The following is a 56,723-nucleotide window of genomic DNA, read 5'->3' as shown; positions in this document are numbered from 1 at the left end:
CAGTTGCCCGCCCTGGTCGGTTTCAGTAGCACGATGGCGGCCGAGTCGGCCGAGCTCAAGCGGTTTTTGTTCAAAAACCTGTACCGCCATCCGCAGGTGATGCAGACCACCGGCCAGGCCAAGGCCGTCGTGCGCGAGCTGTTTGACATTTACCTGGGCGACCCCGCGCAGATGAAGCCGCGCTTCGCCGCCCGTGCCGCCGGTCTGGATCGGGTCGCATGCGCCCGCGTGGTGGCCGATTTCATCGCTGGCATGACGGACCGCTATGCACTGCGGGAGCATGAACGCCTGACGGGCCAACGCGTCCTCGTTCCCTGAATACCGGGCTTCTGCATGGGTGCCATGGCTTAGCGCAGGCACTGGCCAAGCCACCCTCGCTACAATGGCAGGCCCAGTGTCAGCCTCTGCCAGCCTGTGGCCTTGCGCCGCCCTTGCGCCCAGCGCCCACCCCTTTGCAGGGTGATGGCCCGCAGACAGCCCCCGCTGGCCATCTATAACTCCACCAGAAAGCCCCACGATGACCGATACCCATGCTGCACCTGCGCCTGCAGATGAGGCCTTGCACCAGGTGGTGATGGCCGACACCGTGAACTGGCTGGAAAAAGCCGTCATCGGTCTGAACCTGTGCCCGTTTGCCAAGGGCGTGCATGTCAAGGACCAGATCCACTATGTGGTGAGCGATGCGCAGGATGCCGAAGCGGTGGCGCATGATCTGCACCGTGAGCTCGAAGCGCTGGCCGAAGCCAATCCGGACAAGCGCGATACCACTTTGCTGATCCTCCCTTATGCGCTGCATGATTTTCTGGATTTCAATGATTTCCTCGAAATCGCCGACGACATGATCGAAGAGCTGGATCTGGGCGGCATCCTGCAGGTGGCCTCGTTTCACCCCTTGTTCCAGTTCGAGGGCACGACGGTCGATGACGTGACCAACTGCACGAATCGCTCGCCATACCCCATCTTGCACCTGCTGCGCGAAGAGAGCATTGACAAGGCGGTTGAGGCCTTCCCCGAGGCGGATGCGATTTACGAAAAGAACATGGAGACGCTCGATGCGCTGGGCCTGGAGGGCTGGCTGGACCTGGGCGTGGGCCCGCGCTGCCCCTTCCCGCACCAGGACGCTGCCAGCGGCAAGGCCAAGGAATGAAAACGATGAAAGCACCGCGCGCCGCAGGCCGTAGCACCACCAAGCCCGCCGCCCCCGATGTTGCCCAGCAGCTGGAGCTCAAGCCCGGACAGTCGATCGAGCTGCTCAAGGCGCTGCATATCCTCACGCGCGATGGCAAGCTGAACCAGGATTCGCGCCGCAAGCTCAAGCAGGTCTACCACCTCTACCAGTTCATCGAGCCGTTGCTGACCGAGTTGTCTGCGCAGGATCACCCGGTCAGCCTCGCCGACCATGGCGCCGGCAAGTCCTACCTGGGCTTCATCCTCTACGACCTGTTCTTCAAGAACCTGGGCCGTGGCCATATCTACGGCATCGAGACCCGTGCGCCGCTGGTCGAGGCCTCGCAGCAGCTGGCGGCCGATCTGGGTTTTGAGCGCATGTCGTTCCTGAACATGTCGGTCGCCGATTCCACCCGCACCGATGCGGTGCCCGAGCGCTTTGATGTGGTCACGGCGCTGCATGCCTGCGATACCGCCACCGATGACGCCATTGCCTTTGGTCTGGAAAAGCGGGCCCGTGCGATGGTGCTGGTGCCTTGCTGCCAGGCCGAAGTGGCGGCATGCCTGCGCCAGAACAAGGCCATGAACCTTGCGCGCACCCCCTTGGCAGAGCTGTGGCGCCACCCCATCCACACCCGTGAGATGGGCAGCCAGATCACCAATGTGCTGCGCTGCCTCTACCTGGAAAGCCAGGGCTACCAGGTCACCGTGACCGAGCTGGTCGGCTGGGAACACAGCATGAAGAACGAGCTGATCCTCGCCAGGTACACCGGCCACAAAAAGCGCGCGGCGGCCGAGCGGCTGCAGCAACTGTTGGCGGAGTTCGGTCTGGAGCAGTCGCTGCAGCACCGCTACCGGATGGAACCAGTCGCTGCCTGAGAAGGCCTTGCATGCGCCTATAGCGCACAAAGGTATCGCATTCGTGACGATGCGGTGACGTCATCGGATATTCACGGAGCCGTCATTTCCGCTTCCTAGACTGGGCCCTTTCCAACGGTGGTCCCACAATCAGGAGAGTCGAAGCGATGAGCAAATCCATTTCCGACAAAGTCGTCCGCAACACGGAAGGCAACACCCCATTCAGCACCATCCTGGAGACGCATATGTCGCGTCGCCTGGTGATGCGCGGCAGCCTGGGTTCGGCCCTGGCGCTGTTTGCCGGTGCCAGTATTTCCGCCTGCGGGGGCGGCAGTGATGGCGATGATGACAAGGCCGTCAAGCTCGGCTTTGCGTCGCTGCCCAACTCGATGACAGATGCCTGCGTGGTGCCCGCCGGCTATGTGGCCTCGGTCATCGGTGCCTGGGGCACGCCGCTCAACGACCAGGCAGCGCCCTGGAGCAATGAAGGCCGCAACAGCTCGCAGGACCTGTTGCACTCCACCGGCATGCACCATGACGGCATGCACTACTTCCCGCTCGCCGGCAGTTCCAGCGAAGGCCTGCTGGTGGTCAATCACGAATACATCGACGAGAAGGCCTTGCACCCGAACGGCCCCACCTCGGTGGACGGCAAGCGCCCGGCAGAAGAGGTGCGCAAAGAGGTCAATGCCCATGGCGTGGCCGTCATGCATGTGCGCAAGCAGGGCAGCCAGTGGGAGATCATCAAGAACTCGCGCTACAACCGCCGCTTCACCTCGGCCACGCCGATGAACCTGTCGGGCCCTGTGGCAGGCACGGACTGGGTCAAGACGCCGTTCTCCACGGCCGGCACCCAGGTGCGCGGCACCAACAACAACTGCGGCAACGGCACCACCCCGTGGGGCACCTACATCACTGCCGAAGAAAACTGGGCCGCCTGCTTTGTCAACACCGGTGAGGTGACGGCCGCCCAAAAGCGTGTCGGCGTGCAGACCAAGGCCGGCCGCTACCAGTGGGAGACGGCTGCGGGCGATGCGAGCGAGCAGCAAGGCGAATTTGCCCGCTTCAACATCACCGCCACGGGCGCCGATGGCCTGCAGGACTGGCGCAATGAAGTTAACGGCTTTGGCTACCTGGTCGAGATCGACCCCTACGACCCCAGCAGCACGGCGACCAAGCGCACCGCGATGGGCCGCTTTGCCCACGAAGGCGCTGCCTACGGCATCCCGGTGGCCGGCAAGCCGCTGGCTTTCTACAGCGGCGATGATTCGCGCTTTGAGTACATCTACCGCTTTGTGTCCGAAGCGCTGTGGGACCCCAAGGATGCCGCGCGCAGCGACCGCATTGCCGTGGGCCACAAGTACCTGGACAAAGGCACCCTGTACGTGGCGCGCTTTGATGCCGAAGGCAAGGGCGAATGGCTGGCGCTGACCCCTGCCACCAAGGGCAAGGACGGCCGCAGCCTGGGCGAGGCCTTCGGCACTATCGATGCCATTCTGATCAATACGCGCGGCGCGGCAGACTTTGTCGGGGCCACGCCGATGGACCGCCCCGAGTGGACCGCGGTGCACCCCAGCAATGGCGATGTCTACCTGACCCTGACCAACAACACCAGCCGCAATGCCGAACGCGGCACCAACCCCGCCAACCCGCGCCTGAACAATGTCAACGGCCACATCGTGCGCTGGCACGATGACGCCGGTGCCAACACCTTCCGCTGGGACATCTTTGTCTTTGGCTCGGATGCCGCCTCCAACGCCGACACCAACCGCTCGGGCCTCACCGAGCTCAACCAGCTCGCCAGCCCCGATGGCATTGCGTTTGATGACCGTGGCATTCTGTGGATCCAGACCGACAACGGCATCGACGGTGGCCGCAACAACGCCGTCGCCAAGGCCACGAACGACCAGATGCTGGCCGTCGTGCCCGGCGCGCTGAAGGATGCCAAGGGCACGGGCCCGGTCATCAACGCCGCCAACCAGGCCGAGCTGCGCCGCTTCTTTGTCGGCCCGAACGAGGCCGAGATCACCGGCTTCGCCTATACCCCGGACCACACCAGCATCTTCCTCAACATCCAGCACCCGGTGAACTGGCCTGCCTATGGCACGGCCGACGCCACCCGCGCGCCCGATGGCAAGGTGCGCCCACGCTCGTCGACGGTGGTGATCCAGAAAGCGGACGGCGGCCCGATCGGCGTCTGATCCTCTAGCTGCGCTGCATAGAAAAAGCCGCCGGTCCTGGACTGCCAGGATCGGCGGCTTTGCTTTGTACGCTGGATGGATTAGCCTGCGGTCGCGCCCGAGGTCTTCACCACTTGCTTCCACTTCTCGTTTTCAGCGGCGATGAACTTGCCAAACTCCGCTTGGGACTCGGTCACCACTTCGCCGCCCTGGTCGCCGATCTTTTTGATCACGTCAGGCTTTTGCAACACCTTGATGATCGCAGCATGCAACTTGGCCTGCACATCGGCAGGCGTCTTCGTGGGGGCGAACAGGCCAAACCAGGAGGTCGCCTCGTAGCCGGGCACGCCTGCTTCGGCAACGGTTGGCACATCGGGCAGCTCAGGCGAGCGCTTGGTGGTGGTCACCGCCAGCGGGCGCAGCTTGCCCGAGCGCACATGCTGGATCGCAGAGGGCATGTTGTCGAACATGATCGCAATCTGGTTGCCCAGCAGGTCGGTCACGGCCGGTGCGCTGCCCTTGTAGGGGATGTGGATCATGTCGACCTTGGCCATCATCTTGAACAGCTCACCCGACAGGTGGATGGAGCTGCCGCTGCCCGAGGAGCCAAAGTTCACCTGGCCGGGATGGGCCTGGGCGTAGCTGATCAGTTCCTTGACGTTCTTGAAAGGCTGCGCCGGGTTGGCCACCAGCAGGTTGGGCACATTGGCCACGCGGGTCAGCGGTGCAAAGTCCTTGTTGGGGCTGAAGGGCATCTTCTTGTAGAGCCATTCATTGATCGCGTGGGTGCCCACGGTGCCCATGAAGATGGTGTAGCCGTCGGCCGGCGCACGTGCGGCGAACTGGCCACCGATATTGCCACCGGCACCGGCGCGGTTGTCGATGATCACCGGCTGGCCCAGCTCCTCGCCCAGCGACTGGCCGACGATGCGGGCCAGGATGTCGGTGGTGCCACCAGCCACAAAGGGCACGACCATCGTGATGGGCTTGTTCGGGAAAGCCTCGGCCGCAAAAGCGGCAGGCACCAGGGCGGCGCCCAGGCTGGCAGCGGCGATGGCTTGCAGCACGGTGCGGCGGGCGTTGAAACGGGTGGTGTTCATGGGTATCTCCAAAGCAAAGTGAAAAAGGCTGCCACTTGTTTTGTCAGTGCTTGTTGGGTCTCGCGTGACAGCCGGAGGAAGGGAAGGTCTGGCCCGATTTATGGCCAGAACAGGGAGGAGCCGATGTAGATGGCCCCCACAACGAACATCGAGACCACCGTGTAGCCCATGATGTCCTTGAGCTTGAGCTTGGACAGCGCCAGCGCAGGCAGGATCCAGAAAGGCTGCACCAGGTCGTTCCAGCCATTGCCCAGCATCACCGACATGGCGGTGTGGGCCTGCGATGCGCCCAGGGTCTTGGCCGCTTCGATCATGAACGGGCCTTGCAGCACCCAGTGGCCGCCGCCCGAAGGCGCAAAGAAGTTGATGAAGAAGGAGCTCACCAGGCCCCACAGCGGCAAGGTATAGGCGGTCGAGAAGCTGACGAACACATGGGCGATCGATTCGACCAGGCCCGAGGCATGCATGATGGCCATGATGCCGGCGTAGAACGGGAACTGCAGAATGATGCCGCCAATGGTCTTGACACCCTCATTGACCTTTTCCACATACTTCATCGGCGTGCCCAGCAGCAAGATGCCCAGGAACAGGATGAAGAAGTTGATCATGTTCAGATCGAGGCTTCCGTTCTGCATGAAGTGCATGGCCACAAAAGCCATGCCGGTCAGGCCGATCAGCCCGCTCAGGATGCGGCTGTTGTTCAGGCGGCCGGCAAAGGTCTTTTCGTCGCCCAGCAGGTTCGCGGCCGATGGGCCCTTGGACTCTTCGTTGCTGGCCAGCTCGGCACTGATCTCGGTGACTTTTTCACCGGCTTTCGGATGCATCGCCGCATTGATCAGCGGCAGCACGATCAGCACGGCCAGCGCGGTCAGCAGGATGTGGGGGGAGAAAATGGTTTCGCTCAGCGGGATGATGCCCATCTGCTTTTCAAAGCTGTGGCCCTTGGTGGAGATCAGCACCGGAATGGTGGCCGACAGACCCAGGCTGTACATCGTGAAGCCGGTGTAGGCCGAGGCGATGATCAGCGGGTAGTGCACGCCCTTGACGCGCAGCGCCAGCTTCTTGGCCATGATGCCGCCGATCACCAGACCAAAACCCCAGTTCAGGTAGCTGCCCACGCAGCCCACGACAGTGGCCATGATGATGGCGCCACGCGGCGTATGCACCATACCGGCAATGCGGTTGAGGAAGCGGTCCACCACCGGTGCGGCCGCCAGCACATAGCCCATCACCAGAATCACCGCCATCTGGGTGGTGAAGGCCAGCAGGCTCCAAAAGCCCTTGCCCCAGTCCTGCACCACCAGGTTGATGGGCCGGCTCTCCACAGCAAAGGCCAGCACCATGGTCAGCAAGGTCAGCAGGATCGCGAACACGAAGGGGTCGGGCAGATACTTGCGCATCAGCTCGGTGAAAAAAGCGGTGATTTTTGACATCGATGTCTCTTGTTATCAATGGAAGGAGCAAAGCGGGGCCTGCAACCGACAGGCCCACGAAAAAGGGCTAGACCGGTGCCACGCCCACGGTCATGCCGCCACAGACATAGAGTGCCTGGCCGGTGACAAAACCGCTGCGCTCGTCGAGCATGTAGGCCACGGCATGGGCCACGTCGTCGGGCGTGCCCACGCGCTTGACGGGCACGGACTGGATGATCTTTTGCGTGCGCTCGGCGCCCGGTGGGTTGGCCTTGTCGAACAGCTCGGTGCGGATGGGGCCGGGGCCGATGGCATTGGCGGTGATGCCCCATTGGCCCAGCTCCAGCGCCCAGACACGGGTCATGCCGATCAGGCCGGCCTTGGTGGCGGCGTAAGCAGTACGCAAGTCCTTGCCCAGCGCCGCGCGCGAGGACATGTTGACGATGCGGCCAAATTGCGCCGCCTGCATGCCGGGCAGCAAGGCCTGCATGCACTGGAACGCGCAGCGCAGGTTCAGCGATACGGCGAGGTCGAACTCGGCCAGCGTCTGGCTGGCAGCGTCGTTGGGCACCACGATGCCGACGTTGTTCACCAGGCGGGTGATGGGGCCGCCAGCGAGCGCTTCGTTCAGCGCGCGGGCCGTGTCTTCGGCACTGCTGAGGTCGGCCTGGATCGCGACAAAACCGGCGGGCACCTGGTCGATCTGGCGGTCGATGATGACCGGGTCATAGCCATCGGCATGGCAGCGCAGCGCAGCGGCTGCACCAATGCCGGCGCCGCCGCCGGTGATGAGCACGCGGGGGCGTGCAGAGGTCGATGGAGTCGATGGAGTGGACATAGCGGTTTCCAAGAAAGGCGTCACAGGCAGCACTGGCCGGCGACATAGGCCTTGCTCCAGCGCGTGATGCGCACCTGGGCAAACAGATCGGCCTGGTAGAAGGGATCGGATTCGATAAAGGCCTGGGCCGCCTCGCGCGTGTCCAGGTCCACCACATAGAGGCCACCGCCCATGTCGCTGCCGTCGTCCTGCAGCTTGGCGCCGCAGGCCAGCAGCAGCCCCGCGTTGCGCGCCAGAAAGTCCAGGTGCGCCGGGCGGTGGGCTTGGCGTATGGCCTGGTGTTCGGGCTTGTCGAAAGTCTCAATGATGTAGGGCATGGTGGCTCCGGGGTAGGGTGCGGCAGGCCAGGCTAGCGCTGCTGCCGCCGTAAAGCATTTCTTTGAAGGCCGGTCTCAGACCGTGGCAATCGGGGTTACCGGCGAGGCAATGGCGCCGGGCAGGTTCAGCGGTGGGGCGGTCAGCAGAAAGCGGCTGCGCCCATGGGCACGCAGCCACTGCGCCAGCGGTGTCAGATGCCACAGCTCGCCCAGGTGCAGGCCCAGCTTGAACAGGCAGTGCTCATGCAGGGGGAGCGCCGCGCAGCAGTCAGCACCAGGCTGGGCCGGGTGCGCCTCGACGGCATAGTTGTCGGCCGCGATCACGGCGATCTGGCTGTCGCTGATCCACTGCAGCAGCTTCTCGTCACGGCCATTGAGCACCGCGCAGCGGTTGTTCAGCACCACCGGGTCGGGGTTCTTCTGCATTGCCAGCACGGCCTGGGCAAAGCCGGTGTGCAGGCACAGCATGTCGCCGGGCTCGATCTCCAGCCGGTCGGCCTCGATCACGCGCATCCATTCGTCGTAGCCAATCAGGCTGCGGGCATCGCCGTAGTGCGCATGCAGGTCCATCATCACGCCCCGGCCTTGCACGCCGTTCTGGGCCATGCCCTCAATGCCCAAGGCCTTGGCGCGGCTGGTGCTGCCGCTGCTCTCGGCCGTGGGCATGCCGGTGTCGCTGACCAGCAGCGGCCCCAGTACATCGCGGCCTGCGGCAAAACCGTTGTAGTACAGCGGCTCGGGCACACCATCGCCATTGGCGTCGAACAGCTGGCCGGCATGGGCCAGGCCATCCCACTGGGTGGAGTACTGCAGCGACAGCACGGCCATGTCGTCGGACAGCACATCGGTGCGGCCGGGCTCCAGATCACCGAGCAGGCAGTTGAAGTTGACCAGGCCCTTGCGCTGCAAGGGGCGCAGCACGGGCGGCTTGCGGTTGGGGTTGAGGGCGCTGCCGCCGGGGTAGTCCAGCGGCAGGCTGAGCGAAAAGCGCAGGCCTTCCTGCACCTCGGCAACACCCTGGCGCACCTTGGCGGCCGTCAGCAGGTTGAGGCGGCCGAGTTGGTCATCGGGGCCGAAGTCGCCCCAGGTCGACCCTGCAGGGCGCTGCTTCCAGCGTGGATTGGCATCGGACATGCTTGTCTCCTTGATTGAGGAAGGCTGCAGCGGGCGGTTGTTGTTCTTGGTGCCCGTCTGCATGGTTTGAGGCTTTGCCTCAGTGTTTCTGCAAAAAGCTGCCCAGTGCCAGGTCAAAGGCCTGGGGCACTTCGAGGTTGGACAGGTGCGAGGCCGGCACCGTCGCCAGCTCCGAGCCGGCGATGGCGGCATGCATCGCTTCGGCATCGGCCACCGTGGTCACCGGGTCGGCGCTGCCGCCAATCAGCAAGGTGGGGGTCTGGATGCGGGCGATATCGGCGCGCAGGTCTTCCACGGCCAGGGCCTCGCAGCAGCTGGCATAGCCTTCGGGGGCAATGCCGGCAATCCAGGCCTGGGCGGTCTGCACCACCTGGGGCTGGCTGGCGATAAAGCCTTCGGTGAACCAGCGGCTGGGCGATGAATCGGCCAGGGTCTGCATGGCTGCTGCGCCATTGGCACGCACCAGGGCCGCGCGGTCACGCCAGCCTGCTTCGGCACCAATCTTGGCGGCGCTGTTGGCCACGGTGATGCTGCGCATGCGTGCGCCGGCATGCACGCCCAGCCACAGTCCGGTGAGGCCGCCCATCGAGATGCCGCAGAAATGGGCCTGGTCGATGCCCAGGCTGTCCAGAATGGCCAGCACATCGCCGCCCAGTTGGGCGAACTGGTAGGGGCCAGGGCTCACGACGCTGGCGCCGTGGCCACGGGTGTCGTAGCGCAGCACGCGGTACTGGCTGCTGAAAGTGCGGGCCTGGGCGTCCCACATATCCAGGGTGGTGCCCAGCGAGTTGGAGAAAACCAGCACTGGCGCGCCCTCGGGGCCTTGCAGATCGATGTTGAACATGCCGGTCGCAGTGGTGATTTGTTGTGTTGCCATGGCGTTCTGTCCTTCAAAAAGTGCCTCTGCATCGCTGCGCGGGCAAGGCTGCGCCAAGGTGGCCGAGGCAGCAGCGCTGGTGTTTGGGGGGAGGGTGTCGGGGGATGCGGTGCAAGGCGCGGCCCTAGCAGGCCTGCGCTTGCCGCCGCAGTGGGACGTCAGACTTTTTCGAGGATCACGGCAATGCCCTGGCCCACGCCGATGCACATGGTGCACAGCGCGTAGCGGCCGCCCAGTGCATGCAGCTGGTTGACGGCGGTGGTAGCGAGGCGTGCGCCCGATGCGCCCAGCGGGTGGCCCAGCGCAATCGCGCCGCCCCATTGGTTGACGCGCTGGTCATCATCCGCAATGCCCAGGTCGCGCAGCACGGCCAGACCTTGGGCGGCAAAGGCTTCGTTCAGCTCGATGACATCGATGTCGGCCAAGGTCAGGCCGGCCAGCGCCAGTACCTTGCGCACGGCAGGTGCCGGGCCAAAGCCCATGATGCGCGGCGCCACACCGGCAGTCGCCATGGCCACCACACGGGCGCGTGGGGTCAGGCCGTATTGCTGGGCAGCTTCTTCATTGGCCAGCAGCAAGGCGCAGGCACCGTCGTTCACACCCGAGGCATTGCCGGCCGTCACGGTACCGCCTTCGCGCACCACGCCCTTGAGCTTGGCCAGCGCTTCGATCGTGGTGGCGCGGGGGTGCTCGTCCTGGCTGATCACCAGCGCATCGCCCTTTTTCTGCGGAATGGTCACGGCCACGATCTCGCGGGCCAGGTGGCCGGCAGCGATGGCCGCTGCAGCCTTTTGCTGCGAGGCCAGGGCCATGCGGTCCTGGGCGTCACGCTCGATCTTGAAGTCGTCGGCCACGTTCTCGGCCGTCTCGGGCATGGAGTCCACGCCGTACAGCGCCTTCATCTGCTTGTTGACAAAGCGCCAGCCAATGGTGGTGTCGTAGACGGCATTGTTGCGGCTGAAGGCGGATTCGGCCTTGGGCATCACAAAGGGTGCGCGGCTCATCGATTCCACACCACCGGCGATCATCAGGCGCGCTTCGCCCGACTTGATGGCGCGGGCAGCGGAGCCCACGGCATCCAGACCCGAGCCGCAGAGGCGGTTGACCGTGGCGCCAGGCACCTCGATGGGCAGGCCCGCGAGCAGGCTGGACATGCGGGCCACATTGCGGTTGTCTTCGCCGGCCTGGTTGGCACAGCCGTAGATCACATCGGTGACGGCCGTCCAGTCCACGCCGGGGTTGCGCTCCATCAGCGCCTTGATGGGCACGGCGCCCAGGTCATCGGTGCGCACACCGGCCAGCGCGCCGCCGTAGCGGCCAAAGGGGGTGCGCACGGCGTCGCAGATATAGGCATGGGTCATGTTGGTCTCCTGGGATGAATACAAATCGGCGCTGCGCTTACAGCAGGCGCAGGCCAATCATTTTTTCGAGTTCGGCCTTGTCCAGACCGTCAACGGTGTCGATGAGCTTGAGGCCCTGGTCGGTGACCTCGATGGTGGCCACATCGGTGTAGATGCGCTTGACGCAGCCAATGCCGGTCAGTGGATAGCTGCATTGCTTGACGATCTTGCTCTCGCCCTTCTTGGTCAGCAGGTCCATCATCACCCAGGTCTGCTTGGCGCCGATGGCCAGGTCCATCGCGCCGCCCACGGCGGGAATGGCGCCGGCCTCGCCGGTGCTCCAGTTGGCCAGGTCGCCGTTCTCTGCCACCTGGAATGCGCCGAGCACACAGATGTCGAGGTGACCGCCGCGCATCATTGCAAAGCTGTCGGCATGGTGGAAGAAGCTGCCGCCTGCCAGCAAGGTGACGGGCTGCTTGCCGGCATTGGTGAGGTCATAGTCTTCCTCACCAGCGGCCGGCGCCGGGCCCATGCCCAGGATGCCGTTTTCCGACTGCAGGATCACTTCGCGGTCCTGGGGGATGTGGTTGGCCACGGCCGTCGGCTGGCCAATGCCCAGGTTCACGTAGGCGCCGTCATGGATGTCCTGCGCCACGCGGGCGGCCAGTTCGTCTTTCGTGCGTTTTTGGTAGCTGCTCATGGTCTTGTCTCCTGCTTCAGGCTGTTTTCTTGAAGCCACCGGCTTGCGTGGCAACGCGCTCGATCTTGATGACCTGATTGACATAGATGCCAGGGGTGACCACGGCTTCGGGGTCGAGCTGGCCCAGCTCCACAATCTCATGCACAGTGGCCACGGTGTACTTCGCCGCGGTGGCCATTACCGGGCCAAAGTTGCGGGCCGATTTGCGGTAGGTGAGGTTGCCCCAGCGGTCGCCTTGCTCGGCCTTGATCAGCGCCACATCGCCATAGATGGGGTACTCCAGCACATAGTGCTTGCCATTGATCTCGCGCGTTTCCTTGCCGGCAGCCAGCTCGGTGCCGTAGGCTGTGGGGCAGAAGAAGGCGCCGATGCCGGCGCCGGCCGCGCGCATGCGCTCGGCCAGGTTGCCTTGCGGCACCACTTCGAGCTCGATCTTGCCGCTGCGGTAGAGCTCGTCAAACACATAGCTGTCGACCTGGCGCGGGAAGCTGCAAATGATCTTGCGCACGGCACCGGTCTTGAGCAGGGCCGCCAGGCCGGTGTCGCCATTGCCGGCGTTGTTGTTGACCACCGTGAGATCCCGCGCACCCTGTGCGATCAGGCCGTCAATCAGGGCCGCTGGAATGCCGGCGGTGCCAAAGCCGCCGATGAGCACGGTCGAGCCATCCTGGACGCGGCTGAGGGACTCGGCAATCGAGTCCGAAATCTTGTTGATCATCTTGTCTCCTGGTTCTGAACACGGGTCGCAACAGGCTGCTGATCCCGCTGCGGCATGGTCGCGCTGCGCTGGGGCAGTGCCTGTACCGCGTGCGACAAATGCAATGTCGAGGCTGCCTGCGCGGACCTGGGAATGCATTTGAGAGGATCGGCGGCCCTTAGGGAGTTTCTGCAAAACTCCCTGCCGTGGTCTGCACGCGGGCTCGGGCGATCTGCCGCGTTGTCTTTCTTGTCAATAGCTGGCTATTGACTGCAAAAGACGCCTTGCATCTCATCCCGATCCGCGTCCATCCCGCTTGGCGAGGGTTTTGCAGAACCTCCCAGAGGCTCTTGGTAAAAATGTTCGTATATAGAACATTAGTTCGCTAAAAGAATTATAGACTGCCGGATAATCCGCTACCCGATGTCCCTGCGATTTGCTTTTGTATTGCCAGGGATCCGCTCCACGCCAACGACCACGATTGCGGCCTATGAAAGAAGAAGACCCGACCCTCCGCCCCAGTGACAGCTATGTGCAGTCCTTCGCGCGCGGGCTGGAGGTCATCCGCAGCTTTGGCGCTGCCGCGCCGCGCCAGACCTTGACGGAAGTGGCCGAGGCCACCGGCATGACGCGTGCCGGCGCGCGCCGCATCCTGCTGACCTTGCAGACCCTGGGCTATGTGCGGGTGGAGGGCCGTTTGTTTGCGCTCACGCCGCGCATCCTGGATCTGGGCTTTGCCTATCTGTCGTCGATGCCGGTCTGGAACCTGGCCCAGCCGGTGATGGATGCGCTGGTCGAGCAGACCCATGAGTCCTGCTCCATCGCCGTGCTCGATGGCCAGGATGTCGTCTACGTTTTGCGCGTGCACACGCACAAGATCATGAGCACCAACCTGGGCATGGGCTCGCGCCTGCCCAGTTTCTGGACTTCGCTGGGCCGGGTGCTGCTGGCCGAGCTTCCGCCCCAGGAGCTGCAGCCCTTGCTCGAGGGCCGTGACCGCACGATGTTCACCCGCTTCACCCTCCAGGACGATGCGCAGCTGCTGGCCGAGCTGGCCCAGGTGCGTGCACAGGGCTGGTGCCTCCTCAACCAGGAGCTCGAAGAGGGGCTCACCTCGGTCGCTGCCCCCATCCGCAATGCCAGCGGCCAGGTGGTGGCGGCCATGAATATCAGCGGCCAGGCGAACCGCACCACGCCCGAGATCATGCAGGGCGAGCTGCTGCCCCAGCTGTTGCAGGCGGCGGGGCGCGTTTCGGGCCTGTTGGGCTACCAGGCGGGCCGGGGCATTGGCGGCAAGCTGGCGCCACGCTAAGCCGCATGCGCGGCTCCTTATTCCTGTTGATTGTTTCTATGCGCCTGTGGCGGTCGCAGGCATGGGTATGCCTTGACTCAGCGGGTAGCCCTTGCCTGAGGGCGGGATTCAATGGCCTTGCGCCGCGCCATGCACGGGCTGCGATCGCGCACAGCCTGCCTGCGTACTGTGTTTCAGCCATTTCTTAAGAAAACCTGAAGAAGTCTTAAGAAACCGCCTGCTGTGGCTTTGTCGCCTCTGTGTATCCCATTCTTAAAGATATGTAAATGAGAACCATTTTCCTCTTTAAGATGTGCGAGCTTTTTCACGGTGGTAGCCAACCAGAGTGCGGATTTCCCATCCGGTATAGCCAGACCGAACACATACCAAGGCAATAAAAGGAACTGGAATGGCTTTCAAAACCCAACCTGTGGTGGCAGCAGTGGCGCTGCTGTGCGCGGGCTATGCAGCGGCGCAGCAAGCGCCGGCCGAGACGACCTTGCAGGAAGTGCGCGTGCAGGCAGATACCGCGGCGGACGTGGGCTATGCAGCGCCCACGGCCAAGAGCGCCACCAAGATTGAAGCGCCTTTGCGCGACATTCCGCAAACCGTCAACGTGGTGCCCCAGCAGCTGATGCGCGACCAGGCCGTGCAGTCGATGCAGGACGTGCTCAAGGCCGTTCCCGGCATTGGCCTGTCGCATGGCGATGGCCAGCGCGACCAGGTGACGATCCGGGGCTTCACGGCGATTGCGGACCAGTTCGTCGATGGCGTGCGCGATGACGCGCTGTACTTCCGCGACCTGTCCAATGTCGAGCAGGTCGAAGTGCTCAAGGGCCCGGCATCGGTGCTGTATGGCCGGGGGTCTTCGGGCGGTCTGATCAACCGCATCACCAAGAAGCCCGGCATCGACCGCAGCGAAGTGGGCCTGACCCTGGGCAGCTGGAACCAGCGCCGGGGCGAGTTTGACCTGGCGCGTGCGCCGCAGGACAGCATCGTCTCCTACCGCCTGACCGGCGCCATCGAGCGCGCCGACAGCTACCGCGACCAGCAGTTTCTGGACCGCAAGGCGCTGGCCGGGTCGGTACAGTTCAAGTTCAGCGCGGACACGCAGCTGCTGCTGCAGGCCGACTACCTCAAGGACAGCCGCCTCACCGATTTTGGTATTCCCGCCTTCCAGGGCCGCCCGGTGAATGTGCCGCCCCGCACCTACTATGGTGCGGCCAATGCGCGTGATACCGATGTGAGCACCTCGGAGGTGTACTCGGCCTCTGCCACCCTGAGCCACCGCTTCAACGACAGCCTGAGCCTGCGCAATGTGCTGCGCTACTACGACTACAGCCTGGACCGCAGCAACACCCTGGTCGGCGCGGTCAACGAGAAGGCGCAGACGGCGACCCTCAACCGCGGCCATCTGGAGCGCGACGAGCACGGCTTTTTCAACCAGCTGGAGATGACGCAGAAGCTGGAGCTGGCGGGCATGCAGCACCAGGTGCTGTACGGGCTGGAGCTGGGCCGCCAGAACAAGGGCTTGCTGAGCATCAGCCAGAGCAATGTGGGGACGGTGTCGCTGTTCAACCCGGTGCTGCCGGTCGTCTCGCCGATGCTGACGGCTGCACCTTCGGCCAACAACGACAGCGTCTTCAGCGTGGCCAGCGCCTATGTGCAGGACATGGTCACCCTGGCCCCCGAATGGAAGCTGCTGGCTGGCGTGCGCTATGACCGCTTCCGCCAGGAAACCGACAACTACACGCCAGGCAGCGTCAACCTGGGCCGCACCGATGTGGCATGGAGTCCGCGCGTCGGCCTGGTCTACCAGCCCAGCAACGCGCTGTCGTACTACGTGTCGTTCAGCAAGTCCTTCCAGCCCTCGGGCGAGACCTTTGCGCTGGCAGCCAACAATGCCCAGCTGGCGCCTGAGAAAACCACCAGCCGCGAGGTTGGTGTGAAGTGGGATCTGCTCGACGGCAAGGCGAGCGCCAATGCGGCGCTGTTCGAGATCGAACGCACCAACATCAAGAGCGTGGACCCCGTCAGCAACACCTTGGTGCCGCTGGGCGTGCAGCGCACCCGGGGCCTGGAGCTGAGCTTTGCCGGCGACCTGTCGCAGGGCTGGCAGATCTGGTCAGGCTATGCCTACCTGTTGAGCGAGATGACCTCGTCGCCCGCTGTCGATGCGGGCCAGCCCGTGGAAGGCAAGCGCGCCACCTTGACGCCCAAGCACAGTGCCAATGTCTGGGTGACCAAGGCCCTGGGCCATGGCTTTGGCGCCGGGGGCGGCATCAGCTATGTCGGCGCGCGTTTTGCCAACCCTGGCAACACCGTCGTGCTGCCAGGCTACGTCACCCTGGATGCCATGGCCTACTACCGCCTGAACAACGTGGACCTGCAGCTCAAGCTCAACAACCTCCTGGACAAACGCTACATCGTGGCCGGCCACGGCTCCTCGCCCAACCTGAACCTGCCAGGCGCGCCGCGCTCGGTGCAGTTGGTGGCGCGCTACCGCTTCTAAGCTGCAAGGCGGGTATGGAAAAAGGCCATCTGCCCAGGGGCGGATGGCCTTTTGTCGTAGTTGGTATTGCGGTGAGAGGCTCAGTCGATATTGCCCAGGCCTTGCAGGTTGCCGAAGCGGTCGCGGATCTGGATCCAGGTGCTGCCCTGGTTCAGAAGGGGCAAGTCAAAAGTAGCTGTGCCGGCAACGGTCTCGCCAGCGGTCTTGGTGCAGGTGATGCGGTCAGGGTTGTCTGGGTGTTTCTGTTCGCAACGGATGGCGCCATCAGATGACAGCACCGCGCCATCCTTTTCTTGGTTGAATACCAGATGCGTTTGCATGGGCAGTGAGTACCATTCGCCAAACAGCTTGTCGGCCAGCGAAGCCGGATCGTCCAGTCGCATGCGTACGATGGTCTTGGGCGCTTCTCCCGGGAAAGTTACGGTACCTTGCTGTGAAAAGTGGGGCGTGTGCTGCCCGCGGTTGACTGCCAAATCGATGCGCACCGGGCCCGCTTCCGCAATCTGGTGTGCTGACTGGGCCGCACCGCCCAGGCTACGTCCACCCGCATACTGGTTCAGCGCAAATTCGGCCCGCGATGCCAGGGTATCTGGGCCAGCGCTGTCGTAGGTGCCGCTGCCCATATGGAAGGTGGGGGGGCCATTGGCGCCGTAGTTGAAGACCTGCAGCACCATGGTGGAGTTCTGCACGTCAAGTGCCAGGCCGCGCCCGGGCTTGCCGGTGAGCTCATCTTGCACAATCCAGGTGCCGTTGACGGGCATCAGTTGGTGTGTGTGCCGTGTTGGAATGCCGGTCACGGTTGAGCCGGGAAGCGCGATGGACCAATAGTTTTGCTGCTGTCGCTGCTGGTTGGCGAAGTTCATTGCAGAATCACTCTGCCCGATTAAGGGGAGCACCTGCCCAGGTGCCTCTTTCATCGTGGCCTGGCCTGCAATCTGGCCCCCCGAGACTTGAAAGCGCAGGTTTTCGATATTGCTTCCGCTGGTGGCAGAGTTGCACAGGATCTGCGCTTTCTCGGCATCCACGGAACAGGGCGAAATGTAGCTGGGTACGTTCCCGTCCACATACTCAGCAAGCTCAAGCTGGTCCTTGCTATTGCGCTGGAGTGTCGCGCTGCGATATTGCTTGAACTGCAAATTCTTGTCCAATATCAGCAGACGCAGGACGCGTTGGCCCACCTGTGCGAGCGGATTGCTGATGCTCGGCGTGAATTCTTTGATCGCAAAGCGCTCTATCGCCGCGGGTGCTTCGCCGGGAAACTGCACCGTACCCTTCAAACCATTGCTGAAGGACACCGTCACATCACCGGGTGAGCTGTCTTCTACGGCATCCCGCGCTGCGCTGCCAAAGCTGCGCCCGCCGGTATAGCGGACGAGTGGGGCAGTGACGCTGTTGCCGTCCAGTTGCCCGGTGGCCGTGTAGAAAGTGGCATCGCCATTTTTCTCGTAGCCAAACACCTGCATGAAAAAGGTGTTGCCTTGCACATCGATGGCCAGGCCACGGCCAGGTTTGCCATCCAGCTCGCTGCTGACGATCCAGGTGCCCGCTTGGGGTGTGAAATCGCGTGCGGCCCAGCTATTGGCACCGCAGGCCAGCAGGCTAGCCACCATCAAAGAAGATAAGCGCATAGTGATCTAATCTCCCGGGTTATTGTCATAGTTGCCGTTAGATCATAGCGAGGAGGCATGCAAGCTAGCTGTCAGGGAAGCGTTGATAATGGTGCCGCCTCTCCACCCGCTGTCCTCGCCCCTTACGTCCATGGCCCGCCTTCCCCGACTCAGTCTTCCCGACATGCCGCACCATGTGCTGCACCGGGGCAACAACCGGCAGACGGTCTTTGCTGATGATGAGGATTTCCAGCACTTCAGCGATTTGCTGCGCCAGCTGGCGCAGACCCACCTGGTGGCAGTGCATGCCTTTGTGCTGATGCCCAACCACTTCCATCTGTTGATCACACCCCAGACCGAGCAGGGCCTGCCGCTGTTGATGCAGGCGCTGGGCCGGGCCTATGTGCGCTATTTCAATGCCCGCCACGGGCGCAGCGGTACTTTGTGGGAAGGGCGCTATCGCTCGACGGTGGTCGAGCCGGCCGAGCCGTTGCTGCAATGCATCATCTATATCGATTCCAACCCGCAGCGCGCAGGCCTCGTCGCCAAGGCGGAAGACTACCCCTGGTCCAGCTGTGCGCACCATTTAGGTGCAAAACCAATGGCGTGGTTGCGCGATCCGGCGGCGTTCTGGGCCTTGGGCAACACCCCCTTTGCGCGGGAGGCCCGCTATGCCCAGATGCTGGCCTATGGCCTGTCGCAGCGTGAGTCAGGTGCGCTGACCGCTGCGGTACAGGGCGGCTGGGCGATGGGGAGCGAGGACTTTGTGCAATCCCTGCAGTCCAAAACGGTGCGCAGGCTGCACAAAAAGAGTGCGGGCCGTCCCCGTTTGGCCGCTCCCTCCGGCGAATGAAGCAAAAATTTCATATATATCAACGATTATTTGGCTATTTTAAATATGACCCCAATTAATTGTTGAGAAAAATCATTTGAAAATAATTGGTATCTGACCCTAAATAAAGTATTTGCTCGGGTATGGGCAGCTGCTCTACATTGACCTTCCCGCGATAGATTATTTGAAGGATTGCGCCATGTCGGCTACCGCACGCGAGCAGATGCAAGCTCAGGGTCTGTATGACCCGACTCTGGAACACGATGCCTGCGGCGTCGGTTTTGTGGCCCACATCAAGGGCCAGAAGAGCCATGCCATCGTGACCCAGGCTCTGAAGATTCTGGAGAACCTGGACCACCGGGGTGCGGTGGGTGCCGACAAGCTGATGGGTGATGGCGCCGGTATCCTGATCCAGCTGCCTGACGCGCTCTACCGCGACGAGATGGCCGCCCAGGGCGTCAAGCTGCCGCCGTTTGGTGAATACGGCGTGGGCATGGTGTTCCTGCCCAAGGAACATGCATCGCGTCTGGCTTGCGAGGAAGAGCTGGAGCGCGCCATCAAGGCCGAAGGCCAGGTGCTGCTGGGCTGGCGCGATGTGCCGGTCAACCGCGAGATGCCGATGTCGCCTACAGTGCGCGAGAAAGAGCCGGTCATCCGCCAGGTGTTCATCGGCCGTGGCGCCGATGTGATCGTGCAGGATGCGCTGGAGCGCAAGCTGTATGTGATCCGCAAGACTGCCAGCGCGGCGATCCAGAACCTGCAGCTCAAGTACAGCAAAGAGTACTACGTGCCCAGCATGAGCAGCCGCACCGTGATCTACAAGGGCCTGCTGCTGGCCGACCAGGTGGGTACCTACTTCCGCGATCTGGAAGATGAGCGCTGCGTCTCCGCGCTGGGCCTGGTGCACCAGCGCTTCTCGACCAACACCTTCCCCGAATGGCCACTGGCCCACCCTTACCGCTATGTGGCGCACAACGGTGAAATCAACACCGTCAAGGGCAACTACAACTGGATGCGCGCCCGCGAAGGCGTGATGAGCTCGCCGGTGCTGGGCAACGATCTGCAAAAGCTCTACCCGATCAGCTTTGCGCACCAGTCCGACACGGCCACCTTCGACAACTGCCTGGAGCTGCTGACCATGGCGGGCTACCCGCTGGCCCAGGCGGTGATGATGATGATCCCCGAGCCTTGGGAGCAGCACGCGACGATGGATTCGCGCCGCCGCGCTTTCTACGAATACCATGCCGCGATGATCGAGCCCTGGGATGGCCCCGCGTCGATCGTGTTCACCGATGGCCGCCAGATCGGCGCCACCCTGGACCGCAACGGCCTGCGTCCGGCCCGTTACTGCGTGACCGACGATGACTTCGTCATCATGGGATCCGAATCGGGCGTGCTGCCCGTGCCCGAGCACAAGATCGTGCGCAAGTGGCGCCTGCAGCCCGGCAAGATGTTCCTGATCGATCTGGACCAGGGCCGTCTGATCGACGACGAAGAAGTCAAGTCCTCGCTGACCAATGCCAAGCCTTACATGCGCTGGATTGAAGACCTGCGCATCCGCCTGGATGACGTGGTCAAGCCCGTGGCCGGAGAGTCGCAGATCGACCAGCAGGCCAAGGCCTCGCAAGAGTTCGGTGCGATTGCCGAGGAGCAGAAGTCCCCGGAGCTGCTGGACCTGCAGCAGGCCTTTGGCTACACCCAGGAAGACATCAAGTTCCTGATGAGCCCGATGGCTGCGAACGGCGAAGAGGGCATTGGCTCGATGGGCAATGACAGCCCGCTGGCCGTGCTGTCCGACAAGAACAAGCCGCTGTACAACTACTTCCGCCAGATGTTCGCGCAGGTGACCAACCCGCCGATCGATCCGATCCGTGAAGCGATTGTGATGAGCCTGGTGTCCTTCATCGGCCCCAAGCCCAACCTGCTGGATATCAACCAGGTCAACCCGCCGCTGCGTCTGGAAGTGACCCAGCCGGTGCTGGACTTCAGCGACATGGTGAAGCTGCGCAACATCCGCTCGCACACCGCTGGCAAGTTCAGCTCGGCCGTGCTCGACATCACCTACCCGCTGGAATGGGGCAGTGAAGGCGTGGAAGCGCGCCTGGCGTCGCTGTGCGCACAAGCCGTTGATGCGATCAAGACCGGCAACAACATCCTGATCATCAGCGACAAGGGTGTCAGCAAGGACCGCGTGGCCATCCAGGCACTGCTGGCGCTGTCTGCCATCCACCAGCACCTGATCCGTGAAGGCCTGCGTACGGCCTGCGGTCTGGTGGTGGAGACCGGCACCGCCCGCGAAGTGCACCACTTCGGCGTGCTGGCCGGCTACGGTGCCGAAGCCGTGCACCCCTACCTGGCGCTGGAGACGATCACCTCGATCCACAAGCACCTGCCTGGCGATCTGTCGGCAGACAAGGCGATCTACAACTACATCAAGGCCATCGGCAAGGGTCTGTCCAAAATCATGTCGAAGATGGGTGTGTCCACCTACATGTCCTACTGCGGTGCGCAGCTGTTCGAAGCGGTCGGCATCAACAGCGAAACCATCGACAAGTACTTCACCGGCACGTCCAGCCGTGTTGAAGGCCTGGGCGTGTTCGAAATTGGCGAAGAAGCCATCCGCCGCCACAAGGCTGCCTTTGGCAACGACCCGGTGCTGGCCACCATGCTGGACACCGGTGGCGAATACGCATGGCGTGCCCGTGGTGAAGAGCACATGTGGAGCCCCGATGCGATTGCCAAGCTGCAGCACTCGACCCGCGCCAACAGCTTCAACACCTACAAGGAATATGCGCAGCTGATCAACGACCAGAGCAAGCGCCACATGACCTTGCGCGGCCTGTTCGAGTTCAAGATCGACCCTGCCAAGGCCATCCCGGTCGAGCAGGTCGAATCGGCGGCCGAGATCGTCAAGCGCTTTGCGACCGGCGCCATGTCGCTGGGCTCGATCAGCACCGAAGCCCATGTGACCCTGGCCGTGGCGATGAACCGCATCGGCGGCAAGAGCAACACCGGTGAGGGCGGTGAAGACCCCGCCCGTTACCGCAACGAGCTCAAGGGCATCCCGATCAAGCAGGGCGAGTCGCTGGCGTCGATCATCGGCAAGGACCAGATCGAATCGGACTACGTGCTGCGAGACGGCGACAGCCTGCGCTCGCGCATCAAGCAAGTGGCATCGGGCCGCTTTGGTGTGACGGCCGAGTACCTGGCCTCTGCGGACCAGATCCAGATCAAGATGGCGCAGGGCGCCAAGCCCGGTGAAGGCGGCCAGCTGCCAGGCGGCAAGGTGACCGAATACATCGGCAAGCAGCGCTACTCGGTGCCCGGCGTGGGCCTGATCTCGCCCCCGCCGCACCACGACATCTACTCGATCGAGGACCTGGCCCAGCTGATCCACGACCTGAAGAACGTCGCCACGCATTCGTCGATCAGCGTCAAGCTGGTGTCCGAAGTCGGTGTCGGCACGATTGCCGCCGGCGTGGCCAAGTGCAAGGCCGACCACGTGGTGATCGCCGGCCATGACGGCGGCACGGGCGCATCGCCGTGGTCGTCGATCAAGCATGCGGGCTCGCCATGGGAAATCGGCCTGGCCGAAACCCAGCAGACCCTGGTGCTCAACGGCCTGCGCAGCCGTATCCGTGTGCAGGCAGACGGCCAGATGAAGACCGGCCGCGACGTGGTGATCGGTGCGCTGCTGGGTGCCGATGAGTTCGGCTTTGCCACCGCGCCGCTGGTGGTCGAGGGCTGCATCATGATGCGCAAGTGCCACCTCAACACCTGTCCGGTGGGTGTGGCCACGCAAGACCCCGAGCTGCGCAAGAAATTCAGCGGCAAGCCCGAGCATGTGGTGAACTTCTTCTTCTTCATCGCCGAAGAAGCGCGCCAGATCATGGCCCAGCTGGGTATCTCCAAGTTCGACGACCTGGTGGGCCGTGCCGACCTGCTGGACATGAAGGCCGGTATCACCCACTGGAAGGCCAAGGGCCTGGACTTTGGCCGCCTGCTGGCCCGTGCCGAAGTGGCGGGCGATGTGCCGCTGTACCACACGCAGAACCAGGACCATGGTCTGGAAAAGGCTTTCGACAACATCCTGATCGAGAAGTCGCGCCCCGCCATTGACAAGGGCGAGCGGGTCAAGATCCTGGAGACCGTGCGCAATGTGAACCGCACCGTGGGCGCGATGCTCTCGGGCGCAGTGACCAAGGTGCATCCCGAAGGCCTGCCTGACGACACCATCCACATCCGTGTCGAGGGCACCGGTGGCCAGTCGTTTGGCGCCTTCCTGTGCAACGGCATCACCCTGTACCTGGTCGGTGACGCGAACGACTACACCGGCAAGGGCCTGTCCGGCGGCCGCGTGGTGGTGCGCCCGAGCCTGGATTTCCGTGGCGAAGCGCACAAGAACATCATCGTGGGCAACACCGTGATGTACGGCGCGACCACCGGTGAGGCCTTCTTGAGCGGCGTGGCCGGCGAGCGCTTTGCAGTGCGCCTGTCGGGCGCCACGGCGGTGGTCGAGGGCACCGGTGACCATGGTTGCGAATACATGACCGGCGGTACCGTGCTGGTGCTTGGCAAGACCGGGCGCAACTTTGCAGCCGGCATGAGTGGCGGTGTGGCCTACGTCTATGACGAGGACGGCCAGTTCGCCAGCCGCTGCAACACCACGATGGTCACGTTGGACAAGGTGCTGAGCCAGTCCGAGCAAGAGGCCAGCATCGACAAGGGCATCTGGCACAACGGCCAGACGGACGAAGCACAGCTCAAGCGCCTGCTTGCGGACCACCTGCGCTGGACGGGCAGCAAGCGTGCCCGTGACCTGCTGGACAACTGGGCGGAGGTGCGCAGCAAGTTCGTCAAGGTGTTCCCGACCGAGTACAAGCGCGCGCTGGGTGAGATCCACGCCCGCGCCGAAGCCAAGGCGCAAGTCGCCAAGGCCAAGACCTCGGCCAAGAAGAGCGTGGACGCCGCCGCGAAGTGAGGCCGCTGGCGGCCCTGCCGCCAAGCACCCCGACCCTTATTAATGACCACGATTGCTGTCCTCGCCAACGCGGCGCGGGCAGCAGCCAAGCAAGAGATCCGATCATGGGAAAAGTCACAGGCTTTATGGAATATGCGCGTATCGACGAGGGCTATGCCCCCGTTGAGGACCGCCTCAAGCACTACAAGGAATTTGTTGTTGGCCTGAACTCGCAGCAGGCCAAGCAGCAAGGCGCCCGCTGCATGGACTGCGGCACGCCGTTCTGCAACAGCGGTTGCCCGGTCAACAACATCATTCCGGATTTCAACGATCTGGTGTACCGCGCCGATTGGGCGGCAGCCTTTCATGTGCTGGATTCGACCAACAACTTCCCCGAGTTCACGGGCCGCATCTGCCCCGCGCCTTGCGAAGCGGCCTGCGTGCTGAACATCAACAGCGATCCGGTGGGCATCAAGTCCATCGAACATGCCATCATCGACCGTGCCTGGGAAGAGGGCTGGGTGCAGGCGCGTCCTCCCAAGCTCCAGACGGGCAAGAAGGTAGCGGTGGTCGGCTCCGGCCCTGCCGGCATGGCGGCAGCCCAGCAATTGGCCCGTGCGGGCCATGCGGTGACATTGTTCGAAAAGAACGACCGCATCGGCGGTCTGCTGCGCTACGGCATCCCTGACTTCAAGCTCGACAAGGTCCACATCGACCGCCGTGCCGCTCAGCTGCAGGCCGAAGGCGTGACCATCCGCACCGGCGTGCTGGTGGCTGGCAAGGACGGGCTGGGCAAGGACAGCAAGGTCACCAACTGGGCCAAGGAAACGGTCTCGCCCGAGCAGCTCAAGGCGGAGTTCGACGCGGTGCTGCTGACCGGCGGCTCCGAGCAGTCGCGCGATCTGCCGGTGCCCGGCCGCGACCTGGACGGCGTGCACTACGCGATGGAGTTCCTGCCCCAGCAAAACAAGATCAATGCCGGCGACAAGCTCAAGGGCCAGATCCGTGCGGATGGCAAGGACGTCATCGTCATCGGCGGTGGCGACACTGGCAGCGACTGCGTGGGCACCAGCAACCGCCACGGCGCCAAAAGCGTCACCCAGTTCGAGGTGATGCCCATGCCGCCCGAAGAGGAAAACAAGCCGCTGGTCTGGCCTTACTGGCCGATCAAGCTGCGCACCAGCTCCAGCCACGAAGAAGGCGCCGTGCGTGAGTTCGCGATCTCGACCAAGACCTTCAACGGCGACAAGGGCAAGGTCAAGAGCCTGACCACCGTGCAGGTCGAGTTCAAGGACGGCAAGCTGAGTGAAGTCAAGGGCACCGAAAAGGAATGGCCTGCCGACCTGGTGCTGCTGGCCATGGGTTTTGTGAACCCCGTCTCCCCCGTGCTGGAAGCCTTTGGCGTCGACAAGGATGCCCGTGGCAACGCCCGTGCCACCACCGACTTCACCGGTGGCTACGCCACCAATGTGGACAAGGTGTTTGCCGCTGGCGACATGCGCCGTGGCCAGTCGCTGGTGGTCTGGGCCATCCGCGAAGGCCGCCAGGCCGCGCGCGCCGTCGACGAGTACCTGATGGGCTGGAGCGATCTGCCGCGCTAAAACCGGTAGCCACTCACCGACCCAAGACCGCAGCCGAGGCTGCGGTCTTTTTTTGTGCCCGCTCGGCCTGAGAGCATCCGAGATACCCAGCATACCCCCTGGGGGTACCTCGGGTTTTCATCTATTTTTCATATGTAATTTTTATCAATTGCATTTATACTGTGGCCCAGTACCTGTATTTGGCGTGCTTTTGCGCCGTTGCGAACACCGCCTGCCATGCCCCATAACGCCGAAGACAAGCACCGCGCCATCACCCGCCTGCGCCGCATCAAAGGCCAGGCGGAGGCCTTGGAGCGGGCGGTGGAGGCGGGCAGTGATTGCGCGCCGATCCTGCAGCAGCTGGCAGCGATGCGCGGTGCCGTGCATGGGCTGATGGCCGACTTGCTCGATGGCCATATGCGCGAGACCATGGCCCGGCAGCCCGCGCCGTCGCAGGCGGACATTGACGAAATGCTGTCGCTGCTGCGCTCGTACCTCAAATAGGCGTGTGGTCATATCCGCGCCTGACTGTTTCCCCCGTTTTTGACCCAAGGAGTCCCCCATGAAATCCCGCGCCGCTGTTGCCTTCAAAGCCGGAGAGCCTTTGCAGATTGTCGAGATCGACGTCGCGCCACCCCAGAAGGGCGAAGTGCTGGTCAAGATCACCCACACGGGCGTGTGCCACACGGATGCCTTCACCTTGAGCGGTGATGACCCGGAAGGCATCTTCCCGGCGGTGCTGGGCCATGAAGGCGCCGGCATTGTGGTGGAAGTGGGCGAGGGCGTCACCAGCGTCCAGCCGGGCGACCATGTGATCCCGCTGTACACGGCCGAGTGCGGCGAATGCCTGTTCTGCAAGAGCGGCAAAACCAACCTCTGCGTGGCGGTGCGTGCCACCCAGGGCAAGGGTGTGATGCCCGACGGCACCACGCGCTTCAGCTACAACGGCGAGCCGATCTACCACTACATGGGCTGCTCCACCTTCTCCGAATACACCGTGGTGGCCGCCGTGTCGCTGGCCAAGGTCAACCCCGATGCCAACCCCGAACAGGTCTGCCTGCTGGGCTGCGGCGTGACCACCGGCCTGGGTGCCGTCAAGAACACCGCCAAGGTGCAAGAGGGCGATACCGTGGCCGTGTTCGGTCTGGGCGGCATCGGCCTGGCGGTGATCCAGGGCGCGCAGCTGGCCAAGGCCGGCCGCATCATTGCCATCGATACCAACCCCGGCAAGTTCGAGCTGGCCAAGACCTTTGGCGCGACCGACTGCATCAACCCCAAGGACTTCGACAAGCCGATCCAGCAGGTGATCGTCGAGATGACCGGCTGGGGCGTGGACCACAGCTTTGAATGCATCGGCAGCACCCAGGTGATGCGTGCGGCGCTGGAATGCGCGCACCGTGGCTGGGGCCAGAGTGTGATCATCGGCGTCGCGGGCGCGGGCCAGGAGATCTCCACCCGTCCTTTCCAGCTGGTGACTGGCCGCAAATGGCTGGGCACCGCCTTTGGCGGCGTCAAGGGTCGCAGCGAGCTGCCCGGCATGGTGGAAGACGCGATGGCCGGCAAGATTAAGCTCGAGCCCTTTGTCACCCACACCATGGGCCTGGCCAAGATCAACGAGGCTTTCGACCTGATGCATGAAGGCAAGTCGATCCGCTCGGTGGTCAATTTCGCCAGCTGAGCATCGCTGAAGGCCGCTGGTCCGTGATGGCCAGCTTCCGCTGCCAGCACGGGACGCAATAGTCCTGCGCAGCGCTGGCAGCGGTGCCAGGGGCGACAATGCGAGGCTTGTTGTCCCTGCGGGCCGGCCCGCACCATTGAAATCCATGTCTTTTACCTCTCTTGGCCTTGCCCCGTCGCTGGCCCACGCTGCCCAGGCCCATGGCCTGATTGCACCCACGGCCATCCAGACCCAAGCCATTCCGGCCATTCTGGACGGGCGTGACCTGCTGGGCTGCGCGCCGACCGGCTCGGGCAAGACGGCGGCCTATGTGCTGCCCTTGATGCAGGCCTGGATGCTCAGCGATGCAGCAGGCCAGGCGGGCCGCCATGAGACGCAGGCCTTGATCCTGGTGCCTACCCGCGAGTTGGCCACCCAGGTGGCCGAGCTGGTCTACTTTGTCGGCGAGGCGCTGGGCCGCCGCCCCAAGGTGGCCGTGCTCACCGGCGGTGTGTCCATCAACCCCCAGCTGCTGGCCTTGCGCGGCGGAGTGGATCTGGTGATTGCCACGCCCGGGCGCTTGCTCGATGTGGTGGCGCATAGCAAGCTGCGGCTGGACACCATCAGCACCCTGGTGCTGGACGAGGCCGACCGGCTGATGGACCTGGGCTTTGCCGACGAACTGCAAAGCGTGCTGGCCCTGGTGCCGCCGCGCGAGCAGCGCCAGACCCTGCTGCTGTCGGCCACCTTTGCCCCAGCGGTGCAGGCGCTGGTGCCCACCTTGCTGCGTGCCACGCATGAGAAGGTGGAGATCGCCTCGACCCACCTGCAGGATGCCACCATCGTGCAGGAGGCCTACTACCTCGATGCCGCCAAGCGCACCGCCTGGCTGCGCGAGCTGGTGACCCAGTACGCCGGCCAGCGCATGCTGGTGTTTGTGGCCAGCCGCTACAGTGCCGAGCATGTGGCCAACAAGCTTTATGACAAGGGCATAAGCGCCACCGCCTTCCATGGCGAGCTGAGCCAGGGCGCACGCCAGCAGGTGCTGCAGGAGTTCCGCAGCAGCCAGTGGCAGGTGCTGGTGACCACCGATCTGGCCGCGCGCGGCATCCATGTCGAGGCACTGCCCCTGGTCATCAACTACGACCTGCCGCGCTCGCCCACTGATTACACCCACCGCATCGGCCGTACCGGCCGGGCCGGTATCTCGGGCCTGGCCATCAGCCTGGTGACCCCCGCCAGCCTGGCGCACTGGAAGCTGATTGCCAAGCGCAATGGGCTCGATGTGGCGCTGCAGAGCCTGGACCAGTACCCGGTCACCGAAGCCGTGCCCGCGCATGCGCCCTCTGAAGATGCCGGCAATGGCGGCATCAAGGGCAAGCGCATGAGCAAGAAAGACAAGCTGCGTGCAGCGGCCGCCCAGGCCGCATCCCCGCAAGCCCCTACCGAAGGAAATTCCGATGTCTGATGCCCAAGCCAGCCTCAAGCTGCAGGCGGCCCATGCCTGCTTTGGCGGCGCCCAGCGTTTTTATGAGCATTTCTCCAGCCAGATCGGCCTGGCGATGAAGTTCTCGGTGTTTCTGCCGCCCAAGGCGGTGGAGGGCGAGAAAGTGCCGGCGCTGCTGTACCTGGCGGGCCTGACCTGTACCGAAGAGACTTTCATGACCAAGGCCGGCGCGCAGCGCCTGGCGGCTTCGCTGAACGTGGCCCTGGTCACCTGCGACACCAGCCCGCGCGGCGCGGGCCTGCCTGGCGAAGCGCAGAGCTGGGATTTTGGCGTGGGTGCCGGTTTCTACCTGGATGCCACGGCCAAGCCCTGGGCACTGCACTGGCGCATGGAAAGCTACATCGTCGACGACCTGCTGCCACTGCTGGGCGCCAAGCTGCCAATCGACCTGCAGCGCCTGGGCATCTTTGGCCACAGCATGGGCGGCCATGGCGCGCTGACCCTGGCGCTGCGCCATCCCGGCGTGTTCAAGTCGGTCTCGGCCTTTGCGCCGATTGCCAACCCCATTAACTGCCCTTGGGGCCAGAAAGCCTTTGCCGGCTATCTGGGCGACAACCAGGCCGAATGGGCGCAGCACGATGCCACCGCCTTGATGGCCGCGCAAAAGCAGCCGCCTTACCCGGCCGGCATCCTCATCGACCAGGGCCTGGCCGACAAGTTCCTGCTCGAAAAGCAGCTGCTGCCCGAAGCCTTTGAAGCTGCCTGTGCGCAGATCGGCCAGCCTTTGACGTTGCGCCGCCATGGCGGCTACGACCACGGCTATTACTTCATCCAGAGCTTTATCGACGAGCACCTGCGCTTTCATGTGAGCCAGCTGTAGACAGAAGCCGATACGCGGATTTCTGCCAGGCGCTGCCGCCCACCCCGGGCTGTGGCGCCTGTTTTATTTGCGCGCCTCGGTCAGCATGCGCAGCGCCAGGCCTGCGAGCACGGTGCCCATCAACCAGCGCTGCACCTGCACCCAGCGGGGGCGGCTGGCCAGAAACCCGGCGATCGAGCCGGCCAGCATCGCGATGGCGGCATTCACGCTGACGCTGACCACGATCTGCGTGAAACCCAGCACCATCGACTGGGAAAAAACGCTGCCTTGCGCCGGGTCGATGAACTGCGGCAGCAGCGACAGGTACATCACGGCAATCTTGGGGTTGAGCAGGTTGGTTAGAAAACCCATCGCAAACAGCTTGCGCGGGCTGTCCTGCGGCAACTGGCGCAGCTCGAACGGCGCGCGCCCGCCGGGCTTGACCGCCTGCCAGGCCAGGTACAGCAGGTACAACGCGCCGCCAATGCGCAGTGCATCGTAGGCGTAGGGAATGGCCATCACCAGCGCGGTGATGCCAAGCGCCGCGCACAGCATGTAGAAGACAAAGCCCAACGCCACACCGCCCAGCGAGATCAAGCCTGCGCTGCGCCCCTGGCATATCGAGCGGGAGATCAGATAGACCATATTGGGCCCGGGCGTCAGGACCATGCCCAGGGAAATGAGGCCAAAGGCGAGCCAGTTGTGGAGTTCAGGCATGGGGCGGGCGCAAATCGCAGTGCAAGAGGGTGGCGGGAGAGGAGGCGCCGACTGCGCATCAGGTGCTGCGTGGCGCTCCCACATCATAGACGCGCAGAGCGCGGTCGCCTATCTCCAGCGCAGGCCATGCAGCGCGCCAGGCCTGGATATGGCTGGACGCAAAATGCGCATCCAGCGCAGCCTGGTCGCTCCACAGCTCTTTGACGTGGATCAGCCCGGGCTCCAGTACATCCTGGGCATAGCCATATTCCAGGCAGCCTGCCTCGGCGCGTGAGGCTTCCACCATCGCCCGCATGGCGGGCAGCGCGCGTTCCAGGTTGGCGGCGGGCAGGCGAACGGTACCAACGATCAACAGCATGGCTTCTCCTATCAGCGGGCCATTTTAGGGTCAGCGCATCCAGCCAGGCACATTGGTTTCCAGCAGCTGGGGCACCATGTCGGCGCTGGTCCACACCACCGCCAGCTGCTCCCACTGCGCCGCCCAGCGCTGGGCATCGTCGCGGCCCAGGCCAATGACCAGAAAGCCCGGTTCAGCCGGCCAGCCATTGGCGGGATGCTGGGCGACCGCAGGCAGCGCGGCCAAGCCGGCGGCGCCCAGCGCGCGGCCCAACTGGGCATGGCGTTCGATATTTTCGTCCTTGTCCAGCAGCTCACCCATGGGGTTGAAGGCGGTGATGAAGCAGCTGCAATCGGTCTGGTGCTGCCGGTACAGTGCGCCGAGCGCCGCCTGGGCCTGGCCCACCTGCAGCAGGAACGGAGCCTGGATCAGCACGTGGTACCGGGTTTCTTCAAAGGCCTTGCGCAGTTCGGGCGAGAGGGTGGTCATAAATGAGGGGACGCCAGTGTTGTAAATCATTCACTCGCGGTATAGAAGGCCGTGAAATGTAGATGCCCTGGTCTCTGTATGGCGACCAGGGCAGCCATCGTAGCGGCTTGCTGACGTCCGACTAGGCCGGCGGAGTTTTCCCCATAAGCGACACGAAATTCGTGTGATCGGAGACAATACGCGATTCGCCCGCACTCTGATGCTTGTAAAAATCAAGTCAAGTGCTCTTACTTTGTCTTTCTCTTTGGTTGAGACACATGAAAAAACGTTCTTTCGTTGCCACCCTGGCGCTGACTGCCTTGCTCACCGCTTGCGGCAAGAATGATGCGCCCAAGCCTGCGGCTGAAGCACCCGCGCCTGCGCCTGTTGCTGCAGCGGTGACCAAGCTGGTGGTCGGTCTGGACGACAACTTCCCGCCGATGGGTTTCCGTGACGAGAAGAACGAAATCGTGGGTTTTGACATCGACATGGCCCGCGAAGCGGCCAAGCGCGCTGGCATCGAAGTGGAATTCAAGCCAATCGACTGGAACGCCAAGGAGGCCGAGCTGCTGGGCAAGCGCGTCGACGCCCTGTGGAATGGCCTGACCATTCTGGAAGAGCGCAAGGAAAAGATCCTCTTCACCGACCCCTACATGGTCAACAAGCAGATCATCATCGTGAAGGCGGGCTCGCCGATCAAGACCAAGGCCGACATGGCTGGCAAGATCGTTGGCGCCCAGGAAGGCTCCAGCGCCGTGACCGCGATGGAAAAGGACAAGGAACTGTCCTCCCAATTCAAGGAAACCAAGCTGTTTGGCGACAACATCGCTGCGCTGATGGATGTGGAAGCCGGCCGCCTGGATGTCGTGGTGGTGGATGAAGTGGTCGGCCGCTACCTGGTCTCCAAGAAGCCTGACAACTACGTGGTGCTGGCCGACGACTTTGGCACCGAGGACTATGGTGTGGGCTTCCGCAAGGACGACGAAGCCACGCGCAACAAGATCAACGACGTGCTGGCCGAGATGAAGAAGGACGGCAAGGCCGAAGAAATCGCCAAGAAGTGGTTTGGCGCCGACGTGATCAAGCATTGATCTGCAGGTGACTTCGCACCGGGCCGGCACAGCGTGCCGGTCTTGTGCTTTTGGGCACGGCCCATGGCCGCCGCAGCGCTGGGCGCTACCCGGCGGCCAGAACGGATTTTTATGACAGGAGTGCCAGACCGGGAGCGCCAACGCGTTCCAAGGCACTCGTGCCTGTGGCAACCAGGCCCGCGGAGCCGGTGCCACCCTGAAGGCCATCGATGGATTATGTAATTTCAATGCTGGGGCCGCTGTCAAACGGCGCCCTGGTGACTCTCAAGCTGTTCTTCATCACCCTGGCGCTGTCGGTGCCGCTGGGTCTGGCCTTGGCGTTGGCGCGCATCTCGCGCTTCAAGGCGCTGGCGCGCTTTGTCGAGGCCTATATCTGGCTGATGCGCGGCACACCGCTGATGCTGCAGCTGCTGTTCATCTACTTCGCGTTACCCTTTGTGCCGGTGATCGGCGTGCGCCTGCCGGACTTCCCGTCGGCCGTCGTGGCATTCGCGCTCAACTACGCAGCCTATTTTGCGGAGATTTTCCGCGCCGGTATCCAGAGCGTGGACCGGGGCCAGTATGAAGGCGCCAAGGTGCTGGGCCTGTCCTACAGCCAGACCATGCGCCGCATTGTGCTGCCCCAGATGGTGCGCACCATCCTGCCGCCGGTCAGCAACGAGACCATCACGCTGGTCAAGGACACGTCGCTGATCTATGTGCTCGCTCTCAACGACCTGCTGCGCGCGGCGCGCGGCATTGTGCAGCGCGACTTCACCACCACGCCCTTTGTGGTGGCGGCCGCCTTCTACCTGCTGATGACGCTGGTGTTGACCTGGGGCTTCAACCGCCTGGAAAAGCGCTATGCCAGGTATGACGCCTAAACAGTGCGTAACGATGAATCGGCACGAAGCAGTAGCAGCGAACAGCGCAGGAGAATGGCAATGACAGGCAATGACATGGGCACCCCGGTAATGGTGCAGGCGCGCGACATCCGCAAGGCCTTCAATGGCAACGAGGTGCTCAAGGGTGTCTCGCTGGATATCCACAAGGGTGAGGTGATGGCGGTGATCGGGCCATCGGGCTCGGGCAAGAGCACCTTTTTGCGCTGCTTGAACCACCTTGAAGTGATCGATTCGGGCGCGGTGGTGGTCGAGGGCCAGACCCTCGTCAGCACCGATGCGCAAGGCCATGCCCAGTACGCACCGGAGGCCCAGATGCGAGCGATTCTGCGCCGCATGGGCATGGTGTTCCAGGGCTTCAACCTGTTCCCGCATCTGTCGGTGATTGACAACATCACCGAGGCACCGATGGTCGTCAAGGGCCTGACGCGCGAGCAGATCATGCCCAAGGCCCAGGAGCTGCTGCGCAAGGTGGGCCTGCTGGAGAAGGCCGATGCGTATCCGGCGCGCCTGTCGGGCGGCCAAAAGCAGCGCGTGGCCATTGCCCGGGCGCTGGCGATGGAGCCCGACATCATGCTGTTTGACGAGCCCACCTCGGCGCTCGATCCGGAGCTGACGGGCGAAGTGCTGCGCACGATGCGCCAGCTGGCCGAGGAGCACATGACCATGCTGGTCGTCACGCACGAAATGGGCTTTGCCCGTGAGGTGGCCCAAACCGTTGTTTTCATGGACCAGGGCGCGCTGATCGAGGCCAAGCCGGCGCGGGCATTTTTCGAAGACTGCAGCCATCCGCGCATTCGTTCCTTTCTGGACAATATGCTCTAATTACGGGCGCTTCTCACCGTTGTTGACGCTGCAGGCAAGCCGCGTCAACGCCTTCTGTGCGATGCTGAAGGCTGGCTTGATGGCACAGGCCGCAACAATAGCCTGCGGCCTTGCGGGGCTTAGGCAGTCCGGGTTACGATCGGACGATTTAAATACATTCATGAATGTTTGTTACAAGCCGTAAGCCGCTCTCCTGCGCTGCGGCAACTGACTACAAAAAAGAGCCCTGCCCCCTCTTATGATGACGATGCCGGATGTTGCCGGCTTTTCTATGCAATCTTCTGCCTCACCACCTCTTGTCGAACTGCGCAATGTCACCTTTGGCTATGGTGACCGCACCATCCTGCGCGATGTGTCGCTGACCATCCCGCGCGGCAAGGTGACGGCGCTGATGGGGGCGTCCGGCGGTGGCAAGACCACGGTGCTGCGCCTGATCGGCGGCCAGGCCCGTGCGCAGGCCGGTCAGGTGCTGCTCGATGGCCAGGATGTGGGCGCGATGAGCCAGGCGCAGCTGTACGCCGCGCGGCGCCGCATGGGCATGCTGTTCCAGTTTGGCGCGCTGTTCACCGATATGACGGTGTTCGAGAACGTGGCCTTTCCGCTGCGCGAGCACACCGATCTGTCCGAAGGCCTGGTGCGCGACATCGTGCTGATGAAGCTGCAGGCCGTGGGCCTGCGCGGTGCACGTGATCTGATGCCTTCGCAGATTTCCGGCGGCATGGCGCGGCGCGTGGCACTGGCCCGCGCGATGGCGCTGGACCCCGAATTCATCATGTACGACGAGCCTTTCGCCGGTCTGGACCCGATTTCGCTGGGTACATCGGCCCAGCTGATCCGCGAACTCAACGATGCATTGGGCCTCACCAGCATCATCGTCTCGCACGATCTGGAAGAGACGTTCAAGCTGGCCGACCAGGTCATTATTCTCGGCCCCGGCGTGGTGGCGGCGCAGGGCACGCCCGATGAGGTGCGTGCCAGCAGCGATCCGCTGGTGCACCAGTTTGTCCACGCACTGCCGCAGGGCCCCGTGCCTTTCCATGTGCAGGGCCCCAGTCTGGATGCGGATTTTGGTGTGGCTGCACTGAAAGGAGGCCGCTGATGCGTTGGTGGCACCCTGCTGATATTGGTTTTGCGCTGCGTTCCAAGGCTGCCGCAGTGGGCCAGGCCACACGCCTGCTGCTGCGCCTGCTGGCCGGACTGGGCTATGTGCTCAAGCGCCCCGGTCTGCTGCGCGACCAGATCCATTTTCTGGGCAACTACTCGCTGGCCATCATTGGCGTGTCGGGCTTGTTTGTCGGCTTTGTGCTGGGTCTGCAGGGCTACTACATCCTGCAGCGCTACGGCTCAGCCGAGGCGGTAGGCATGATGGTGGCCCTGACCCTGCTGCGCGAGCTGGGCCCGGTGGTGACGGCGCTGCTGTTTGCCGGGCGTGCCGGCACCGCATTGACGGCCGAGATCGGCCTGATGAAGGCGGGCGAGCAGCTGTCTGCGATGGAGATGATGGCCGTCGATCCGGTCGAACGCATTCTGGCACCCCGCTTTTGGGCGGGCCTGATTGCGATGCCATTGCTGGCTGCGGTGTTCAGCGCCATCGGCATCATGGGGGGCTGGATCGTCGGCGTGCTGCTGCTCGGCATTGATGGTGGCGCCTTCTGGGGCCAGATGCAAAGCGGCGTCGATGTATTCAAGGATCTGGGCAATGGTGTGATCAAGAGCGTGGTGTTCGGCATCACGGTGACCTTTGTCGCCTTGCTCCAGGGCTTTGTCGCCAAGCCCACCCCTGAAGGTGTCTCGCGTGCCACCACGCGCACCGTGGTAATGGCCTCGTTGTCGGTGCTGGCGCTGGATTTCATGCTCACCGCGATGATGTTCAGCATCTGACGCCTACCTATCGATAGAAAAGAGAAACGGATTCGCATATGCAGCCCTCCAAAACCGATATCTGGGTTGGCCTGTTTGTCATGCTGGGCGCTGCCGCGCTGGTGTTGCTGGCGCTGCGCGCAGGCAACCTGCTGACCTTGGATTTCAACAAAGGCTATGAAGTGACCGCCCGCTTTGACAATATTGGCGGCCTCAAACCCCAGGCCGCAGTGCGCAGCGCCGGGGTCAAGGTGGGGCGCGTCAAGAGCATTGGCTTCAACGACCAGACCTTCCAGGCCGATGTCCATATCGAGCTGACCAATGGCTACGCCTTCCCCAAGGACAGCTCCTTCAAGATCCTGACCAGTGGACTGCTGGGCGATCAGTATGTGGGGGTGGAGGCCGGCTTCGACGAAAAGCCCTTGGTCAGTGGTGATACCGTCACCAATACACAATCGGCTATCGTGCTGGAAAATCTGATCGGCCAGTTCCTCTATGGCAAGGCATCGGAGAGTTCCGCTCCCAAACCTACCGAATAACACAAGCAAAAAAGAGAACGATGATGCGTTATCCAACCAAGCAACCCCATGCACGCGCCCGCAGCTGGCTGCTGGCCTCCTCCCTGGGTCTGGCGGCGGTGCTGAGCGGCTGTGCCAGCGGGCCCGGCGCCAACCCGCGCGACCCGCTGGAGCCCTACAACCGCGCGATGTTCAGCTTCAACGATGCGGTCGACAGTGCGGTGCTCGAGCCCGTGGCCACCGGCTACCGCGATGTGACGCCGACCGTCGTGCGTACCGCCGTGACGAACTTCTTCGCCAACCTGGGTGATCTGTGGTCGGCGGTGAACAATGCATTGCAGCTCAAGGGTGAAGGTACCTACAACAGCGTGGTGCGCTTTACGACCAACACCGTATTCGGTCTGGGCGGTCTGATCGATATCGCCAGCGAGATGGACATCGAACGCCACAAGCAGGACTTTGGCCTGACGATGGCCCGCTATGGCATGCCTGCAGGCGCTTATATCGTCTGGCCATTGCTCGGCCCCTCGACCATCCGCGATTCTGCGGGCATGGTGGTGGACTGGCAGGGCAACGTGGTCAGCTCGATCAACGATGTGCCGGTGCGCAACTCGCTGACCGGCCTGCGCATCGTCAATACCCGCGCCAATCTGCTGGGCACGACCTCGCTGGTGCAGTCCGCTGCGCTGGACAAGTACAGCTTTACCCGTGATGCCTATCTGCAGTTGCGTGAAAACGCGACCCGGTCGGGTGACGAGGAGGACGAAACCCAGTGGATGAACGAATCGGCTGCTGAACCTGCTGCTCAAGGCAACGGGAAGTAAGCGAAACGTTATAAAGCCTTACAACAAACAGGACGGTGCATGCAACTGCGTGCCGTCCCCAGTATCTAAAAACGCTCAGGTCTGCAGCGCAGACGCGGGTAGAAAAGGACACACTATGATGAATCGTCGAGCATGGGGGCAGTATTGCGCTGCCTGGGCGCTGGTGGCTGGCATGGCTTCGGCCCCTTTGGTGGCAAGCGCCGCAGACATGGCACCGGACGCAATGATCAAGCAGCTCTCGGACGAGGTGCTCAACACCTTGAAGACCGACCAGGCGATCCGCAGTGGCGATGTCTCGAAGATCACCTCGTATGTCGACAGCGTCGTGATGCCGAATGTGGACTTTCGCCGCATGATGGCGTCGGCCGTGGGCCCCAAGTGGCGTACCGCGACGGCGGCGCAGCAGCAGCAACTGCAGGATGAATTCAAGAAGCTGATGGTCAACACCTATGCCGGTGCGCTGCACCAGGTGAGCGACCAGACCATCAGCGTCAAACCCGTGCGCATGCAAGCCGGTGACAAGGAGGTGGTGGTGCGCTCGGAGATCCTGGGCCGTGGCGACCCGATCCAGCTGGACTACCGCCTGCAGAAAACGCCTGGCCAGGGCATGGGCTGGAAGATCTACAACCTGAACGTGATGGGTATCTGGATGGTGGAAACCTACCGCAACCAGTTCCAGGAAGAGCTCAACAAGCCCGGAGGCAGTCCTCAGACCTTGATCGACTCCATTGCCGCCCGTAACAAGGCCAATGCGGGCAAAAAGTAAGCGATGGCCGTGCTCAGCCTCCCGTCGACCCTGACCCATGACCAGGCCCAGGCCTGCCTGCAGCAGTTGCAGGCAAGCCTGGCACAGCTGCCCGCAGGCGCTGCGGTGCAGATCGACGCCACTGAGTTGGCGGTGTTCGACTCATCGGCGCTGGCCGTGCTGCTGGGCTGCCGCCGCGCGGCAATGGCGGCGGGCCGGCCCTTGCAGATGCGCGGTCTGTCCGCGCCGGTACTGTCGCTCGCGCGCCTCTATGGCGTCGATGGCCTGCTGCAAACCGCCGGCTGATCACTGAATCCCCAGGACAGCGCCATCTGGCCGCTGCGCCTACAATGGCCGACTCATGTCCGCCATCGCATTCCAATCCGTCTCCAAGGTCTACCAGACCGCCAAGGGGCCCTTCCAGGCATTGAACAACGTCAGCCTCGATATCGAGGAAGGGGAGTTCTTTGGCCTGCTCGGCCCCAACGGCGCGGGCAAGACCACCATGATCAGTATTCTGGCCGGCCTGGCCCGCGCCAGCAGTGGCTCGGTCAAGGTGCTGGGCAGCGACGTGCGCGAGGACTATGCCAACGCGCGACGCAAGCTCGGTATCGTGCCGCAGGAGCTGGTCTTCGATCCCTTTTTCAATGTGCGCGAGTCGCTGCGCATCCAATCGGGCTATTTCGGTGTGAAGAACAACGATGCCTGGATCGACGAGCTGCTCGAAAGCCTGGGGCTGGCCGACAAGGCCACCGCCAATATGCGCCAGCTCTCGGGTGGCATGAAGCGCCGCGTGCTGGTGGCCCAGGCGCTGGTGCACAAGCCGCCGATCATCGTGCTCGATGAGCCCACGGCCGGCGTCGATGTGGAACTGCGCCAGACCTTGTGGCAGTTCGTCAGCAAGCTCAACAAGCAGGGCCACACGGTGCTGCTCACCACCCACTACCTGGAAGAGGCCGAGGCGCTGTGCAACCGCATTGCGATGCTGCGCTCGGGCCATGTGGTGGCACTGTCGACGATGGCCGAGCTGCTGCAGGGCAGCTCCTCGAACGTGCTGCAGTTCAAGACCGATGGCCTGCTGCCGGCGGACCTGGCGGCCCAGGCGCGCATCACCGGCCGCATTGTGCAACTGCCCGCCAGCAGCGCCGCGGACGTGGAGCGCATCCTTGCGCAACTGCGCACTGCCGGCGTGGTGGTGGAAGACCTGGAGATCCGCCGCGCGGATCTGGAGGATGTGTTCTTGCAAGTGATGGCGCGCGATGCCGTGGTGGACCATGCCACGACGCAGCTGGGTGCGGGAGTGGCACGATGAGCGGCTGGCAAACCCTGTTTTACAAAGAAGTGCTGCGTTTTTGGAAGGTGAGCTTCCAGACCGTAGCCGCGCCGGTGCTGACCGCCGTGCTCTATCTGCTGATTTTTGGCCATGTGCTGCAAGGCCGGGTGACGGTGTTCGGCGATGTCAGCTACACCGCCTTCCTGGTGCCGGGCCTGGTGATGATGAGCCTGCTGCAGAACGCCTTTGCCAACAGCTCGTCGAGCCTGGTGCAAAGCAAGATCATGGGCAGCCTGGTGTTTGTGCTGCTGACGCCGCTGTCGCACTGGGGCTGGTTCTTCGCGTTTGTCGGTGCCTCCATCGTGCGCGGTCTGGCCGTGGGCCTGGGCGTCTATGTGATCACCTTGTTTTTTGCGCCGCCGCATTTTGCGTCGCTGCCCTGGGTGCTGATGTTTGCGGTGCTGGGTGCCGGGCTGATGGGAACCCTGGGCCTGCTCGCCGGCCTGTGGGCGGACAAGTTTGACCAGATGGCGGCATTCCAGAATTTCGTGATCGTGCCGATGACCTTTCTGTCGGGCGTGTTCTATTCGATCCAGTCGCTGCCCCCGTTCTGGCAAAAGGTCAGCCACCTGAACCCGTTCTTCTACATGATCGACGGCTTCCGCTACGGCTTTTTTGGCCAGAGCGATACCTCCCCCTGGCTGAGTCTGGGTATTGTGGCCGTCGCCTGGCTGCTGGTGAGTGCGCTGGCCGTGCAGCTGCTGCGCACCGGCTACAAGATCCGCAACTGATGACTACCTGCTGCAGCCCGCGTGGCTGCAGCCGCCTGGCCAGCGTCCCGCCCCACGGCGCGGCTGGCAGGCATTTAGAACCGAACAAGTGAGAGCATGCAATGACTGCTGAGGACCTCAAAGACATCATCACCGCCGGCCTGGCCTGCGAGCATATCGCGCTCGAAGGCGATGGCCGCCACTGGTTTGCGACGATCGTGTCGCCTGCCTTCGAGGGCAAGCGCCTGATCCAGCGCCACCAGCTGGTCTATGCCACGCTGGGCCAGAAGATGCATACCGATGAAGTGCATGCGCTGTCGATGAAGACGCATACCCCTGCTGAGTGGGCTGCCCAGCAGGCCTGATTTTTCTTGTTTCAACCCAGGCTGGCCCAGCCCCATCCGGCGCGGATGCACAGGCTGCCGCTGGCGAAAGTGCCCCATGGACAACACCACCATGATCACCTTGGCCCTCTCCAAAGGCCGCATTTTTGACGAAACCCTGCCACTGCTGGCAGCCGCAGGCATCGAGGTGCTGGAAGACCCCGAAAAATCGCGCAAGCTGATTTTTGCCACCACCCAGCCCGATGTGCAGGTGGTGCTGGTGCGCGCCTCCGATGTGCCCACCTATGTGCAATACGGCGGTGCCGACCTGGGCGTGACCGGCAAGGACACCTTGCTGGAGCATGGCGGTGACGGCCTGTTCCAGCCGCTGGACCTGCAGATTGCCAAGTGCCGCGTGAGCGTGGCGGTGCGCAATGATTTTGACTATGCCCAGGCCGTCAAGCGCGGCGCGCGCCTGCGCGTGGCCACCAAGTACCCGCAGATTGCCCGTGAGTTCTTTGCGCGCAAGGGCGTGCACGTGGACCTGATCAAGCTCTACGGCAGCATGGAACTGGCGCCGCTGACCGGACTGGCCGATGCCATCGTTGACCTGGTGAGCACCGGCAATACGCTGCGCGCCAACCACCTGCAGGAAGTCGAGCACATTATCGACATCAGCTCGCACCTCGTGGTGAACCAGGCGGCGCTCAAGCTCAAGCAAAAGCGCCTGCGTCATATCATCGATGTGTTTGCAGCCGGTGTGGGCCAGAACAGCTGAGCCTCGCCCACCATCCTCAGGCGGGCACCTGCCTGTTTGAAAAGTGTCTGAGTCAGAAGGTAATCATTATGGAATTCGTCGCCGCTCCCGCCCGTCTGTCAACCACCGATGCCCAGTTTGCGCATGACTTTGCGCAGCGCCTGCATTGGTCGGCAGACACGGATGCTGCCATTGAGCAGCGGGTGGCCGACATCCTGGCCGATGTACAAAAGCGCGGCGATGCCGCCGTGCTGGACTACACCGCGCGCTTTGATGGCCTGCAAGCGGAAAGCATGCAGGCGCTGGAGCTGAGCAAGCAAGAGCTGCGGGCTGCATTCGACGGCTTGCCCGCCGACCAGCGCGAGGCACTCGAATCCGCCGCGCGCCGCGTGCGCAGCTACCACGAGGCCCAGAAAAAGGCCAATGGCGAGAGCTGGAGCTACCGCGACGAGGACGGCACCTTGCTGGGCCAGAAGGTTACGCCGCTGGACCGCGTGGGCATCTACGTGCCCGGTGGCAAGGCCGCCTACCCCAGCAGCGTGCTGATGAACGCCATCCCGGCCCATGTGGCCGGTGTGGACGACATCATCATGGTGGTGCCCACGCCCCAGGGCGTGAAGAACCCGCTGGTGCTGGCCGCTGCCTATGTGGCTGGCGTCCACCGCGCCTTCACCATTGGCGGTGCGCAGGCCGTGGCCGCGCTGGCCTACGGCACTGCGACCATCCCCAAGGTGGACAAGATCACCGGCCCGGGCAATGCCTATGTGGCCAGCGCCAAAAAGCGGGTGTTCGGCCTGGTCGGCATCGACATGATTGCCGGCCCCAGCGAAATCCTGGTGCTGGCCGATGGCACAACGCCACCCGACTGGGTCGCGATGGACCTGTTCTCGCAGGCCGAGCACGACGAGCTGGCGCAGTCGATTCTGCTGTGCCCGGATGCCGCCTACCTGGATGCCGTGCAGCGCGAGATCGACCGTCTGCTGCCCGAGATGCCGCGCAAGGCCATCATCGCCAAGAGCCTGTCGGACCGGGGCGCGCTGATCCTCACGCGTGACATGGAAGAGGCCTGCGCGCTGAGCAACCGCATTGCGCCCGAGCATCTGGAGGTCTCCAGCCGCGATCCGCACCAGTGGGAGCCGCTGCTCAAGCACGCGGGCGCGATCTTCCTGGGCGCCTACACCAGCGAGAGCCTGGGCGACTACTGCGCCGGCCCCAACCATGTGCTGCCCACCAGCGGCACCGCCCGTTTCTCGTCGCCACTGGGTGTCTACGATTTCCAGAAGCGCTCCAGCCTGATCGAGGTGAGCGAGGCCGGTGCCCAGGTGCTGGGCAGGACCGCCGCGGTACTGGCCTACGGCGAAGGCCTGCAAGGCCACGCGCGCGCGGCCGAGATGCGCATCAAGCGCTGAGTACTGCACGCCTGCTGCTCCGGCTCACAACGGCCGGGGCACGGGCTGATCAGCGGCGCTCGCAGGCGGCAGGTACGTAGGCGCGCCACTGCACCACCAGCTGGGTACGGCTTTGGCCCCGGGGCCAGGGAATGCTCCACGCGCCCTCATGCATGCGCATGCCTTGCAGACCGTCCAGCACTGGATACGGCCCGGTAGGCGCATCCCGATCCGCATCCTCTTCCAATTGCCAGATCCGCAGCGCGCCATGCTGCTGCAGGCGCTCGGCCGTGGCCCAGGGCGAATGGCGCGGATCACCGGGTATCAGCACCGACGGTTGGCTCTTGGCGCCGATGGCGACCAGGCCGCCCGTCCAGGCATCGCTGGCCACGGTATCGAGCGGGCAGCTGGACAGCGCGTTCCAGGTGGCTTCGGCCTGTTGCGCCAGCGCAGCCGAGGGCCAGTCGCTGCGCACGGGGCTCCTGCGGAAGTCCGAAATCTTCCACAGGTACAACCCACAGAGCACGGAAATCACCGTGAGCCACACGATGATGCCGCGCAGCAGATAAGGGCGCATGGGCGCCAGCCAGGCGCTGGGAATCAGCGCTGCAGCCAGCACGCCGCTGAAAGGCCACATCGGCACGCCCCACATATCACGCAAACGCAAGCCCAGCGCCATGCCCAAGGTGGCCAGCAGCAAACCCGGGGCCAGCGCGATCAGGCAGAGGTAGGCCGGCTTGGCGCTGTGCCATTGCCAGGAAGCCGACACCGCAGGCCGCAGCCTGGACCAGCGCAGCCGCAAAAAGCCAAACAGCAGCACCAGCAGCAGCGGCAGGTGGTTGAGCAACTGGGTCAGCAAAAAGCCCAGCGCGCCTGCGCGGGCGGATTCGCCATAGTGGTTGGAGGAGCGGTCCTTGGCATAGGAGAAGGGCAGCCAGTCGTTGTTGTGCAGCCAAAGCAGATGCGGTGCAAATACCAGCCCCGTCACGGCCAGCGCCAGCCAGAGGCCTGGGCGGCGCAGCAGGCTGCGTGCGGGGCTCAGCACGGTAAACAGCCCCAGGCAGAGCAGCAGCAGGCCGATGGAATACTTGCTCAGCAGCCCCAGTCCCGCCATCAGGCCCAGCATCAGCCACTGCCAGCGCTTGTCGTCCTGCCAGGCGGCCAGGTAGAAGTAGCAGATGCCTGCCCAAAAGGGCATTTGCGCAATGTTGTGGTTGAACTCCAGCGCGGGCCGGGTGTAGAAGGCCACGCCCATCGTCAGCACCGTGCCGATAAAGGCGCGCTCGCGCCCGACGAGGCGGCAGGCCGTGAGCCAGACCAGCCACAAGGTCAGCGCCACGCAGAGCTGGCTCAGTGCAAACGGGCCCCAGCGGCCCAGTGCCAGAAAGGACACATGCAGCGCAATGGGCGGCAGCGGCGGGTGCTTGTAGTAGCCCCATTGCCATTCACGGCCCCAGCCCAGGCTCTCGACCACATCGAGCGGAAAGCTGGGGGCCAGCAGCGGTGGAAAGAGGGTCCAGGCCAAGGCGTACAGGCAGGCACAGGCCAGCACGAGACGCAGCGTTTTCTGGTGGTCATGCGGCTGGGATGGGGGCGAAACGGCAGGGGACATGCAGTGGAGCGAGAGAAGGCTTCACAGCGCGGAGGCTGGTCGAGAGCTATGTAAAGCCCGCTAGTGTAGCTGCAGGCTATCGGCCGCATCTCCCGTGGGCCGTGCATCGCCGCAGGTATTGGTTACTGAAAATATCAGCCGCTGCGGGCCGGCGCGAGCCATTCGGCCAGACTGCGCAGCGCGGGCGCGCAGGGCTGTGCCAGCTTCAGGTCCAGCAGCGCGTCATCGCGCATCTGGCCCAGGTTGATGGCCGCCACCGGCATGCCGGCCTGTTTGGCGGCATGCACAAAGCGCAGGCCGGAATACACCATCAACGAGCTGCCCACCACCAGCAGCGCGCCGCTGGCGGCCAGATGCTCCATGGCCTCCTGCCTGCGCGCGGCCGGAACGTTTTCGCCATAGAAGACGACATCCGGCTTGAGAATGCCGCCGCAGGCGGGGCAAGCCGGCACCTGGAAAGCGGCAAAGTCCACACCGGCCAGATCGGCATCGCCATCGGGGGCGGCGCTGGCACTCAAGTGGCGCCAGTCGGGGTTGGCGGCGATCAGCTGGTGCTGGAAGTCCGCGCGCGCCAGGTGCTGGCCGCAGCCCATGCAGACCACCTGGTCCAGCCGGCCATGCAGGTCCACCACCCGCTGGCTGCCCGCGCGCTGGTGCAGCCCATCGACATTCTGGGTGATGAGCGCCTGGACATAACCGGCTTGCTCCAGCTGGGCCAGCGCCTGGTGCGCGGCATTGGGCTGGGCCTGCGAGAACACCGGCCAGCCGATCAGGCTGCGCGCCCAGTAGCGCTGGCGCGTGAGCGTCTCGGCCATGAAATCCTGAAAGCGCACCGGGGCGGGGCGCTTCCAGGCGCCCTGCGCATCGCGGTAGTCGGGGATGCCGCTGCCGGTACTGACGCCAGCGCCGGTCAGCACGGTCCAGGGGCGGTGCTGCTGCAGCAAGTGCGTCAAAGCCGCCAGATCGGTCGATGCGGCGGCTTGCGGGAGGAGGTCGGTGAGAAGTGGCATGGCTCAGACCTTGATGATAGTGGCCGCAGCGCCCGATTGCTGCAGTCTGGATTAGCGACACGAAATTCGTGTCGCACGAATTTCGTGTAAAATCGGCGCCATGAAAAATCTCACCATCACTGTGGAAGACAGCGTGCTGGAATGGGCCCGGGTCGAGGCCGCGCGGCGCGGCACCAGCGTCTCGCGCATGGTAGGTGATTTTATGGCCGAGCTCCAGCAGCGCGAGGACGCCTATGAACGCGCCTATCTCGCCTGGCGCACGGACGAGCGCAGCTGGCAAGGCGGCGCCATGCCCCCGGCCGGCGCAGCTGCGGCACGCACCATCGGCGGCCGCCGCAAGACTGGGCAGGAGGGCGCATGAGCACCGTGTTTGTCGATACCTCGGTGCTGGTCGCCGCAGAGAATGTCTCGGACGCGGCGCTCTACCAGGCCACCTTGGACTGGCTGGATGTGCTGTGGAGCACCCGTACCGGCCGCACCGGCAACCAGGCGCTGAGCGAGTTCTACGACCAGGTCACGACGGCGGCGACCCCGATGCCCCAGGGCGATGCGCGTGCTGCCATCCGCCGCTACCAAAGCTGGACGCCGTGGAAGACCGATGCCGCCACGTTGGAGACCGCGTGGGCGGTGCAGGCGCGCCATGCGTTGGACTTTGGCGATTGTCTGGCGGTGGCCTGCGCCCAGCACAGTGGCTGCCAGCAGATGCTCAGCCTCTACCTGCCCCATGGCGCCGAGTTTGGCGGGGTCACCATCGTGCACCCGTTGCGGCAAGCCGCACCGGCCCACGGCCAGGTCTGAATGTTTCTGATGTGAAAGAGTGATCCGATGACGTCTCAAGACAAGTCTCTGCAGGCCTTGCAACGCATCCGCGCCGATGTGCGCGCCATGCAGGCCTACCATGTGCAAGATTCCAAGGGTCTGCTGAAGATGGACACCATGGAGAACCCCTACCGTCTGCCGGATGCACTGCAGCGCAAGCTGGGCGAGCGGCTGGGCGCACTGGAGATCAACCGCTACCCGGGCGAGCGCCTGGAGACGCTCAAGAAAATGCTGGCCGACTATGTGGGCGCGCCCACGGGCACGGCCGTGCTGCTCGGCAATGGCTCCGACGAGATCATCACGTTGTTGGCGCTGGCCACGGCCCAGCCCCATGCCGGCGGACGCGCCAAGATGCTCGCGCCGATGCCAGGTTTTGTCATGTACCCGATGTCGGCCCAACTGCAGGGGCTGGACTTTGTCGGCGTCAACCTGACGGCAGACTTTGACCTCGATGTGCCTGCGATGCAGGCCGCCATTGCTGCGCACCAGCCCGCCATCACCTATATCGCCTACCCCAACAACCCGACTGCCACCTTGTGGGATGACGACAAGGTGCAGGCCGTTATCGATGCGGTGGCCGACGTGGGCGGCCTGGTGGTGATGGACGAGGCTTACCAGCCCTTTGCCAGCCGCAGCTGGATCGACCAGATGCGCGCCGATCCTGTGCGCAACGCCCATGTGCTGCTGATGCGCACCCTGTCCAAGTTCGGCCTGGCCGGTGCGCGCCTGGGCTACCTGGTGGGGCCGGCGGTCATCGTCAACGAGATCGACAAGGTGCGCCCGCCCTACAACATCAGCGTGCTCAACTGCGAGACGGCGATTTTTGCGCTGGAGAACGAGGCGCTGTATGCCGAGCAGGCGCGCGCCATCCGGGCAGAACGCCAGCCGCTGATCGACGCGCTGCAGGCGCTCAGCGGCGTGCGCAAGGTCTGGCCGTCGCAGGCCAATATGGTTCTGATGCGCGTGGACGATGCGGGCAAGACCCAGGCGGCGATGAAGGCGCGTGGCGTGCTCGTCAAGAATGTCTCGGCCATGCACCCGCTGCTGGCCCAGTGCCTGCGGCTGACCGTCGGTACCCGTGAAGAAAATGCCCGCATGCTGGCGGCGCTCAAGGAGTCTCTATGAACCATCTGGTGCCCACCCCATCGTCCGCCACGCCGCTGCACCGCACGGCCGAGGTGGCGCGCAACACCGCCGAGACCCGCATCCAGGTGCGTGTCGACCTCGACGGCACGGGCCAGGCCCGTCTGAACTCGGGCATCGGCTTTCTGGACCACATGCTCGACCAGATCGCGCGCCATGGCCTGATCGATCTGGACATCGAATGCGCAGGGGACCTGCACATCGACGGCCACCACACCGTCGAGGACATCGGCATTACGCTGGGCCAGGCCTTTGCCAAGGCAATCGGTGATAAAAAAGGCATCCGCCGCTATGGCCATGCCTATGTGCCGCTCGATGAGGCGCTGAGCCGCGTGGTGATCGATTTCTCCGGCCGCCCGGGTCTGCACATGGATGTGAAATTCACCGCCGGCAGCATTGGCCAGCTCGACACGCAGCTGGTGTACGAGTTCTTCCAAGGTTTTGTGAACCATGCCGGTGTGACCTTGCACATCGACAACCTCAAGGGTTTCAACGCCCACCACCAGTGCGAGACCATCTTCAAGGCCTTTGCGCGCGCACTGCGTTTCGCATTGGAGCATGATCCCCGCATGGCCGGCGTGATACCGTCGACCAAGGGCTCGCTGTAAGCTGCCGTTGGCGGCAGTTGCTACACTCCATTCTTGCTATGACAACTTCATCCAATACCGTTGCCGTGGTGGACTACGGCATGGGCAATCTGCGCTCGGTGTCACAGGCCGTGCAGGCGGCGGCTGCGGGCTCGTCCGTGGCCGTGGTGGTGACGGCCGACCCCGATGTGGTGCGTGCTGCCACCCGCATCGTGTTGCCAGGCCAGGGCGCCATGCGCGACTGCATGGCCGAGCTCAAGGCCTCCGGCCTGCAGGACAGCGTGCTGGAAGCGGCCCGCAACAAGCCGATGTTCGGTGTCTGCGTGGGCATGCAGATGCTGCTGGACCACAGCGAAGAGGGCGACACCCCGGGCCTGGGCCTGATTGCCGGTCAGGTGCGCAAGTTCCAGCTGGCGGGCCGTACCCAGGCCGATGGCAGCCGTTACAAGGTGCCGCAGATGGGCTGGAACCAGGTGCAGCAACAAGCCCATGGCGGCCAGCCGCATCCGGTCTGGCAGGGCGTGCCTGACCAGTCCTATTTCTATTTTGTCCACAGCTTTTATGCGGCCCCCGCCAGTGATGCCCAGTGCCACGGCTGGGCTGAATATGGCGAGCGCTTTGCCTGCGCCATCGGCCGCGACAACCTCTTCGCGACCCAGTTTCATCCGGAAAAAAGTGCGGACCAGGGCCTGGCGCTCTACCGCAACTTTCTGCACTGGAACCCTTAATCCTTTCACCGACAACCGCCAGCCTCACTACCATGCTGCTCATTCCTGCGATTGACCTCAAGGACGGTCACTGCGTGCGCCTCAAGCAAGGCGATATGGACCAATCCACCACCTTTGGTGAAGACCCGGTTGCGGTCGCGCGCCGCTGGTACGATGCCGGCGCGCGCCGCCTGCATCTGGTGGATCTCAATGGCGCCTTTGCCGGCCAACCGAAGAACCTGCCGGTCATCAAGGCCATCCTCAAGGAGTTCGGTGACGAGCTGCCCGTGCAGCTCGGCGGCGGTATCCGCGATCTGGACACCATCGAGAAGTACATCGATGCCGGCATGCAGTACGTGATCATCGGCACCGCTGCCGTGAAGGACCCGGGCTTCTTGCAGAACGCCTGTACGGCTTTCGCCGGCCACATCATCGTCGGCCTCGATGCCAAGGACGGCATGGTCGCGACCGACGGCTGGAGCAAGATCACCCAGCATTCGGTCATCGAGACCGCCAAGCGCTTTGAGGACTGGGGGGTGGAATCCATCATCTACACCGACATCGGCCGTGACGGCATGCTCAGCGGCATCAACATGGAAGCCACCATCAAGCTCGCCCAGTCGATCAAGATTCCGGTCATTGCTTCCGGAGGTCTGTCGGGCATGGCGGATATCGAAGCGCTGTGCAAGGCCGAACCCGAAGGGGTGGAAGGCGTCATTTGCGGCCGCGCGATCTATACCGGCGATCTGGACTTTGCAACAGCACAGGAGCGGGCTGACGAGCTCAGCGACAGCCTCTGACCAGGGGCGGGCCCCGCGTCAGCGGCGCTGTTTTGCGAGGCCACCGACCGGTGGCCTTTTTTATGGCTGTGTCAATTGAAACAGTTTGTATACTGCCTCAGTGGTTTGCTGGTGTTGGGGCTGTGGGACCTGGACTACACCCCGCTTTTAAGTCGATGTGTTGACTACAAATTTGAAGAATGTCAACAAATGCTAGTTGTTACCGGCAGCAGCTTATGTTGACCGGTAAGCGATTTACATAAGTTTGGCTTATTGGACAATGTACGCTTGGTCAGGATGCCTGCAGCTATAGGAGCCTTGGATAGCGCATTCTGCGAGACCTCTTTGAAAGCCCCCTGTGATACTCGTGACTGGCGGAGCCGGCTATGTTGGCTCTCATATCTGCATTGCGCTGGCCGAAGCCGGCATGCCGTTCTTGATTCTGGATAACTTCAGCAATGCCAGGCGTTCGGTCATTACGCGGCTGGCCAAAATCCTGGGGTTCACACCGCCGTGCATCGATGCCGATGTGCGTGATGTGACCGTGCTCGAGCAGCTGTTCGACGAGCAGCATTTCGATGCCGTCATCCACAGCGCCTTTCTCACTGCATCAGCGGATGCCGCGCGTGAGCCGCTGCGCTACTACGACAACAATGTCTCGGGCACGATCGGTCTGTTGCGCGCGATGCAGACCGCAGGGCTGCGAAACCTGATCGTCTCGTCGTCGTCGGTGGTCTACGGCGATCCAGCGCCGGTGGCTGTGCGAGAGGATGCACCGCTGTCGGTCAGCACCGCCTACGGCCAGACCGCCTTGATGGTCGAGCAGGTGCTCAGCAGCCTCGATGAGGCCTCGCCCAAGCGCTGGCGCATGGCTTTGCTGCGCAGTTTCAATGCGGTGGGCTGCCATGACAGCGGCCTGATCGCCGAAGACCCGCCGCGCATGTCCTCCCATGTTGCGCCTTACCTGGCCCAGGTCGCTGCCGGCAAGCGCGATGGTCTGCGCATCTACGGCGGCGATTACCCCACACCGGATGGCACGCCCATACGCGACTATCTGCATGTGATGGACCTGGCCCGGGCCTATGTGGCGACCTTGCCGTACCTGCGCAGCCATCCGGGCCTGTCGCGCTTCAACATTGGATCGGGCCAGCCTACGTCGGTGCTGGGTCTGGTGCGCGCTTTCGAGCATGCCAATGGCCGCGCGGTACCCTTCCGCATTGGTGCACGCCGGGCAGGCGATGCGGCCCACTGCTGGGCCGATATTTCGCGCGCCCGCGCCGAGCTGGGCTGGCAGCCCCAGCTGGGGCTGGACCGCATGATGGAAGACGTCTGGCGCTGGCAGATTGGTGTAGGCCGCAGCGTGCATTGACAGGCGCTGCAGGACCAGCCTGGCCGCACCCAGCGCCAGGCTTTTTTCTTGCCCGCAGGCTGCGTCCCGGCGCTGGGCGTGTTATTGTTTTGCCCGTCTGGCGCCATCGCCACCGCTTCCATCTGCAACGAGATCCTCCATGCTTGCCAAACGCATCATTCCCTGCCTGGACGTCACTGGCGGCCGCGTCGTCAAAGGTGTCAATTTCGTCGAACTGCGCGACGCCGGCGACCCGGTGGAGATCGCAGCGCGCTACAACACGCAGGGCGCCGATGAGCTGACCTTTCTCGACATCACCGCGACCAGCGATGGGCGTGACCTGATCTTGCCGATCATCGAAGCGGTGGCCAGCCAGGTCTTCATTCCGCTGACCGTCGGCGGTGGTGTGCGCACCGTGGCCGATGTGCGGCGCCTGCTCAACGCCGGCGCCGACAAGACCAGTTTCAACTCGGCGGCCATTGCCGACCCGGCCGTCATCAATGCGGCCAGCGACCGCTACGGCTCGCAGTGCATCGTCGTGGCCATCGATGCCAAGCGCCGCCAAGGCCAGGATGTCATCGAACGCGGCGAGGGCTGGGATGTTTACAGCCATGGCGGACGCAAGAATACCGGCCTGGACGCCATCCGCTGGGCCAGTGACATGGCCGCGCGCGGTGCCGGGGAGATTTTGCTCACCAGCATGGACCGTGATGGCACCAAATCCGGTTTTGACCTGGCCTTGACCCGTGCAGTCGCCGATGCCGTCGGTGTGCCGGTGATTGCTTCCGGTGGCGTTGGCAATCTCGACCACCTGGCCGATGGCGTGCAGCAAGGCGGCGCCGATGCCGTCCTCGCGGCCAGCATCTTTCACTACGGCGAATTCACCGTGCAGCAGGCCAAGGAGCGCATGCGCGAGCGCGGTATTCCCGTGCGCCTGTAAGACATACAAGCCCCTTCTGCTGTCAACGCCGGTCCCCGCAGCGTTGCAATGCCCTCGGCGCGCTTGGGGAATGGCGTTCCCCTGGGTAGGTAGTTAGATCTGGCCGGGAAGGTCCGGCCGGGGAGGTCCGGCCGGGGAAGTCCAGCCGGCCAGCACCGGCCTGGGGGCCACACCGCCTCGGATTCGGGTGCTCGCCAGAGGCTTTTCGTCCCGCATCCCTGGCGTGCACCGGCCCGCTAGCCATGCTTGAGAGCGGGCTCTTTTCCGGCAGACGCACTCGCCAGCAGCCCAGTAGCAGCGGAGTGCCCATCGGCCGCGCTTCGCCTCTCCATGCCCGTCCACGTTCACCAGTCAAGCGCGGCTGACAGCTGCGCCGTCAGATCTTCCCGGCTTTTTCCTGGGTGCTGGGACGGCAGTGTCGGGCCAGGGCCCGGCATCTCCGCAAGCCGGATCCATGCCTGCATTTTTCCGGTCCTGCGCCGTGATTGCCCCTTGCCCGCAGCGCAGGGCCGGCCGTCATTAATGATCTGCAATTCTATAAAAATGATTGATTTTCTCGATCACAAACCTTGATTTGCAATGTTTGACAATGTTTCTAAAGTTGACACACACTCATTAAACGCAAGATGCTATAAACCCGATCTATCTAATTTTAGTCACAGTTTCTTTCGGTTGTCTGGGAAGATTCGTATATCAAGACCGTCGGCAATTGCAATGGAACTATGAAAAGTGTCGCTAACTGTATCTAGCGGCGCTGTCTAAGGGCTGGGGAGTTGTCGGCTATGTCGGTGTTTGGGATATGCGTTGCGCAGGGATCGTCCTGCCTGTCTCACTTTCGTTGGTTGCACGCACGTGCGGTTTTGCTGGTGGCATCGCTGCTTCTGCCATTCGGCGTCTGGGCGCAGATGTGCGCGGCACCTGGCAACGATGGGGCAGGGGCGGCCACCGGGGTGGTGAATGATTACTTCCCGGGCGCCGGCGCTTCGACACTGGCCGCTGGCAGCACCAGCCTGACCTTGGGCACCCAGCGAACCGGTGCCGCCAACAAAACCCTGGCCGCCAATGATTTGTTGCTGGTCATCCAGATGCAGGATGCGAGCATCAACGCGGTCAACTCCAGTGCCTATGGCAGTGGTGGCAGCGGCGGCCAGGGCTCGACCAGTGTCGGCAGCACCGGCCTGTATGAATTTGTCCGTGTCGTCTCGGTGTCGTCCGGGGTGGTGAGCTTTTCGCCCGCACTGACCAACACCTACCGCAATGCGGCGGCGACCGCCACCTCCGGTCAGAAGACCTACCAGATCGTGCGCGTGCCGCAGTACACCAGTGCGTCCGTCAGCGGGGTGACTGCGCCGCCATGGAACGGCGCTACTGGCGGGGTCGTGGCCATCGATGCCCGTGATGTGCTGACGCTCAACGGCGCAACGGTGGAGAACCAGGCCAACCGGGCGATCTTCCTTGCAGGCAAAGGCTTTCGCGGCGCCGTAGGCAGCAATGGCGCCAGCCGTGGCTCGCGCGATGACTGGATGGGTGACTACAGCAGCGCAGGCGGAGGTGGTGGCAAAGGGGAAGGTATTGCCGGCACTCCGCGGTATCTTGCCAACAAGATCACGGCTTATGGCTCCAAGCTGGTCAACGCAGTGGCTTCGGGGGGTATTGGTTCGGTGGACAACACCGCCGAAGGCTATCCCGGCGGTTCACGTGCACGAGGCGCCCCCGGCAATGCCGGTGGTGGCGGAGCCGATGGTGCTCCGGCTGGCACCAACAACAACCAGTACAACTCCGGCGGCGGAGGTGGCGGTAACTATGCCGCCGGTGGCGTGGGCGGCCGGCCCTGGAACTACCCGCTGGTCGACAGCGGGGGCCGAGGCGGCGGTGGCTATTTGGGCACCACCGCTTTCAACCGCATTTTCCTCGGCGGCGGCGGCGGCGCTGGTGGCACCAATGACGGCACTGCCGATAACAATGCCTATGGCAACAACGGCATTGCTTGCGCGGACACGGGCGGGCGCTGCTCTTCCGGCGCTTCGGGCGGCGGCATCGTCATCTTGCGTGCGCAGAGCGTTACCGGCACTGGTGTGATCGACGTGCGTGGTGCCCATGGCTACAACGTGCAAAACGATGCCGCCGGCGGCGGCGGTGCGGGTGGCTCGGTCATCATCCACTCGGTCGAAGGCGGATCTGCGGTGATCGATGCCAGTGGCGGGGATGGCGGCAACGCCTGGGCGGGCAACCAGACCAATGCTGCCAACCGCCATGGCCCTGGCGGCGGCGGCGGTGGCGGCTTCATCGCCTTCTCTCCGTCCAGCATGTCGGTCACTACCACGATCAATGGCGGTACACCCGGCTACACCACCAATGGCACCACCGACAACTACGGCGCCTTTGGCAACCAAGGGGGCATCGCTTCGTTCCAGTCGCCGAACGTTCCTGGCACCTTGCCGGGTGCCTCCTGTGCGGTTGACCTGCGCCTGACCAAGAGCAATGGCGTCAACATCGTCAATGCGGGCGGGCAAACCACGTACACGCTGACGGCCAGCAATGTGGGCGCGTCCCCCACCACAGGCACGGTCACCATCGTGGACAAACTGCCCCAAGGCGTGACCATTCCCGCTGGCTCCCTGCCGTTGACGGGCGCCAATGCCGCCAACTGGAGCTGCTCTGGCGCTGCAGGATCGCGCCTGATCACCTGTACCAGCGCTACCGCGATTCCCGCTGCAGGCAGCAGCGTGTTCGGGGTGACCGTCAATATCGGACTGCTCTCGGCGACGGGCCCCACGGCTACCAACAAGGCCAAGATCGGCGGCGGAGGCGATCCCCTCAACAGTACGGCGCCCACCGAAGCTGCCGTGGATGCCTGTACCGGCAACCAGTCCCCCGCAGGCTGCGCGCTGGATGTGGATGCGGTGAATTCGCCGCTGCTGAGCCTGACCAACACCGACAACACCGACGTGGTGCTGGCAGGCGGCACCACAACCTATACGCTGACGGTCAACAACGTGGGCAATGCGCCACGGCCGGCACCGTCACCGTGGTGAATGCACTGCCCACCGGCATGGCCTACACCGGCGCGGCGAGCTTTACCAGCGGGGTGTTCAGCTGCAGCTATACCTCGTCGAGCAACAGTGTTAGCTGCACGACCAGTTCGGTGATCGCCGCAGGTGCCAGTGCCGCGATATCGCTGCCGGTGTCGATTGCGAGCACGGCGCCCAGCGCTTTGGTCAATCTCGCCAGCGTTGGCGGTGGCAGCGATTCGAGCAAGCCCAACGCGCCGACGGTCGCGTCCACGCAAAGCTGCTCTCCTGCGATCGCATCGGAAATCGCGACGGGCTGCGCTGCCGACACCGATGCGGTCAAGCGCGTGCAGCTGTCCTTGACCAAGGACGATGGCCGTTTCGGCATCTACGTCGGAGGCACGACCACGTATGCATTCCGCGTCAGCAACACCGGCGATACCGCCTCGGTGGGCACCATCAACTTCCGCGATGTGCTGCCGGGCCCGATGAACTGGCCCGCAACGTTGACCAAGACGGGCGCCAATGCGGCGGACTGGACCTGCACGCGCCTGAGCGCCACCGAAGTGAGCTGTACATCTGCCGCGCCGATTGCGGCCGGTGGTGTGAGCCAGTTCAGCCTGCTCGCCAATGCGGGCGCGATGACCAGTGGCACCCAGTACATGAACAAGGCGCGCGTCGGGGGCGGTGGTGATGCCACGCTGGCCACCGCTGCGCCCACTGCGGACCAGGTCAATGCCTGTACCAACAACAGCATCCCGGCGGGTTGCGCGATTGATCTGAACACGGCGCAGACACCGCCGACGCTGCGGCTGACCAAGACCCATGCCGATCCGCAATCCAAGGCGCCGGGGGCGGCGGTCGCCTTCACGCTGGCGGTTGCCAACACGGGCGCGGAAGCCCTGGCCAATACCGTGCGGGTGGTGGATGTGTTCCCTGCCGGGCTCAGCAATGTCACGGTCGCTGCGACGCAGGGTATTTTTAGCTGTGCAATGGGCTCCGGCGCCGACAGCAATGTGCTGACCTGCAACAACACGGCAGGTGCCTTGGCCGCCAATGCGTCGGCCAGCATCGCGGTGACGGCGACGGTCTCGGCCACGACCAGCACCACCTTGGTCAACAAGGCGCAGGTGGGTACCGACAATACCGACCCCAGCACCAGCAGCTACCCCACCAGCACCACCGTTGCCGCCTGTACGGCGCTCAATACGCCTACCGCAGGCTGTGCCACCGACTCCGTTCCGGTGGTGCCATCTGCCACGTTGACGGTGGTCTCCAGTGTCAATGCCCGCGCTGCCAGCACCGACCAGTTCACCGTCGGCATCAGCAATGGTGGCCCCAGTGCGACGACGGCGGGCACCGCCACCAGTGTGAGCACTGCCGCCTTTGCGGTGACGCCGGGCACCAGCTACGTCCTGAGCGAGACCGCTGCGGGCACGACCAATCTGGCTCGCTACACCACCAGCTACGCCTGTACCAATGCCACGGCCGGCGGCACTGCGGTAGCGCCAGGTACTGGCACGACGCTGACGCTGACGCCGCAGGCGGGCGATGCCATTACCTGTACGTTCACGAACACGCCGATTGCGCCCCGTCTGACGCTGGCCAAATCGATTGTTTCGCGGGCCTTGGCGTCCGACCAATTCACGGTGGCCATCAGCAATGGTGGCCCCTCGGCGTCCACCACCGGCACCAGCACGACGGCCAGCACCACGGTCTTCACAGCGACCGCCGGCACCAGCTACACGCTGAGCGAATCCGTGCTGGCGGGTGCCAATCTGTCGCGCTATACCAGCAGCTACAGCTGTAGCAATGCCGGCGTTGCAGGTACCGTGATGCCGTCGGGCACGGGCACCAGCTTCAGCCTGGCGCCCCAGGCGGGCGACAACATCAGCTGCAGCTTCAGCAACACCGCCATTGCGCCCAGACTGACGGTCAATACGGTGGTCGCCGGCCGCCTTCTCAGCACCGACCAGTTCACGGTCGGCATCAGCAACGGTGGCCCCAGTGCGACGACCACCGGTACGCAAACCACGGCCTCGGCAGGCCCGACCACTGCGACGGCAGGCACCAGCTACCTGCTGACCGAAACCGCTGCCGGCACGCCTGCCACCAATCTGGCCCGCTACACCACAACCTACAGCTGCACCAATGCCACTGCGGGTGGCACCAGCGTCGGATCGGGCACCGGTACCTCCATCACCGTGGTGCCCCAAGCCGGCGATGACATCAGCTGCACATTCACCAACACGCCGGTCTATCCCAAGCTCAGCGTGACCAAGGCCGCATCGCCGGGCAGCTTTGTCGCCGGTGCCAGCGGCCAAAGCTACCGCATCACCATCGGTGTGGCCAATGGCCCCACCACCGCTGCCATCAGCATTGCCGACAGCCTGCCCACCGGTGTGACCCTGTCCGGCGTGCCCACCGTCAGTGGCGGTGCCACATTGAGCGGTTGCAGCACCAGCGGCAGCACCATTGGCGCGTGCCAACTGGCCAGCGGCTTGGCCAACGGCAGCTATGTCGTGACCATTCCCGTCTCTGTCGCACCGTCGGCCACCAGCACGGGCGCTGCCAACACCGCCAACCTGGGCGGTGGTGGTGACCCCAGCTGTACTGCGGCCGCTA

The 56,723-nt window shown here is 63.8% G+C and carries 52 protein-coding genes (2 of these 52 only partly in view); 37 read left to right on the top strand and 15 right to left on the bottom strand.

Annotated elements, in window-relative coordinates:
* From ACCQ08_RS10960 to ACCQ08_RS10945, 4 genes are all read left to right on the top strand, one after another.
* Nucleotides 1-318: the end of a deoxyguanosinetriphosphate triphosphohydrolase gene (locus tag ACCQ08_RS10960; RefSeq protein ID WP_373449792.1), read on the top strand. The gene continues 882 nt to the left of window position 1, outside the view; only the last 318 of its 1,200 coding nucleotides appear in the window; its start codon lies beyond the left edge, outside the window; it ends in the stop codon at nt 316-318.
* 199 nt (nt 319-517) lie between these two features.
* Entirely contained in the window at nt 518-1,147 is a 630-nt protein-coding gene (locus tag ACCQ08_RS10955) for a DUF1415 domain-containing protein (RefSeq protein ID WP_373449782.1), read from the top strand.
* A 5-nt stretch (nt 1,148-1,152) separates the two neighbouring features.
* Nucleotides 1,153-2,046, top strand: a complete 894-nt coding sequence (locus tag ACCQ08_RS10950; protein ID WP_373449781.1) for an SAM-dependent methyltransferase — start codon at nt 1,153-1,155, stop codon at nt 2,044-2,046.
* A 146-nt stretch (nt 2,047-2,192) separates the two neighbouring features.
* Nucleotides 2,193-4,226 (top strand): PhoX family phosphatase, encoded by a 2,034-nt coding sequence (locus ACCQ08_RS10945; protein WP_373449780.1) that lies wholly within the window; start codon nt 2,193-2,195, stop codon nt 4,224-4,226.
* Between the two features lie 80 nt (nt 4,227-4,306).
* Here the strand turns inward: ACCQ08_RS10945 and ACCQ08_RS10940 are convergent, their stop codons facing one another.
* The 9 genes from ACCQ08_RS10940 to ACCQ08_RS10900 all read right to left on the bottom strand — a co-directional run bounded on the left by ACCQ08_RS10940 (nt 4,307) and on the right by ACCQ08_RS10900 (nt 12,641).
* A complete protein-coding gene (locus ACCQ08_RS10940) occupies nt 4,307-5,305 on the bottom strand; it encodes a Bug family tripartite tricarboxylate transporter substrate binding protein (RefSeq protein ID WP_373449779.1) in 999 nt (332 codons plus the stop codon).
* Between the two features lie 98 nt (nt 5,306-5,403).
* Entirely contained in the window at nt 5,404-6,738 is a 1,335-nt protein-coding gene (locus ACCQ08_RS10935) for a short-chain fatty acid transporter (RefSeq protein ID WP_373449778.1), read from the bottom strand.
* A gap of 67 nt (nt 6,739-6,805) precedes the next feature.
* Nucleotides 6,806-7,555, bottom strand: coding sequence for an SDR family oxidoreductase (locus ACCQ08_RS10930; protein WP_239810738.1), 750 nt, complete (start codon nt 7,553-7,555; stop codon nt 6,806-6,808).
* 20 nt (nt 7,556-7,575) lie between these two features.
* Nucleotides 7,576-7,872 (bottom strand): YciI family protein, encoded by a 297-nt coding sequence (locus ACCQ08_RS10925; RefSeq protein ID WP_373449777.1) that lies wholly within the window; start codon nt 7,870-7,872, stop codon nt 7,576-7,578.
* A gap of 75 nt (nt 7,873-7,947) precedes the next feature.
* On the bottom strand, nt 7,948-9,006 hold the full coding sequence (locus ACCQ08_RS10920; protein ID WP_373449776.1) for a cyclase family protein: 1,059 nt from the start codon (nt 9,004-9,006) through the stop codon (nt 7,948-7,950).
* 79 nt (nt 9,007-9,085) lie between these two features.
* Complete coding sequence (gene pcaD / locus ACCQ08_RS10915) at nt 9,086-9,883, bottom strand: 3-oxoadipate enol-lactonase (RefSeq protein ID WP_133856900.1); 798 nt, start codon at nt 9,881-9,883, stop codon at nt 9,086-9,088.
* Nucleotides 9,884-10,041: 158 nt separating this feature from the next.
* A complete protein-coding gene (pcaF, locus tag ACCQ08_RS10910) occupies nt 10,042-11,244 on the bottom strand; it encodes a 3-oxoadipyl-CoA thiolase (RefSeq protein ID WP_312833751.1) in 1,203 nt (400 codons plus the stop codon).
* 37 nt (nt 11,245-11,281) lie between these two features.
* Nucleotides 11,282-11,923, bottom strand: a complete 642-nt coding sequence (locus ACCQ08_RS10905) for a 3-oxoacid CoA-transferase subunit B (protein WP_239810742.1) — start codon at nt 11,921-11,923, stop codon at nt 11,282-11,284.
* A 16-nt stretch (nt 11,924-11,939) separates the two neighbouring features.
* Complete coding sequence (locus tag ACCQ08_RS10900; RefSeq protein ID WP_021026103.1) at nt 11,940-12,641, bottom strand: 3-oxoacid CoA-transferase subunit A; 702 nt, start codon at nt 12,639-12,641, stop codon at nt 11,940-11,942.
* Between the two features lie 469 nt (nt 12,642-13,110).
* Between ACCQ08_RS10900 and ACCQ08_RS10895 the strand changes: the two genes are divergently transcribed.
* Together ACCQ08_RS10895 and ACCQ08_RS10890 are read left to right on the top strand one after the other, a co-directional pair.
* Nucleotides 13,111-13,932, top strand: coding sequence for an IclR family transcriptional regulator C-terminal domain-containing protein (locus tag ACCQ08_RS10895; RefSeq protein WP_239810744.1), 822 nt, complete (start codon nt 13,111-13,113; stop codon nt 13,930-13,932).
* 388 nt (nt 13,933-14,320) lie between these two features.
* Entirely contained in the window at nt 14,321-16,423 is a 2,103-nt protein-coding gene (locus tag ACCQ08_RS10890) for a TonB-dependent receptor (protein ID WP_373449775.1), read from the top strand.
* Nucleotides 16,424-16,503: 80 nt separating this feature from the next.
* Here the strand turns inward: ACCQ08_RS10890 and ACCQ08_RS10885 are convergent, their stop codons facing one another.
* Nucleotides 16,504-17,907, bottom strand: a complete 1,404-nt coding sequence (locus ACCQ08_RS10885) for a hypothetical protein (RefSeq protein ID WP_373449774.1) — start codon at nt 17,905-17,907, stop codon at nt 16,504-16,506.
* Nucleotides 17,908-18,181: 274 nt separating this feature from the next.
* Here ACCQ08_RS10885 and ACCQ08_RS10880 point away from each other — a divergent pair, with 274 nt between their 5' ends.
* The 7 genes from ACCQ08_RS10880 to fghA all read left to right on the top strand — a co-directional run bounded on the left by ACCQ08_RS10880 (nt 18,182) and on the right by fghA (nt 29,386).
* Nucleotides 18,182-18,883: a transposase gene (locus ACCQ08_RS10880; RefSeq protein ID WP_373449791.1), complete on the top strand. Its 702-nt coding sequence runs from the start codon at nt 18,182-18,184 to the stop codon at nt 18,881-18,883.
* A 178-nt stretch (nt 18,884-19,061) separates the two neighbouring features.
* Nucleotides 19,062-23,843 (top strand): glutamate synthase-related protein, encoded by a 4,782-nt coding sequence (locus tag ACCQ08_RS10875; protein WP_373449773.1) that lies wholly within the window; start codon nt 19,062-19,064, stop codon nt 23,841-23,843.
* Nucleotides 23,844-23,947: 104 nt separating this feature from the next.
* Nucleotides 23,948-25,423: a glutamate synthase subunit beta gene (locus ACCQ08_RS10870; RefSeq protein WP_312416576.1), complete on the top strand. Its 1,476-nt coding sequence runs from the start codon at nt 23,948-23,950 to the stop codon at nt 25,421-25,423.
* 216 nt (nt 25,424-25,639) lie between these two features.
* Entirely contained in the window at nt 25,640-25,906 is a 267-nt protein-coding gene (locus ACCQ08_RS10865; RefSeq protein ID WP_182343504.1) for a metal/formaldehyde-sensitive transcriptional repressor, read from the top strand.
* A gap of 58 nt (nt 25,907-25,964) precedes the next feature.
* Nucleotides 25,965-27,080, top strand: coding sequence for an S-(hydroxymethyl)glutathione dehydrogenase/class III alcohol dehydrogenase (locus ACCQ08_RS10860; RefSeq protein ID WP_313331517.1), 1,116 nt, complete (start codon nt 25,965-25,967; stop codon nt 27,078-27,080).
* Between the two features lie 145 nt (nt 27,081-27,225).
* Complete coding sequence (locus ACCQ08_RS10855) at nt 27,226-28,527, top strand: DEAD/DEAH box helicase (RefSeq protein WP_373449772.1); 1,302 nt, start codon at nt 27,226-27,228, stop codon at nt 28,525-28,527.
* Entirely contained in the window at nt 28,520-29,386 is an 867-nt protein-coding gene (fghA, locus tag ACCQ08_RS10850; RefSeq protein WP_369460422.1) for an S-formylglutathione hydrolase, read from the top strand. The genes ACCQ08_RS10855 and fghA overlap by 8 nt, the downstream gene beginning before the upstream one ends.
* A gap of 63 nt (nt 29,387-29,449) precedes the next feature.
* Here the strand turns inward: fghA and ACCQ08_RS10845 are convergent, their stop codons facing one another.
* Genes ACCQ08_RS10845 through ACCQ08_RS10835 form a run of 3 tightly spaced genes read right to left on the bottom strand, consistent with a single transcriptional unit; the run spans nt 29,450 to nt 30,908 of the window.
* Nucleotides 29,450-30,082 carry a LysE family translocator gene (locus ACCQ08_RS10845; protein WP_373449771.1) on the bottom strand — a complete coding sequence of 211 codons (633 nt, stop codon included), beginning with the start codon at nt 30,080-30,082 and terminating at the stop codon, nt 29,450-29,452.
* Nucleotides 30,083-30,140: 58 nt separating this feature from the next.
* Nucleotides 30,141-30,440 carry a putative quinol monooxygenase gene (locus ACCQ08_RS10840; protein WP_239810754.1) on the bottom strand — a complete coding sequence of 100 codons (300 nt, stop codon included), beginning with the start codon at nt 30,438-30,440 and terminating at the stop codon, nt 30,141-30,143.
* A 30-nt stretch (nt 30,441-30,470) separates the two neighbouring features.
* On the bottom strand, nt 30,471-30,908 hold the full coding sequence (locus tag ACCQ08_RS10835; protein WP_373449770.1) for a DUF3293 domain-containing protein: 438 nt from the start codon (nt 30,906-30,908) through the stop codon (nt 30,471-30,473).
* Nucleotides 30,909-31,165: 257 nt separating this feature from the next.
* Here ACCQ08_RS10835 and ACCQ08_RS10830 point away from each other — a divergent pair, with 257 nt between their 5' ends.
* From ACCQ08_RS10830 to hisD, 14 genes are all read left to right on the top strand, one after another.
* Complete coding sequence (locus ACCQ08_RS10830) at nt 31,166-31,978, top strand: amino acid ABC transporter substrate-binding protein (protein WP_239810756.1); 813 nt, start codon at nt 31,166-31,168, stop codon at nt 31,976-31,978.
* Between the two features lie 209 nt (nt 31,979-32,187).
* Nucleotides 32,188-32,841 (top strand): amino acid ABC transporter permease, encoded by a 654-nt coding sequence (locus tag ACCQ08_RS10825; RefSeq protein ID WP_239810757.1) that lies wholly within the window; start codon nt 32,188-32,190, stop codon nt 32,839-32,841.
* 54 nt (nt 32,842-32,895) lie between these two features.
* The gene (locus ACCQ08_RS10820) at nt 32,896-33,684 is read left to right on the top strand and encodes an amino acid ABC transporter ATP-binding protein (protein ID WP_305852709.1); all 789 of its coding nucleotides are present in this window, start codon (nt 32,896-32,898) and stop codon (nt 33,682-33,684) included.
* 271 nt (nt 33,685-33,955) lie between these two features.
* Nucleotides 33,956-34,783 carry an ABC transporter ATP-binding protein gene (locus tag ACCQ08_RS10815; RefSeq protein ID WP_373449769.1) on the top strand — a complete coding sequence of 276 codons (828 nt, stop codon included), beginning with the start codon at nt 33,956-33,958 and terminating at the stop codon, nt 34,781-34,783.
* On the top strand, nt 34,783-35,565 hold the full coding sequence (gene mlaE / locus ACCQ08_RS10810) for a lipid asymmetry maintenance ABC transporter permease subunit MlaE (RefSeq protein ID WP_239810759.1): 783 nt from the start codon (nt 34,783-34,785) through the stop codon (nt 35,563-35,565). The genes ACCQ08_RS10815 and mlaE overlap by 1 nt, the downstream gene beginning before the upstream one ends.
* 38 nt (nt 35,566-35,603) lie before the next feature.
* Entirely contained in the window at nt 35,604-36,083 is a 480-nt protein-coding gene (gene mlaD / locus ACCQ08_RS10805; protein WP_373449768.1) for an outer membrane lipid asymmetry maintenance protein MlaD, read from the top strand.
* 20 nt (nt 36,084-36,103) lie between these two features.
* Complete coding sequence (locus ACCQ08_RS10800; RefSeq protein WP_312833738.1) at nt 36,104-36,886, top strand: VacJ family lipoprotein; 783 nt, start codon at nt 36,104-36,106, stop codon at nt 36,884-36,886.
* Nucleotides 36,887-37,001: 115 nt separating this feature from the next.
* On the top strand, nt 37,002-37,652 hold the full coding sequence (locus ACCQ08_RS10795; RefSeq protein ID WP_239810761.1) for a phospholipid-binding protein MlaC: 651 nt from the start codon (nt 37,002-37,004) through the stop codon (nt 37,650-37,652).
* Between the two features lie 3 nt (nt 37,653-37,655).
* A complete protein-coding gene (locus ACCQ08_RS10790) occupies nt 37,656-37,937 on the top strand; it encodes a lipid asymmetry maintenance protein MlaB (protein ID WP_373449767.1) in 282 nt (93 codons plus the stop codon).
* A 55-nt stretch (nt 37,938-37,992) separates the two neighbouring features.
* Complete coding sequence (locus ACCQ08_RS10785) at nt 37,993-38,943, top strand: ABC transporter ATP-binding protein (RefSeq protein ID WP_021026080.1); 951 nt, start codon at nt 37,993-37,995, stop codon at nt 38,941-38,943.
* On the top strand, nt 38,940-39,695 hold the full coding sequence (locus ACCQ08_RS10780) for an ABC transporter permease (protein WP_239810764.1): 756 nt from the start codon (nt 38,940-38,942) through the stop codon (nt 39,693-39,695). The genes ACCQ08_RS10785 and ACCQ08_RS10780 overlap by 4 nt, the downstream gene beginning before the upstream one ends.
* Nucleotides 39,696-39,796: 101 nt before the next feature.
* Nucleotides 39,797-40,039 carry a BolA family protein gene (locus ACCQ08_RS10775; RefSeq protein WP_021026078.1) on the top strand — a complete coding sequence of 81 codons (243 nt, stop codon included), beginning with the start codon at nt 39,797-39,799 and terminating at the stop codon, nt 40,037-40,039.
* Between the two features lie 91 nt (nt 40,040-40,130).
* On the top strand, nt 40,131-40,775 hold the full coding sequence (gene hisG / locus ACCQ08_RS10770; protein WP_239812625.1) for an ATP phosphoribosyltransferase: 645 nt from the start codon (nt 40,131-40,133) through the stop codon (nt 40,773-40,775).
* Nucleotides 40,776-40,843: 68 nt separating this feature from the next.
* Nucleotides 40,844-42,163, top strand: coding sequence for a histidinol dehydrogenase (gene hisD / locus ACCQ08_RS10765; RefSeq protein ID WP_373449766.1), 1,320 nt, complete (start codon nt 40,844-40,846; stop codon nt 42,161-42,163).
* Nucleotides 42,164-42,212: 49 nt separating this feature from the next.
* On the opposite strand, the gene ACCQ08_RS10760 is transcribed toward hisD, so the two are convergent.
* Together ACCQ08_RS10760 and ACCQ08_RS10755 are read right to left on the bottom strand one after the other, a co-directional pair.
* A complete protein-coding gene (locus ACCQ08_RS10760) occupies nt 42,213-43,754 on the bottom strand; it encodes a glycosyltransferase family 39 protein (protein ID WP_373449765.1) in 1,542 nt (513 codons plus the stop codon).
* A 134-nt stretch (nt 43,755-43,888) separates the two neighbouring features.
* Nucleotides 43,889-44,764: an NAD-dependent protein deacetylase gene (locus ACCQ08_RS10755; RefSeq protein WP_312452024.1), complete on the bottom strand. Its 876-nt coding sequence runs from the start codon at nt 44,762-44,764 to the stop codon at nt 43,889-43,891.
* A 100-nt stretch (nt 44,765-44,864) separates the two neighbouring features.
* On the opposite strand from ACCQ08_RS10755, the gene ACCQ08_RS10750 reads away from it, so the two are divergent.
* From ACCQ08_RS10750 to ACCQ08_RS10705, 10 genes are all read left to right on the top strand, one after another.
* The gene (locus ACCQ08_RS10750; protein WP_239810768.1) at nt 44,865-45,125 is read left to right on the top strand and encodes a DUF6364 family protein; all 261 of its coding nucleotides are present in this window, start codon (nt 44,865-44,867) and stop codon (nt 45,123-45,125) included.
* Complete coding sequence (locus ACCQ08_RS10745) at nt 45,122-45,562, top strand: PIN domain-containing protein (protein ID WP_373449764.1); 441 nt, start codon at nt 45,122-45,124, stop codon at nt 45,560-45,562. The genes ACCQ08_RS10750 and ACCQ08_RS10745 overlap by 4 nt, the downstream gene beginning before the upstream one ends.
* A 27-nt stretch (nt 45,563-45,589) precedes the next feature.
* Nucleotides 45,590-46,708 carry a histidinol-phosphate transaminase gene (hisC, locus tag ACCQ08_RS10740; protein ID WP_373449763.1) on the top strand — a complete coding sequence of 373 codons (1,119 nt, stop codon included), beginning with the start codon at nt 45,590-45,592 and terminating at the stop codon, nt 46,706-46,708.
* Complete coding sequence (hisB, locus tag ACCQ08_RS10735) at nt 46,705-47,334, top strand: imidazoleglycerol-phosphate dehydratase HisB (protein WP_312416514.1); 630 nt, start codon at nt 46,705-46,707, stop codon at nt 47,332-47,334. Before hisC ends, hisB begins: the two co-directional genes overlap by 4 nt.
* A gap of 38 nt (nt 47,335-47,372) precedes the next feature.
* A complete protein-coding gene (gene hisH / locus ACCQ08_RS10730) occupies nt 47,373-48,041 on the top strand; it encodes an imidazole glycerol phosphate synthase subunit HisH (protein ID WP_239810772.1) in 669 nt (222 codons plus the stop codon).
* A 32-nt stretch (nt 48,042-48,073) separates the two neighbouring features.
* On the top strand, nt 48,074-48,820 hold the full coding sequence (hisA, locus tag ACCQ08_RS10725; RefSeq protein WP_239810773.1) for a 1-(5-phosphoribosyl)-5-[(5-phosphoribosylamino)methylideneamino]imidazole-4-carboxamide isomerase: 747 nt from the start codon (nt 48,074-48,076) through the stop codon (nt 48,818-48,820).
* Nucleotides 48,821-49,157: 337 nt separating this feature from the next.
* Nucleotides 49,158-50,168 (top strand): UDP-glucose 4-epimerase GalE, encoded by a 1,011-nt coding sequence (gene galE, locus ACCQ08_RS10720; protein ID WP_239810774.1) that lies wholly within the window; start codon nt 49,158-49,160, stop codon nt 50,166-50,168.
* A gap of 139 nt (nt 50,169-50,307) precedes the next feature.
* Complete coding sequence (hisF, locus tag ACCQ08_RS10715) at nt 50,308-51,087, top strand: imidazole glycerol phosphate synthase subunit HisF (RefSeq protein WP_312416508.1); 780 nt, start codon at nt 50,308-50,310, stop codon at nt 51,085-51,087.
* An 866-nt stretch (nt 51,088-51,953) separates the two neighbouring features.
* Nucleotides 51,954-54,122 carry a hypothetical protein gene (locus ACCQ08_RS10710; RefSeq protein WP_373449762.1) on the top strand — a complete coding sequence of 723 codons (2,169 nt, stop codon included), beginning with the start codon at nt 51,954-51,956 and terminating at the stop codon, nt 54,120-54,122.
* A protein-coding gene (locus tag ACCQ08_RS10705) for a hypothetical protein (protein ID WP_373449761.1) crosses the window boundary here: on the top strand, nt 54,116-56,723 show its start. It continues 7,589 nt past the right edge of the window; the window shows 2,608 of its 10,197 coding nt (coding positions 1-2,608); it begins with the start codon at nt 54,116-54,118; the stop codon falls past the right edge of the window. Before ACCQ08_RS10710 ends, ACCQ08_RS10705 begins: the two co-directional genes overlap by 7 nt.

It is taken from the genome of Comamonas sp. SY3 (assembly GCF_041730275.1).
In the GTDB taxonomy this organism is placed as follows: Bacteria; Pseudomonadota; Gammaproteobacteria; order Burkholderiales; family Burkholderiaceae_C; genus Comamonas; species Comamonas sediminis.
This window is presented reverse-complemented; position numbering and strand designations above follow the sequence as displayed.

Coding starts and splice junctions, on each gene's coding strand:
- ACCQ08_RS10865 (WP_182343504.1), top strand. CDS start 25,640: ATGCCCCATAACGCCGAAGACAAGCACCGCGCCATCACCCGCCTGCGC.
- ACCQ08_RS10820 (WP_305852709.1), top strand. CDS start 32,896: ATGGCAATGACAGGCAATGACATGGGCACCCCGGTAATGGTGCAGGCG.
- ACCQ08_RS10790 (WP_373449767.1), top strand. CDS start 37,656: ATGGCCGTGCTCAGCCTCCCGTCGACCCTGACCCATGACCAGGCCCAG.
- ACCQ08_RS10825 (WP_239810757.1), top strand. CDS start 32,188: ATGGATTATGTAATTTCAATGCTGGGGCCGCTGTCAAACGGCGCCCTG.
- ACCQ08_RS10800 (WP_312833738.1), top strand. CDS start 36,104: ATGATGCGTTATCCAACCAAGCAACCCCATGCACGCGCCCGCAGCTGG.
- ACCQ08_RS10940 (WP_373449779.1), bottom strand. CDS start 5,305: ATGAACACCACCCGTTTCAACGCCCGCCGCACCGTGCTGCAAGCCATC.
- ACCQ08_RS10900 (WP_021026103.1), bottom strand. CDS start 12,641: ATGATCAACAAGATTTCGGACTCGATTGCCGAGTCCCTCAGCCGCGTC.
- ACCQ08_RS10945 (WP_373449780.1), top strand. CDS start 2,193: ATGAGCAAATCCATTTCCGACAAAGTCGTCCGCAACACGGAAGGCAAC.
- ACCQ08_RS10780 (WP_239810764.1), top strand. CDS start 38,940: ATGAGCGGCTGGCAAACCCTGTTTTACAAAGAAGTGCTGCGTTTTTGG.
- ACCQ08_RS10890 (WP_373449775.1), top strand. CDS start 14,321: ATGGCTTTCAAAACCCAACCTGTGGTGGCAGCAGTGGCGCTGCTGTGC.
- ACCQ08_RS10785 (WP_021026080.1), top strand. CDS start 37,993: ATGTCCGCCATCGCATTCCAATCCGTCTCCAAGGTCTACCAGACCGCC.
- mlaE (WP_239810759.1), top strand. CDS start 34,783: ATGCGTTGGTGGCACCCTGCTGATATTGGTTTTGCGCTGCGTTCCAAG.
- ACCQ08_RS10840 (WP_239810754.1), bottom strand. CDS start 30,440: ATGCTGTTGATCGTTGGTACCGTTCGCCTGCCCGCCGCCAACCTGGAA.
- ACCQ08_RS10745 (WP_373449764.1), top strand. CDS start 45,122: ATGAGCACCGTGTTTGTCGATACCTCGGTGCTGGTCGCCGCAGAGAAT.
- ACCQ08_RS10875 (WP_373449773.1), top strand. CDS start 19,062: ATGTCGGCTACCGCACGCGAGCAGATGCAAGCTCAGGGTCTGTATGAC.
- ACCQ08_RS10860 (WP_313331517.1), top strand. CDS start 25,965: ATGAAATCCCGCGCCGCTGTTGCCTTCAAAGCCGGAGAGCCTTTGCAG.
- ACCQ08_RS10855 (WP_373449772.1), top strand. CDS start 27,226: ATGTCTTTTACCTCTCTTGGCCTTGCCCCGTCGCTGGCCCACGCTGCC.
- ACCQ08_RS10845 (WP_373449771.1), bottom strand. CDS start 30,082: ATGCCTGAACTCCACAACTGGCTCGCCTTTGGCCTCATTTCCCTGGGC.
- ACCQ08_RS10930 (WP_239810738.1), bottom strand. CDS start 7,555: ATGTCCACTCCATCGACTCCATCGACCTCTGCACGCCCCCGCGTGCTC.
- hisD (WP_373449766.1), top strand. CDS start 40,844: ATGGAATTCGTCGCCGCTCCCGCCCGTCTGTCAACCACCGATGCCCAG.
- ACCQ08_RS10950 (WP_373449781.1), top strand. CDS start 1,153: ATGAAAGCACCGCGCGCCGCAGGCCGTAGCACCACCAAGCCCGCCGCC.
- ACCQ08_RS10795 (WP_239810761.1), top strand. CDS start 37,002: ATGATGAATCGTCGAGCATGGGGGCAGTATTGCGCTGCCTGGGCGCTG.
- ACCQ08_RS10760 (WP_373449765.1), bottom strand. CDS start 43,754: ATGTCCCCTGCCGTTTCGCCCCCATCCCAGCCGCATGACCACCAGAAA.
- ACCQ08_RS10815 (WP_373449769.1), top strand. CDS start 33,956: ATGCAATCTTCTGCCTCACCACCTCTTGTCGAACTGCGCAATGTCACC.
- hisG (WP_239812625.1), top strand. CDS start 40,131: ATGATCACCTTGGCCCTCTCCAAAGGCCGCATTTTTGACGAAACCCTG.
- ACCQ08_RS10835 (WP_373449770.1), bottom strand. CDS start 30,908: ATGACCACCCTCTCGCCCGAACTGCGCAAGGCCTTTGAAGAAACCCGG.
- ACCQ08_RS10830 (WP_239810756.1), top strand. CDS start 31,166: ATGAAAAAACGTTCTTTCGTTGCCACCCTGGCGCTGACTGCCTTGCTC.
- ACCQ08_RS10905 (WP_239810742.1), bottom strand. CDS start 11,923: ATGAGCAGCTACCAAAAACGCACGAAAGACGAACTGGCCGCCCGCGTG.
- hisH (WP_239810772.1), top strand. CDS start 47,373: ATGACAACTTCATCCAATACCGTTGCCGTGGTGGACTACGGCATGGGC.
- hisA (WP_239810773.1), top strand. CDS start 48,074: ATGCTGCTCATTCCTGCGATTGACCTCAAGGACGGTCACTGCGTGCGC.
- ACCQ08_RS10920 (WP_373449776.1), bottom strand. CDS start 9,006: ATGTCCGATGCCAATCCACGCTGGAAGCAGCGCCCTGCAGGGTCGACC.
- ACCQ08_RS10955 (WP_373449782.1), top strand. CDS start 518: ATGACCGATACCCATGCTGCACCTGCGCCTGCAGATGAGGCCTTGCAC.
- mlaD (WP_373449768.1), top strand. CDS start 35,604: ATGCAGCCCTCCAAAACCGATATCTGGGTTGGCCTGTTTGTCATGCTG.
- hisC (WP_373449763.1), top strand. CDS start 45,590: ATGACGTCTCAAGACAAGTCTCTGCAGGCCTTGCAACGCATCCGCGCC.
- ACCQ08_RS10755 (WP_312452024.1), bottom strand. CDS start 44,764: ATGCCACTTCTCACCGACCTCCTCCCGCAAGCCGCCGCATCGACCGAT.
- ACCQ08_RS10935 (WP_373449778.1), bottom strand. CDS start 6,738: ATGTCAAAAATCACCGCTTTTTTCACCGAGCTGATGCGCAAGTATCTG.
- ACCQ08_RS10880 (WP_373449791.1), top strand. CDS start 18,182: ATGGCCCGCCTTCCCCGACTCAGTCTTCCCGACATGCCGCACCATGTG.
- hisF (WP_312416508.1), top strand. CDS start 50,308: ATGCTTGCCAAACGCATCATTCCCTGCCTGGACGTCACTGGCGGCCGC.
- ACCQ08_RS10750 (WP_239810768.1), top strand. CDS start 44,865: ATGAAAAATCTCACCATCACTGTGGAAGACAGCGTGCTGGAATGGGCC.
- fghA (WP_369460422.1), top strand. CDS start 28,520: ATGTCTGATGCCCAAGCCAGCCTCAAGCTGCAGGCGGCCCATGCCTGC.
- ACCQ08_RS10925 (WP_373449777.1), bottom strand. CDS start 7,872: ATGCCCTACATCATTGAGACTTTCGACAAGCCCGAACACCAGGCCATA.
- hisB (WP_312416514.1), top strand. CDS start 46,705: ATGAACCATCTGGTGCCCACCCCATCGTCCGCCACGCCGCTGCACCGC.
- ACCQ08_RS10870 (WP_312416576.1), top strand. CDS start 23,948: ATGGGAAAAGTCACAGGCTTTATGGAATATGCGCGTATCGACGAGGGC.
- pcaD (WP_133856900.1), bottom strand. CDS start 9,883: ATGGCAACACAACAAATCACCACTGCGACCGGCATGTTCAACATCGAT.
- pcaF (WP_312833751.1), bottom strand. CDS start 11,244: ATGACCCATGCCTATATCTGCGACGCCGTGCGCACCCCCTTTGGCCGC.
- ACCQ08_RS10895 (WP_239810744.1), top strand. CDS start 13,111: ATGAAAGAAGAAGACCCGACCCTCCGCCCCAGTGACAGCTATGTGCAG.
- ACCQ08_RS10775 (WP_021026078.1), top strand. CDS start 39,797: ATGACTGCTGAGGACCTCAAAGACATCATCACCGCCGGCCTGGCCTGC.